We start from the raw sequence: 57,671 nt of genomic DNA, 5'->3' as shown, positions 1-57,671 counted from the left end.
GGTGTTAACAGCTCAAATCCTTCTAAAAAAAGATGTTCTGCCAAAAGATTAGCATCAAATTTAACATTGTGAGCAACAAAAACACAGTCAGCAATGAGATGATAGATGTCAGCTGCTACTTCGGAAAAATCAGGTGCCTGCTGCAATTGAGCATCTGTAATTCCTGTCAATCTGATAATAGCCTTAGCAAGCGGCTTATGGGGATTGACATCTGTAGTATAAGTTTGAACGATTTGTTCATTTTCAATAATCACAATCCCAACTTGAATGATGGAAGCTGAGTGGCTGGCACCTGTTGCCTCCAAATCAACCACCGCATACTTTCTTGTTTTTTCTCCGTCATAACATTAAAATTATAACATATTTCATCAGAAAATGATGGCGTTGTTTCCTTTCCTACTGTGTTCATAAAAGTGAGTTAATTGGTCTATAATGACTGTCTAAATACCTAGGCGCCAATTACTGAATTAGCTGAATAAAAACAACTATTAGGGTAAGTTCATTCACATTCATTTTCTATTTTAAGCGATCTCTGCTATTTTTTCACATTTTTCTATGTTATAATAGGCTTAATTCGATTTCTTCAAGGGAGATATACTGTGAAAAAGAAAACCAAGCTGAATAATTACTATCTTGAAATGATGGAGCATTATCTTGATGTCCCTTATTACAATGAAAAAAGGCGCGTTCGTGTGCTCCTACCCAAGGATTACGACAAGGAAGATTGGGCTTCTTATCCCGTTCTTTACATGCACGATGGGCAAAATATTTTTTACAGTAAGGAATCCTTTTCAGGCTACTCTTGGAAAATTATTCCAACGCTTAAACAGCACAAGGAACTGCCTAAATTAATTGTCGTCGGTATTGATAATGCTGGTGACAACCGTCTCAATGAATATGCTCCTTGGATGACCGATGTTGGCACAACGCCTGAAACTGCTAGCAGTGGCGGGGATGGGATGGCCTATGGTGAATGGGTTGTCAACACTGTTAAACCCTTTATTGATCAGACCTATCGTAGCAAGACTGATCCTGCCAATACACTCCTAGCGGGCTCTTCCATGGGCGGCATCATTACCGCTTATATGGGAGCTGCTTATCCTCATATTTTTGGAAATCTAGGTGTCTTTTCTTTGGCTTCTTGGTTCAGTGAGCGTGATTTTCTGCGTTTTATTGACCATCATCCTTTAGATAAAAATAGTAAAGTCTTTATCCAAGTGGGTACCAAAGAAGGAGATGCTGTTGATGATGAATTTGCACCGAATATGAATCAAGCTTACATTGACTGTACTCTTCATTATTATCAATCCCTCTTACGAACAGGCCACCCGATGGAACATATTGATTTGCATATTATGGCCAATGAAATTCACCACGAAAAATATTGGGCTAATCATTTTATTGAATTTCTTAAGTTTACTTTGAAAGAGTAGACAAAAAAAGCAAACGGCTTCACTACTGTTTGCTTTTTTGAATGGTAGTTTATAAAATCAAATCCGTCCTTCTTCTTCCAGTTTTCCTAAGAAATAAGGCATCTGCACACGCCACCATTCCCAGTCATGGGCAACGTCTGTTCCCCAAAAGTCAAACCATGCTGGAATTGATTTGGCCTCAAAAGCTTCTTTCAAGCGAATGGTATCAATGATGTGCGGCTCTTCCCAAGCTCCTTGACCGACCGCAACGATGAAGCGATTGCGACGATAACGCTCCAAGAACCAAGAATCTTCCTGATTCCAGAGGTAATCAATAGGAGAATTGTAATAAACAGCAGGATCCCCATAAAATTCACCTGTAAAGAAACGCGCATCATAAACCCCAGATAGTGCTACAGAAATATCAAATAAATCTGGATGACGCAGGGCAAAATTCACCGTATGGAAAGCTCCCATTGAACAGCCAGTCGCCATCATCATCCCATCCCAATTTGATTCATAGCGAATCAGTGGCACCAATTCATGAATAATATAGCGATCATAGGCTTCATGCGCTAGAGCCATATCATGACCTGATTTTCCCTCAGCCAACCATGACTCTCTATCTAAAGAATCAGGTGTGTAAAATTTCACCAAACCACGGTCAATAAAACTTTGGCAGGCTTCAATCATACCAAAGTCGCCATATTCATTCTGACTGCCGCCCGATGATGGAAAGACAATAATCGGTTTTCCAGCATGTCCGTAAACATTAAAATACATTTCTCGGCCCAATTGACCAGACCAGTGATTTCTTCTTTCAAAATACATAGTTAAGATACCAAGAGCGACCAGAAAAGTACTTGAAATTAAGAAATTAAGATTTGTTAAACCTTTTGCTCTTGTTCAAGCCTTTTGATCGCCTTTATTTCCTTTCAAATATTATCATTAAAGCTTAAAAGTTAGATTTTAGCATGGGCAAACTGAACAATATCTCGTAATTCATCCATGGTTTCAGTCCGTGCAAGGATACCGACTTCACCCATAATTTTAGCAAAAATACCCGGAACAGACTCTATTTCAATAATATGATGACCGTATTTAGTTTCAATATCCTCTATGCTATGCGCATAATGTTTATTAGCCTTACGAGCTATATAAACAACGTTATAAGGATGAGTGATATGAGCATCAAAACGATTGTCTTTAACAATATGGGCGTACTCATTAAAAACATCAAAATCATTGGCATAGTCCCACATATCAATGGTCAGGCCACCCGGCGGACGGCAGTTAACTTCAAGCGCCATTAAATCTTTCGTCTTTTTAATACGGAAGAATTCAAAATGGAAGAAACGTTCTTTAACATTGAAGGCTTCGACACATTGCTCACCTAGTTTAATCAGCTCTGGTGAAATATCGCGAGGGACATAATAGAACATATCATTATCCTTCTCCACTGTATCAAGGACAGCTTCAGAGTATTCCAAGCTGGAATAAAAGACAATATTACCTTCGTGATCCGTCAAGCCATCAAATGTAACGATATCGCCATCAATAAATTCTTCCATGATATAGTCAACTGTGGGATTTTGATAGCCAAAAAAGTCTTCCAATTCTGAAGCTGACTTGATTTTGTATGTATCCGAAGCACCAACACCAGAGTTAGGCTTAATGATAACCGGAAAACCAAGTTCTTTAGTCAAAGCACGAGCATCTTCAGCACTAGCAAAGACACGACCACGGGCAACTTTGATGCCTGTTTCGCGGAAAATTTCTTTCATCTGTGCTTTCGTTTTGATAGAAAGCATATCTTCATTTTTATAACCAAAAACATTAAAGTCTGTCCGCAAATGGGCATCTAATTCCAGCCAATATTCATTATGAGATTCGATGCGATCAATTTTGCCATACTTATGAGCAAAATAAGCGACAGCACGGTAAACCTGATCATAATCTTCCATATTATCAACACGGTAATACTCCGTTAAATGATCACGTAAGCCCTGACTTAATTGCTCATAAGGAGCATCCGCAATCCCTAGCGTATTGATACCATTTTCATACAAACGGTGGGCAAAAGTTTCAAAATTTGCCGGAAAATGGGGGGAAATCATTACAAAATTCATTTTTTTATCCATAAATAAATCCTCTTATCGTTTCTACTTCTTTAGTCTAGCACAATTTTTAGGATAATTCTATGGAAATGACAAAATTTTCTGATTATTTACTCTTTCTGATAAAATGACCAAAATAAAAAGACCCTAAGGCCTTTTTCTCTATTTTAATGAAACTGCATGCCACCATCAACTAATATGGTCTGGCCAGTGACATAGTCTGAGTCAGAGCTGGCTAAGAAAGAAACGACATTGGCAACATCTTCTGGTTTTGATAAACGCTGCAAAGTGATGTCCTTGGCAAATTGCTGCATACCCCATTCATCATCTTTACCAGCATTTTGACCGACCTTATGAGCAATATCATACATCATCGGTGTTTTAACAATACCAGGCGCAAAAGCATTAACTGTAATACCATCTTTAGCTAAGTCACGCGCTGTTACCTGAGTAATTCCGCGTACAGCAAATTTAGTTCCTGAGTAGAGTGTCAACTCTGGATTTCCGACAACTCCAGCTTGTGAACTAGCATTGATAATCTTTCCACCATGTCCCAAAGCTTTAAAATGCTTATAAGCAGCTTGCGTCCCCCAAATGACACCTCCGACATTAACACCGTAGACCTGTTTAAATTGTTCTTCTGTGATTGTTTCAACTGGAGTTGTTGGTCCAAGGCCCGCATTATTAACCACAACTGACAAATCTCCAAATTTTTCAACAACTTGATCGAAAGCATCAAAAACAGCTTCACGTTTTGAAACATCTACCGTTACTGCTAGGGCATCTGCCTTGGAAATACCAGCAGCGGCTTCTTGAACTGCTTGAGCATTGTAATCAAGCATGCCAATTTTAAAACCATCTTTGTGAAGACGTTTAGCAATGGCCAGGCCAATTCCCTGACCTGCACCAGTAACAATTGCAACTTTTGTCATATTAAAAACCTCCATTCCCGAATAATAATAGTATAAACTCGACAAAAAATAAGGTCAATTAAAAAATGACGGCTTTGCTTTCTTTTTGATTTCAAAAAGAAAGCATTTTTGTTAAACTAAAGATATGAAAATCTTAAGAACTTTAAACGATGCTGCTCGTGAAAATACCTATTACCTTGTTAATGAAGAGGCAGTCCTCTTGGTAGACCCTGGAAGCAACGGTGATGATATCCTTGATCAATTAAAGAAAATCAATAAACCTATTGCCGCTATTTTACTGACCCATACCCATTACGATCACATTATGAGTCTTGATTTGGTACGGCAGCATTTTAATTATCCGCCAGTCTATGTTTCTGAAAAAGAGGCTTCTTGGCTGGGCAGTCCTATTGACAATTTATCAGGATTGAGTCGTCACAGTGATATGGAAGATGTGGTTGTTTCTCCTGCTGACTTTTTCTTTAATGATAACACGGATTACCATATGGCTGGCTTTCATTTCAAAGTTGTTCCAACACCTGGACATTCTTGGGGAAGTGTTTCCTTTATTTTTAGAGATGAAGAAATAGTTTTGTCGGGAGATGCCCTCTTTAAAGAAAGTATTGGGCGGACAGATCTGCCTACTGGAAATTTTGATGAGCTCATTAGCAGTATAAAAGAAAACCTTTTTACCCTGCCAAATCATTTTAAAGTTTTCCCAGGGCATGGCTTTGATACAACAATTGGACATGAAAAGAATTTCAATCCTTTCTTTAACCAGTAAGCAAAAAAGCCCAATTCAAGGGCTTTTTTATATCTTCAAGAATCGTCTCATTGATAAAATTGAGCCTAAAGCCCCAATCAAAATACCAACGATAAACATGGCACCAATAAGGTAAAAGATGAAAGGACTTGGTTCGTAAAGAGAGAGATTTTGAGCAGCAAGATTTGGATTGAATTGTTCAAATGCAAAGATATACAAGTAACCCACAACAGCCGCTGGAATAATCGCTCCGATAAGACCAACCCAAGCTCCTTCAAAGAAGAATGGCGTTCTGATATAGCCATTTTTGGCACCAACTAAACGCATGATTTGAATTTCATTGCGACGTGACAAAATGGTTATACGAATCGTATTGGAAATCAAAAAGATAGCAACCAAAACTAGAAGGCCAGTTCCTGCAAGTCCCCATGTTCGAACAAAGTTAGCCAAACCAAAAATACGATCAGTATCTGTGCCGCCATAAGCAACTGAATCAACACCAGAAATTTTCCCAATAGCTTTAGCTACTGTTTTGACTTCACTAGGTGAAGTTGTCTGCACAATGTATACATCATATAAAGGATTGGAATCCCCATCAAACAAGTTCCAATCGTCTCCCATGGTTTTCTTAAGTTTCTCTAATTGTTCATCCTTACTTGAAAAGGTAATTGATTTAACGTGTTCAATTTTTTTAATTTGATCATATACCTTATGATAATCAGGATTATTAACCGTTTTATTGGCATCATTCGAATCTACATAAGATTTAACATTATCCTTAGAATCAACTTGCAAATAAGTATTAATCTGAACATTTTTTTCAATACCAGATGCTAACTTTTCAGTATTTAAGAGAAAGGCTGCAAAGATACCGACCAAGATCAAGGTAATGGTTACAGAGCTAACCGCTGCAACAGTCATCCAGCCATTACGTTTTAAATTTTAATGGATTGCCATAAATGACGGAAAAATCTTCTAATCATTATATCCATACTCTCCTTCCTCTTCATCACGAACAATACGACCATCTTCAATGGCAACAACACGATGACGAAGTGTATCTACAATTTGGCGATTGTGAGTTGCCATCAAAACAGTCGTCCCTTGAAGATTAATACGTTCAAGCAACTGCATAATTTCCCATGAGATTTCAGGATCCAAGTTACCTGTAGGTTCATCGGCAATCAAAACCTGTGGATTATTGACAATGGCACGTGCGATTGCCACCCGTTGCTGTTCACCGCCTGATAATTGATCTGGAAAAGAGCGCATTTTGTGTTTCAGCCCGACTAAATCAAGAACTTCTGTTACACGCTTTTTAATAACACGCGGTTTTTCACCGATAACTTCCATGGCAAAAGCAATATTTTCAAAGACCGTTTTGTTAGGCAAGAGTTTATAATCTTGGAAGACAACCCCAATACTACGACGCAGAATGGGGATTTCTCTTTTCTTCATCTTAGCTAAATTAAATTTGCCAACTTTAAGAGCCCCTTTAGTCGTTCTTTCTTCACGATAAAGCAATCTAATAAAGGTCGACTTTCCAGCACCTGATGGACCAACTAAATAAACAAATTCACCTTGATCAACTGAAATTGTTATATTTCGCAGAGCAGTTGCACCGCGGTTATATTTTTCGTAACACCCTTCATTTGGATTAATGCCATAATTTTTATTTCCTCTCGTTTTTATTCCATACGCCATTTGAGAAAGGCGTCAATAAAACCATCTAGCTCACCATCCATGACCCTATCTACTTGAGAAACTTCATAGTTTGTCCGATGATCTTTCACCATAGTATAAGGTGTGAAAACATAAGAACGAATTTGACTGCCCCAAGTGATTTCCTTTTTATCACCTTTGAGAGCATCCACTTCTTGAGCCTTTTTTTCCTGCTCCATTTGATAAAGTTTAGCCTGAAGCATTTTCATGGCTCGATCGCGATTTCCATATTGGGTACGATCTACCGTCGAAGCAACAACAATGCCGCTAGGAATATGGGTCAAGCGAACTCCAGTTGACACTTTATTCACATTTTGTCCGCCAGCACCACCAGAACGGAAGGTATCCATCTTGATATCTTCATCTCTAATATCTACTTCTATGGTATCATCAAGCTCTGGCATAACCTCAACAGAAGCAAAGGAAGTGTGGCGACGTTTGGCTGAGTCAAATGGTGAAATTCTGACCAAACGATGAACACCCATTTCCGATTTTAAAAGACCATAAGCATTTGGGCCTTCAAAAGATAAAGCGACTGATTTAATCCCAGCCTCATCACCAGCTTGATAATCCAAAACGTCTACTTTGAAACCCTTGGCATTTCCAAAGCGGGTATACATTCTCAGCAGCATGTCACCCCAGTCTTGGGCTTCTGTACCGCCAGAACCCGGATGGATCTCCAAAATAGCATTGTTAGCATCATAGGGCTCTGATAAAAGAAGCGTCATCTCATAACTGGTCATAATCTTATCAAGCTTGACAAGGTCTTCTTCAAGTTCGCCTTGCAAACTATCATCTTCTTCTAACATTTCTTGCAACAATTCTGTCTCATCCGACAGTTCCTGCATGCTGTTGAAGGTTTCATATTTGAGCTTAAGTTCGTTTAACTCTTGTGATGTCTTTTGGGCGGCAATGTTGTCATCCCAGAAGTCTGGTTCTGTCATTTGATTTTCTAAAAGAGCGATTTCTTCTTCTAAGCGATCTAAGTCAAAGAGACCTCCGAAAGCTAGTCAACTTCTCTTTATTTTCTACTATTTTTTGGCGAATTTCTGCCATATCCATATTATACATACCTCATTTTCCAGTATCTTTTTATTCTATCATAGTTCTTTTAAAATTGCCATCTATTAAGCAGAGCAGTTCGCTCTTTTATAATAGCGTCATTATCTGAATGAATGCTTAAAATGAAATCATACAATTCTTGAGTTGGCTTTTTGACAATTTCACCCAAAGCCCAGATAGCTGTTGCAGTATGGATAGGATTATTATTCTTGTCAATGATTTCCATAAGTTTGACAAGGGCACTTTTATCATGACCATTAGCTAAGGCAATAATGGCATTGCGCTGTAAAATATTTTTTCCCCGCCAAGAACCAGCAATCATACCAAATTTTTTCTTAAATTGACTATTAGACAGTTCTAAAAACGGCAGCAATTCCGGCTCTGCAAGTTCAGGATCGATTTCACTGGCCAAAGGATTATGAATCCCTTTATTATAAGGACAGCAAATTTGGCAAATATCGCAGCCATAAATAACAGTTTTGATTTTTTTACGAAATTCTAAGTCCATCATGCCCTTATCCTGCGTTTGAAAGGAAAGACAGCGCTTAGCATTCATACTGCCGTCACCAAGAAGACAGGAAGTTGGACAGGCATCTAAGCATCTGTGACAATCACCGCAATCATAATCAACAGGACTGTCAGGCTCAATTTCTAAATTCGTAATAAGTTCACCTAAGTACATGTAAGAGCCAAACTCTTTTGAGATGACTAAGCCATTCTTGCCAATAAAACCTATTCCAGAGCGCTGAGCAACGGCTGTATCAACCAAAGCACCCGTATCTACCATAATTTTATGCTCTAAAGGGAAATCTTGACATAAACTTTCAATACCTTGCGCCAAACGCTGTAATTTCTCCTCCAAAACATAATGATAATCCAATCCCCAAGAATTTGGCGTAATTTTGCCGCGTTTATACTGAGTCTTAGGTGGTTTGACAGGCAATTTATGTGGGTAGGCTACCGCTATTGAAATAATGGTTTTAGCACTAGCTAAAGAAAGTCTGGGCTTGATACGCTCTTCAATATTTTTATGTTCAAAACCTGAAGAACGCCCTTCTTCAACAGAAGCACGTAATGATTTTTCTAAATAATCAAAATCATCAGCTGTTGTAAACCCTATTTTTGAAATCCCAATATCTTGAGCTAATTGTTTGATTGCTTCCTTAATCATCATAATTTTATTTTAAAGAAAACAGCAAAGACTGCAAGAGTCAGTTATTCTCTCAAACTTTTCAAACAGCTTAAATACACTGATTTGTTATTGTTAAAACCTGTAATCTACAGAAAACTTTTTAGTAAGTTCGCTTTTGGCTCTCTCAAATCCAAAATGATTAAACTTGATATAACAGCAGATAAGTTAAGAACATTATAAATACCTAAGCCTATTGAACATTTTCAGTAACAGTCGTATGACCAGTTACAAGCACAGCCTGTTGATTGGTCAACTTAAGCAGTTTGAGCTGACCATCATAAGCAGCAGCTGTTTGCTGACTGCTCTTTTCAAAAGGAAACTCTTTCCAATGCGGCAAAACAGAAAAATCCACCACACTTAAAGCCGAATACTCTGTTAAATCGGATGCCAGTCTCTTATCATCCATGATATGATTATAAAAAATGTCCTTTGAGGTAATGATAGCGCCAGCTGATTCACCAAGATAAACCATTCCTTGATGAATACGCTCACGAATTAAAGGCAGCAAATTTTTCTTTTTTAATTCCTGCAAAAGATAGAAAGTGTTGCCGCCTGAAATATAGAGACAGGGTGTCTGTAACATTTTTTCTCTCACGACATTCTCTCTCGCTTCTTCTGCTATATCCAACACTTCAACTTCGAATTGCAAGTCCGCAAAAACAGCCCTAGCTTCATCAATATAAGCTGTGTATCCCTCTACATTTCCAGCTGTAGGAATGAAAAGGACTTTCTTTTCCAACTGATGCTGGTCTGCAAAAGTTTTAAACAAAGAAGCAACCTCAGCAAAATAGGAGCATAAAAATAATGTTTTCATGCCAGCACCTTCTTCCCGATTTGATAAGACAGCCAGTCAGCTTTTCTATCACTAGCCATTAAGCACAAGCCCATACTCTCCAAATAACTTGCAAAAGCAGCATCATCTTTCAATTCTGGCAAATAATACTTAAGTTTACTTCCTTCACAGGCAAGTAACAGTTGACCATTATTTGCCAGCACACGTTTGATTTCAAGCAGAGCTTGCTTCAAATTTGGCCAGTGAAAATGGGTTTGAAAGGCACAAATAAGATCAAACGATTGAGAAGGATAGGACAGTTGCCCCACATCCATAACTTCAAAGCTAACATTTTCTTGCTGATAATGCTGCTGAGCTTGAGCAATGGCTTCTGCAGAAATATCTATCCCCCTAATTTGACTATTTGGAAAAAGCTGGTGAAGATAGGCAGTTGAAGCTCCATTACCAACACCAATATCTAAGATCGTTTCGTAAGCGTTCCTAGAAAGTAAGGACAAGCTCCAACGCGCCATAGGCAGATAAACCTTATTCCAAAGCTTCATCATACTTCTGCCAATAAAACCGGATGGGTGCTTAGATTGATTAATAAGATACTTGAGCAAGATATAAAATAACACTGCCAGAGCAAAAAGAATAAGAATAACAGTTATCATCAGTACCTCTCCTTATCGTTTATAGTTTTTCCTTATTTTTGAAACCTAATTCCAGTCCAAGTCTAAAGTATACAGTCCAATCAAATTAATAACGGCCACAGCTGTGTACATCCACCCAACCATTTTTTCATAAAGTAAAAAAGATTCGGTTATGCCAATACCAAAAGTAAAAATTTCTAAGCCCAATTTGGCTAATCCTGTCACAGCGTATGGTGATCTTTGAGCCACCATAGCGACTCCAAATAGGAGTAATTACAAGTCCTAAGAGGGCACAAACAAGTTTTATTGCCCAAAACTTTTTAGTAGACAGACCCCCAACTAGTCCCAGAACAGTTGCTGTTTCCAATAAAAAAACGAACACTTTTAATCACATCTGACATTGTCTTTTCCTTTATCGTTTTTCTTAGCCTTTTGTGTATATTTCCTAATAAAGTCAGACTTAGCATCAGTATAAGCATCACGATTATGCTCATATTTTTTCCATAAGCCAAGTTTTAACCCTTCATAGTCTTTAGCAACTTCTGGATGTTCTCTTAAGTAATCTCTAAAATACAGTTCATCATTATCCCCTTGATAACGTAAATGAAGGTGAAATACTTTGTCGGCAAAACCGTCTTTTGTATAACCTTTATTAAAAGATAATCGATTCTCACCTTCAGACATGAGGAGATAGCCAGCATCCATCAACCGCTTCTTGAAATCTTGTAAATCTGCCTTTTCAGGAAGCTCTAATAAAATATCAACAATATTTTTAGCCCAAATGTTAGGAATAGCTGTGCTGCCAATATGGGAAATACTTTTGATACTTTGACTTGGAAGCAACTGTAAAAGCTGTTCTTTTTCTTCTTCATACCACTCTTCCCATTCCTCTTTGTGTTCAACAAGAAAAATGGGGAATAACTGCCAGAGTTCCTTTAAGCTCATATCTGATAAGTCTTTGACCATGCTTTATCCATCCGTCTCTCTTTTTGAATTTCGCCTTTTCATTATAGCAAAAACACCCTTGAGGAGTGATTTTATACCTATTTTAATATTGAAAAACAGTCCTAAGGACTGCTGCTTTTTAATAATACTCACCTTGTCGGTAATTCCAAGAGTTAAAGTGGTCTGATAGGTGCATCATGATTTTATCAATATCAAGACCCTTACGGATAACAACAGGACATGGCTCTACTGAACGGCTGCCTGCTCCTTGTTCTGGGATTAATTTGCCGTCTTTATTAACCATTGAAACCATAACACCTTGCTCATAGCGCGTTTCAATTGTCTTATCAGGTTGGATAGAAGCGACATAATCATCAGCTTCAATAACAAGGTCAACCATGGATTCGATACGTTCACCAATACCTTCAACTTTACCGCGGTTCCCTTTACCTGATGGATTAGCAGAGGAAGCATAAACCATACGGCCTTCTTTTTCCCACATTTCTTTGGCAATTTGCTCGCCAGCCACGCCAAATTTAATAACAAAACAAGAAGTACCGCGAATATCTGTCATCAGTTCTTCACGTCCGTCGCCATAAGCTTTCAATTTTTCGTAAGCTTCTGCTTTCCATGGTAAGATACAGCCGAGAAGGATGTCTTCATCCCAATGTTTTTGATAAAAGGCATCAATTTCTGGTGTTAATTGAGCTAGGGCACGCAATTCTTCCATGCTGCCGCAAAGAACAACCCCAGGTTTGTTGCGATTACGCTTTTTAGCCTCAAATTTACGTTCGAGACCTTTTTTATCTGAAGTCATGATAATGTAGCCAACCTTAGTTGGACAAACGATTACGCCACCTTCACCTTTAACAATTTCAAAACCTTCTTGTGAAAGATTGCCATCCCAGTGGATATGTTTAGTCATAAAAATTTCCTCTTCTAGTTAATATCTGTATTTTCTGACAACTTCTATTATAGCAGTAAGTTTTATGAAAATCAAACGCTATTTTCCTTTCAAAAGGCAAGTTTACAGTCTTCTAAAGATTCTGTTCTTGCAAATGACTGTTAGTTTTTTTTAAGATTATGTTAAAATGAATTATCAAACTCTAAGGAGACAGCTGTGGCCCATTTAAAATTAGAATGTCAAAAACTCTACTACAATTTGGATAAACTATTATTTTTATTTTTCAGCCTTTTTGTTATTATAGAATTCATTTGGATTCCTCTTAATTCTTGGATTTCTGAAAAACTGCTTTCTTTGACAGGTTACCTTTATATCTCACCTAATAATATCCTATCAGTTTTCACACGCCATTGGTGGGTAACAGCTGCCTTTATCTTACTTTTTATTGTCAACATTATGATTTCCTACTTACAAATTGGTTTTCTTTTTCCGGTGTTCATCAACTTTTGGTTCAACACCCCAAAACATTGAGACAGTTTATCAGAGCAAGTTGTCAGATGTTTTTTGCTATTGTTAGGCATATCAGTGTCGGCAAAGCGTTTTTTATGCTTCTTTATGCTTCTGTCTTTCTTCCCTTTCTTAAACGTATTCTCAATGTTTACTACCTCAACAAAATCTTAATTCCTCAGTTTATTTTAGATTATCTCAGTAACAAATACCTACTCGGCGGTTTTATTTTAGCGCTGACCACTCTCTTTTTTCTCTTGGCTAGTCGCTTGATGTATGCCTTACCTAAAATTTATTTTGACCATTCTTCTGTCAGGCAGGCTGTCACATTTAGCTGGCAGCAAACGAAAAAGAAGACCTTAATTTCTCTTTTTCGTTTGTTTTTTCTGATTGTTCAAGCCAATCTTGTTTTTCTTGTATTAGCTTTTTTTGCCTATTTTATTCAAATTCTGGCAGATACATTACCGGATAGTTTTTCTTTCATCTTTGCCATTTTAAATTTTGTATGGATTTCATTTGCCTATTATATCAGTATCGCATTCTTTTTGGTTAAATTCATTACCTTACTGACAGGTAAGCATTTGCCCAACTATAACAAAAGGCTGCGTCGGCGCTTTCAAGTGGGTATTTTGCTTATTTCTTACTTAATTTTTTCTATTAATGGCTTTGCTTATTTAAGCTCTCCTTTTCAAAATGTTCCGCTCAGCATTTCACATAGAGGTGTTAGTAATGAAAATGGTGTTCAAAACACATTACAGTCTTTAGAAAAACTGCCCAGTTAAAACCCGATTTTGTTGAGATTGATATTCAAGAAACAGCAGACAAGCAATTTGTTATGATGCATGACTCAAATATTTCTGACTTGACCGGTACTAATGGAACAACTCATCATTTTACACTTAAACAGCTCACGCAAATGACTGTCTCGGAAAATGGTTATAGCACAAAAATGACGAGCTTTGATGACTATCTCACTAGAGCGAATCAGTTAGGGCAAAAATTACTCATTGAAATCAAAACATCTTCTCAAGATTCAAAGGGAATGATAGCACATTTTCTCAACAAATACGCTAAACAAATCAAACATTATAAACATCAGATTCACTCACTTGATTACCGTGTCATTGATAAGGTTAAAAAATATGACAAATCTCTTGTCGCTTACTTCATCCTTCCTTACAATACTATCTTTCCCAGAACCAAAGCCAACGGTTATACGATGGAATACTCTTCCTTAGACCAAAATTTCATGATCAAACTGTTGACCAATCATAAAAAGATTTACGCTTGGACAGTCAACGATGAGTCAGTAATGACAGGTATGATTTTGATGGGTGTCAACGGTATCATTACAGATAATCTAACCACTTCTCAAGGAAGAAATCAATGATAGCCAGTCTGACAAAAACTATTCCAGCATACTCCTGCGCCACATTCAAGACATTTTTAATCTACTCTAAAGAAAACAAAGAGAGTCTTTTTCTGATTGCTAAAGCATCATAAAGGCCTCTCTTGTTTTTTCTAGATAGTATATCTCATCATTCAATGACTGGTTTTATTTGCTTTTTTATTGCCAATAGCTTGGACGGTTTTGCTCATACTGTGCAATCAGGTCTTCATACTGAAGAGTGATTCCAATATCATCAAGTCCATTTAATAATTTATGTTTCCATTCCCCATCAATATCAAAGGAAAAATCTCCTACGGGAGAGTGGATTTTTTGTTCAAAAAGATCAACGGTTACTTCATCTGTCGGTTTTAATTTAGCCAGTTTATCTCGAACTTCCTTAGGCTGGACAATGGGCAAAATACCATTATTCAAATCATTATTATAGTGAATATCTCCAAAAGAGCCAGCTACAATAACTTTAAACCCATAATCAGCCAAAGCCCAAGCTGCATGTTCCCTTGAAGAACCTGCTCCAAAGTTATCACCTGTAATTAAAATACTCGCCCCGCGGTATTCTGGTCGATTAAAAATAAAATCTGGATTTTCTGTATAATTATTATCCAAATACCGCCACTCATACATCAGATATTTTCCAAAACCTTTTTTATCAATGAGTTTCAGAAATTGCTTAGGCAAAATTTGATCGGTATCAATATTATCATTCATTAAAGGAACTGTTGTCCCTGTATAAATTGTAAATTTTTCCATATTAAATTTGTGCCTCCGGTAATTGGCGAACATCTACAAAGCGGCCAGCAATAGCCGCTGCTGCTGCCATAGCAGGGCTGCAAAGGTGTGTTTTTGCTCCAACCCCCTGTCTATCTTCAAAATTACGATTGCTAGTTGAAGCACAGTGTATGCCTTCGGGTACCTTATCAGGGTTCATGCCAAGACACATGGAACAGCCCGGATCGCGCCATTCAAAGCCAGCATCTAAGAAAATTTTATCCAGACCAATTTTTTCAGCAGCCTGCTTGACAGGACGGCTGCCCGGAACAACAATGGCGGTCAAATTAGGAGCAATATGTTTACCAGCAACGTACTTAGCTGCCACTTTCAAATCACTTAATCGCGCATTGGTACAAGAACCTAAAACATAACCAAGTTCAATATCCTCTGCTGTTTGGCCCGGCTTCATAGCCATATAATCATAAGCCCGCTTATCATTCATATCTCTAATATCAGGAAAAGCTTGACCAAAAGCCACTCCCATTGAAGGATTAGTCCCCCAAGTCACCATGGGAGCCAATTGGGAAACATCTAATTCAATCACCTTGTCGTAATGAGCATCTTCATCAGAAACCAAGGTCTTCCAATCAGCCACTGCTGTTTCAAAATCTTCAGGGACACACGCTTTGTTCTCAAGGTAATCAAAGGTCTTTTGATCAGGGTTCATAATTCCCATTTTGGAACCAAATTCTATAGACATATTACATATAGTCATTCGTTCTTCCATGCTTAGGGCATCAACAGCATCACCAATATACTCAACAACATGACCAACACCTAAAGCCACACCATATTTAGCAATTAAGGCTAAAATGTAATCCTTGGAATAAACTCCTTTTTGTGGTTTTCCTGTAAATTTTACCAAGAGTTTTTTAGGCTTTACCTGCCAGATCGTCTGAGTGGCAAAAACATGCTCAACTTCAGTAGTCCCAATTCCAAAACCAATAGCACCAAAAGCACCATGTGTTGCCGTATGGCTATCTCCACAAACGATAAATTTACCCGGCTGCGTACGACCAGTCTCAGGACCAACCATATGGACAATTCCCTGATTTTCAGAACCATGGTCTGCATGAGGAATATTAAATTCGATAACATTTCTAGCAAGAGCATCCATCTGTGCCTTAGAAATAACATCGCGAATATCATAAATATTAACGGTCGGTACATTGTGATCAAATGTTCCAAAAGTCAATTCAGGACGGCGCACTTTTCGGCCAGCATCTCGCAAGCCCTGAAAGGCTTGTGGACTAGTCACCTCATGAATATAGTGCTGATCCACATACATGAGTTGGGGATCTCCTTCCTTACCGGTAATCACATGACGATCCCATAATTTATCAAAAATTGATTTTCCACTCATACTAGACTCTCCAAAATTGTCATTACAATCATATCTATTCTATTACCAATAGCTTAATCAAAAATCTGTTTTTATCTGATGATGAACAATTATTCTCTAAATAAGGCTCTCACCTCTAAGAAATGCCGCTCTCTCTTTAACTCTGCCTTTATCAGAACTATAAAAAACTGAAGACTATTCTATTCCAGATAGTTAACAAATTTCAAAAAGATGCTGTCATTTAGAGATTAGCAATAATAGCGGCTGTCATCTGTTTTGTATTAGCCAAACCGCCTAAATCACGCGTTAGAATCCCTTGTGTCAAGGTTTTATCAACAGCATGTTCAATCATTTCAGCACCAGCAGTTTCTCCGAAACTGTCACGCAGCATCATAGCAACTGATAAAATCATAGAAATTGGGTTAGCAATACCCTTTCCAGCAATATCAGGTGCTGAACCGTGAATGGGTTCATAAAGGCTAGGACCGCTTTCTGAATGACTGGCAGATGGCATGACCCCTAAGGTGCCAGGCAGTACACTGGACTCATCGGACAGAATATCCCCAAAAAGATTTTCAGTCACTACAACATCAAAACGAGCTGGATTAGTAATCATAACCATGGCTGCACTGTCCACCAATTGATGCTCCAAAGTGACATCTGAATATTCTTTTGCTACTTCTTCTGCTATCTGTCTCCAAAGCTTTGAAGTCGCCAAAACGTTTTGCTTATCAATACTGGTTACTTTTTTATTGCGATCACGTGCAATGGCAAAAGCCTTACGCATAATTCGACGAATTTCACTAGCTGAGTACTCATTAATATCACGTGCCGAATTTTCAGTTAAAGTATGTTGGCCAAAGTAGATACCACCAGTCAATTCACGGACAACCACAAAATCAACACCAGCAATACGTTCTGCTTTTAAAGGTGATAAGTGCCTGAGAGCATCAAAGATACGCACTGGACGAATATTAGCAAAAAGATTAAGCTCTTTACGTATAGCTAACAGACCTTGTTCCGGACGAACAGGCGCCTTGTCGTATTGCGGACTGCCAATGGCCGCCAATAGAACCGCATCGGCAGTTTTTGCTGCTGCTAAGGTATCGTCAGGAAGCGGATGCCCACTGGCGTCAATTCCTGCACCCCCAAAAGCTTTTGCTTCAATTTCATAATCAAAGCTAATCTTTTGAGCGACAGCATCAAGAACCTCTAAACCTGCTGCCATAATTTCTGGCCCAATACCATCTCCTGCCAGCGTTACGATTTTTTTCATTTTCCTCTCCTAGTCATTACTTGGATAATCACGTTCTGAAACCTTATGACCAATTTCACCAGCATTTTCCTTTTGAACAAAGGTATTGGCATTGATATAAGCAATAGCACTGGCTTTTAAAACATCAAAGTCAAGGCCAGAAGCATTGAAAATGGTGTCCGTATCAACATTTTCCACAGAAACGAGCACACGTGCCTGAGCATCAATACCATCAGTAACTGCCTCAATGTTATAACTGTCCAGTTTAACCGTTTGATTGAAGAATTTATCAACAGCATTGAAAATAGCTTCAACAGAACCTTTACCATTAGCAATAATGTCAACTTCTTCATCGTCTCCATTAATCATGACAACTTGCGCCGTAATCGTATCATCTTCATTTGAAGTCAGTCTCAAATCTTTAAAGCGGAAACCTTCAGGATTTTCAACACTGGTACCTGCTACTAAGGCTCTAATATCGGCATCTGTGATATCATGTATCTTATCAGCTAAAGCTTTAAATTGAGCAAAAAGAGCTTTAATTTCAGAATCTTCAAAGTCAAGAGCCAATTCTTTTAATTTTTCAACAAAGGCATGGCGACCAGATAATTTTCCAAGCGGCAGGGAACTCTTCTTAACACCAACCAATTCAGGCGTGATGATTTCATAAGTGAGAGGATTCTTAAGGAAACCATCTTGATGAATACCAGACTCATGTGAAAAAGCATTGCCACCAACAACAGCTTTATTTTTAGGAACAGGAATACCCGAGAAACGTGATACCATTTCTGAAGTAGCCACTGTCTCATCAAGAACGATAGCGCTGGTCGCATCATAATAATCTTCACGAATATTAAGAGCTACTGCCACTTCTTCAAGAGCCACGTTACCAGCACGTTCTCCGATACCATTAACCGTTCCTTCAATACGGCCAGCACCATTTTTAATGGCAGCAAGGGTATTAGCGGTTGCCATTCCTAAATCATCATGACAATGAGGGCTGAAAATAATGTCACGGTCAGATTTGACATTTTCAATGAGATATTTGAAAATATGACCAAATTCTACTGGCGTAGTAAAACCAACTGTGTCAGGGATATTAATATAAGTCGCACCAGCATCTACAGCAGTTTGTACTACCTGCAATAAGAAATCAAGTTCTGTGCGTGTGGCATCCTCTGGTGAAAATTCAACCACATCAAATTTTGATCGTGCATAAGTCACATGTTCCTTAATTGCTTCAAGAATTTCTTCTTTAGATTTTTTGAGCTTAAATTCACGATGAATAGGACTGGTTGCAATAAAGACATGACATTGTGGAAATTTAGCTTCCTTAAGTGCTTCATAACAGGCATCAATATCTGATTTAACTGAACGAGCCAAACCCGATACAGCAGTCGTTCTCACCGCTGCTGCAATTTGCTTCACAGCTTCAAAAGAGTCAGGACTGGCAGCTGGAAAACCTGCTTCAATATCAGCAATCCCCCATTTCTCCAATTGCTTGGCAATAGCCACTTTTTCTTTAATCGAAAAATTGACCCCCGGTGTTTGTTCGCCATCACGGAGCGTTGTGTCAAGAAATTCAACCTTACGCATAAGATTACCACCTTCTAATTGAAAAAAATAAAGTAAAAAAACATCTCACTCAGAAACCCAAGCGAGATGCTTTTCTTCCCGCTTGGTAAGCCAAACAGGACTAATGCTCTTGCACTAGCCCTCACACCTCAACAACAAAGCGTCATTTCGTGTAAACATTTGACTTTTTCCTTTCGATGTATGTTGTTAACATCATACCTTTTTTTAGAATGATTGTCAATAGAAATCAGGAAATTTTCTGAAAAATCAAACAATGATTTTTCAATTGAAAGTTCTAAAATGAAGTTAGCCACTTGAAGATATGAAAAAACACAGTCTAAGCTGTATTAATGTGTTTTGTTTAAAATACTGGCCACTTTGGTATTGATCAAATCAATGGCAACGAGATTGCTGACACCTTCTGGAATAACAATATCAGCATAGCGCTTGGTTGGTTCAATAAATTGATGGTACATAGGTTTAACAACTCTTGTATATTGCTCGATAATGCTATCTAAACTACGACCGCGCTCTTGCATATCACGTTTAATCCGGCGAATAATACGAATGTCATCATCGGTATCAACAAATAATTTAATATCCATCAGGTCACGCAAACGCTGGTCTTCTAAGACAAGAATGCCCTCAACGATAAAAACATCTTGAGGCTCTTGACGATAACTCTTTTCACTGCGTGTATGCTGTGTGTAATCATAAATGGGAATATCTACCGGACGGCCAGCAATTAACTCTTTTAAATGATCAATCAGTAAGTCTGTTTCAAAAGCCAAAGGGTGATCATAATTAGTCGTCACACGCTCTTCAAAAGTCAGATGACTCTGATCCTTATAATAAGAATCGTGTTCAATCATAGCAATTTTAGCATTAGGAAAATTAGCTAAAATAGCCCGTGAAACACTGGTTTTTCCACCACCAGAACCGCCTGTTACACCAATGATAATCGGTTTTTTTCGCATTATTAAGATATATGGATAAAGATACAGTCAAAATAGATCTTGTCAGAAATCTTAATTGTCTAGGTAGTTGACAGACTTTAAGTCATCTTGACTTACTTTAAAGCTCTTTATCTTTAAATCTCCTTTCTTATTGTTAAAAACTGTATTCCTATCTATTTTACACCAAATCATGATATAATGGAATAAAAATCTAAAGATTCGGAGGCGACCTATGTTCAAACTTGGTATTATTGGAACAGGATCCATTTCGCATCAGTTCATTGAAGCAGCTCAGCTCAGCCAGCACTATCAATTAACAACAGTTTATTCACGAAAATTAGAAACGGCAGAAGCTTTTTCTGTACGTTATCAGAATATTGCCTGTTATGATATGCTAGATGATTTTTTTAACAATGCTTTTGATGTTCTTTATATCGCCAGTCCAAATGCCCTTCATTTTGAACACGCCAAATTAGCATTAGAAGCTGGAAAGCATATTATTGTTGAAAAGCCGGCTTTCTCAACTCCAGAGGAGTTAAACAGCATTATCCACTTGGCAGAAGAAAAACAACTGTTCTTTTTTGAAGCTGCTCGTAATTATCATGAAGAATCTCTCCTTCTTATTAAGGAATTCCTATCCCACAAAACAGTTATCGGGGCTGACTTTTCCTATGCAAAGTATTCTTCAAAAATGAAGGATTTACTAGCAGGGAGATTGCCTAATGTTTTTTCAGATAAATTTTCAGGAGGAGCTTTAGTTGATTTGGGAATTTATCCTATTTACGCTGCTATTAAGCTTTTTGGAAAGCCAAAAAGTGTCAACTACACAGCGACACAATTAGAAAACACCATTGATTTGAACGGCAATGGCAATCTGATTTATCCCAATTTCCATGTCTCCATTCGAACAGGAAAGAATTACAATACCTTAGAATACGCTGAAATTTACACAACAGAAGGAATCCTTCAGCTCAACCACATTCAAGGAATCAGCTCTGCTATTTTCCAAAAACATGATAGCAGCCGCGAAAAATTAGCCCTCCCTGACATTGAACATCTCATGTTGGAAGAAGCAAAGCACTTTGCTGAAATGATGAACAATAAAAATGAGATCATTTACCAGACTTGGTTAGAGGATGCTAAAACGGCTAGTCAAATTCTCTATCAGATGCGCCAAAGTGCTGGCATTGTATTTGAGGCAGACAAAAAATGAAAACACAATTTCCAAGCGTTTGGCAAGATAAACTCAGCCAAAAACATTTTTCAACATTTACAGCCATTCAAGAAGCTGCTTTTGACCCTATTAAAAATGGTGAGAGTCTTCTTGGTATCAGCCCCACTGGTAGTGGTAAGACTTTAGCCTATCTTTGGCCTAGTTTACTCACTCTCACACCTAAAAAAGCTCAACAACTGCTCATTCTAGCTCCTAATACCGAGTTGGCTGGACAGATTTTTGAAGTTACCAAGGAATGGGCTCATCCTCTTAATTTAACAGCTCAGCTTTTTCTGTCAGGTTCCAGTCAAAAACGACAAATTGAACGTTTAAAAAAAGGACCAGAAATTATCATCGGCACACCTGGGCGTGTCTTTGAACTTGTGAAACTCAAAAAGATTAAGATGATGAACGTTAATACAATTGTTCTAGATGAATTTGATGAACTACTAAGTAAATCTCAAATTCACTTTGTTGAAAATATTGTAAAACGCGTTCCTCGTGACCATCAGATGATTTATATGAGTGCAACAAATAGCATTGATAAATCATTTTTGGCTGATGATACCCTTGATATTGACTTATCAAAACAAGCGCTAGACACCATTTCTCATTATTATATTACTGTTGCTAAGCGTGAACGCGGAGAATTGCTGCGTAAATTTTCTAACATTCCCAGCTTTAGGGGACTTGTTTTCTTTAACAGTCTGTCTGACTTAGGAGCTAATGAAGAGCGTCTACAACTTGGCGGTGCTACTGCTGTCTCACTTGCCAGTGATGTTAACATTAAATTCCGCAAAGTCATTTTAGAAAAATTCAAAAATCATGAAATCTCTCTACTGCTGGCAACAGATTTAGTAGCGCGTGGCATTGATATTGAGCTTCTCGAAACAGTTATCAATTTTGATTTACCAAGAGATAAGGATGCTTACAGTCACCGTGCGGGACGAACAGGACGCATGGGAAAAAATGGTATTGTTATTACCTTTATTAGTCATCCTGAAGAACTTAAAAAATTGAAAAAATTTGCACACGTTTCAGAAATCTATCTTAAAAATCAGGTTTTACATAAAAATGAAAGCAGAGCAATCACCGACTCTGCTTTCATTTTCTTAATAGACTTATTCAAAAATTGCCTATTCTTTTTAACGCCTTTCTTAAGTAGTAAAGGTCAGGGCTGCTGTTAGCAACTCGGCAAAGACTGACTGGCAAAAAAGACAGCAATCAATAGATGAGAAATAGATTTACAAGTAAGCCTAATAGCAATGCTAACCTAAATTGGCCAAAACTTCCCTCAAATGCGAGATGGCTTCATCAGGCAGAGATGATTTAGGATTTTTTCGATTAAAAGCCTCCAAATATTGCAATCGGATTTTCATCCGTTGGCGGATAATTTTGACATAAGCCTTATCAAAATTAGGAATCTTATAGTGAGAAGAAGAGAGGTATTCAAAGCCTTTGACGGAACCAAAAGGCTCAAATTTTGCAGTACCATCAACCACTTGTTCAATAACATCTAACGTAGTCTCTTTAGGAATATCTTGTCCCAAATAAGAACCTGTATTGATAATATAACAGTTTACTCCTGATTCAAATAAATGTTGAAACTTAATATAATCTTCCACCAATGGATAGACACGGAAAGGATTAGCATAAGGTTCAATAATTAACGTATCTAAACTGTCAGTCGTATTTTCAGCCGTTGAGCGCGTCGTAACCAAAGTACACCCCATAGTTGAAGCCATGATAGGATCGGTAACCCTAATAAGAGGTGGTAAAGAATCATCCTTCATTATCCAAAAAATGGACTGAATAGGGTGATTAATACGATCTACACGGTTAGGTGTTGAAAAGCGAGACTTAATGGTCCGGCCATTTCCATTTCTGATGTCCTCAGTAACAAGGCGAAGATGCCCTTCCTTATCCAAAGCTGCACCGCAATTTTGAACCGCTACAAAATACTTCTGTTCGCGATGACCAGCTGGGTAGTCATTTGTCTTATCAAAATAAGCAGGCTCAAGGGCAATTGTTGAGCCGTCCTCTTCAGAAATAACAAAAGCGTCATCATGCAAGACATCTATCCGATACTTCCCATTATGTTTAGCATGTGTGAGAGTTGACTTGCCAGAACCAGATAGGCCAAAAAAGGAGGCCACATAAGGTTTTTGTCCTTCTTTTTCAAAAATTTTCAAACCACCATGACAGGCAACATATTTATTACGATTAGCTGTTCCCCAAGCCAAAGTCAAGGTTGCTTTTTTTAATTCTCCAAAATAATGGAGTCCCAGAATAGCAGCACAATTATGATTGGTATCAAAATAAACCAAACCATCTGGATAATCAGGATGGCTCCACTCTGGATCAGAAAAAATATAAATATCAGTCTCTTCATAGCGTTTTGATTTCTTTAAACGCTCACAATAAGTATCATTAAGAACTTGGAAATTATTAAGCCAAGAATAAAGATTATTAATATCATCTTGTGGTACCATTAGATGAGCACGTAACATAAAGGCTTCGTCAAGTCCTACGACTGCATCTGCGCGGTAAAAAGTACGATGCCTAGCCTGAAAAATGGCTTCACGAATAATTTGAAGAATTTTTGCGTCTTCTTTACTATCCTGTCCAAAAATTCGACGAGCCTTGGCAGTACGTCCAACAATTCCGCCTGAATTTTCCAATAAAATTTTTGCATCTTTCGGAAGACCTAAATCCTCAGCATGAGCAACGGGTGTATCTAAAACAATGGTGTTAGGCGATTTTGCAGCTAACCGATAAGCTTCTGCCAACTCCTTCAAAGGCACCACATGATTTTCATAAAAAGCAGTTTCAATAGTAGCTTTTAATGCTGAAAAATAAGAATTGTTTTTACGCATTGAATCTTCTGAAAAATGTTGGCGTGTAACCATATTAATTCCTCCCAAATAAAGTATCATTCTTCATTATTATATCACTTTTATGCAAACGCTGTTATTTTAAAATAAAAGAAAATCTCAAAAAAACACGTTCCCATTCATATTAATTGTAACTAGTGAGCAGGTTCTAGGAGTTTAAGAGAATGAAATGCACATTGTGTTCCATCTGCTTATTTTAAATTTTTTAGAAAATTCTGTTATATCGCCTCATTTCTACAATTGCTTTCAGGTCTTCATTTTACAAAGTTTTTACTTACAGGTCAATGAAAATATGGTATGATAATAAAGGTTTTACTCCTTAGAAAGGTTTATCATGTCCAAAACACAAGCTTTCAGAAGTCTGATTGCCCTTTTAGGTCTTATCGGCGTCAGCATTCAAATCAAACAATCCGGTTGGGGAATGCTCCTTTATTATACAACTCTTTCAAATGTCATTGTCTTTAGTTTTCTGACCTATCTTGTCATTAACGAAAAGCGTCAAGGTTCTATCAATTCTAATCCTAAACTCTTACGTCTCAAGGGTGGTGTAACCATGACAATTATGATTACTTTTATGGTTTATCATTTTTTATTAGCACCCAAGGTGAGAGCGTACGATTACTATACTATTCGCAATTTTCTTGTCCATTACATTGTTCCCCTCAGTACTATTTTTGACACCTTGATTTGTGATCGTCGTAAAATATATCATTGGTTTGACCCTATTATCTGGACCTGTCTTCCCTTACTTTACTTTGGTTTTGCGCTTATCAATGGCCTTCTCTTAAAATGGCCAATCCCTGGTACTGCTGATAGTCCTTTCCCATATTTTTTCATTAATATGAATAAATACGGAGCACAGCAAGTGTTAATCAATGCCTTAGTTATTGCACTACTGTACTTACTCTTTGGCTATATTCTATTGGGAATCAAGCAAATGATTGGTCAAAAGAGGCAATTGACTGACAATTCCTCTTTGAACATGTCCTGATTTTTTCAATTAAACCTAAAAACACAAAAAGTGAGATTACATGTACTGACCCCAAAAGTTAGATTTTTTCTGTCTAACTTTTGGGGTGCAGTTCACATTTCCTCACTTTTTTATATTGCTTAATTTTCAGATTTATAGAAAACTCCCTTGCTGAAATCATCACTGCCAAAAGTCGTTTGCGAGCTGATATAAAGACGATCACGAGAAGTATCTGAGGTATCACTATAACCTGTCGTAAAGTAATTTTCAGGTATTGCTGTCCCGCCTTTAACAAAGAGCAAATTATAAACCACTGTACTATCTGCTGAAGTCAAAGTTGCTTGATACAGGCCATCATTTGTTGCCTGTCCAGATGAAATGGTGAAATCTGTTGCATTTTGGATAGTGGCACTTTCAAGACCACTTGCATTAAACTTAAGCTGATCCCCCAGTTCATTTTGCCAAGTCCCTGCAGCTGAACTGTAATCTCCTGTAGCAATAGTTGTCAAATCAAGCTTAGATGTTGCTTTTGAAGCGGAATCTGCTTCCTTCTTTTCTTCTGGATCCTTTTTAGGATTAACAATATGTGTCTGTGTCTTTTCTTTATTTGCTGTTTTCTTTGTATTTGTAAAATAGGCTGAAATAAAATAAACGGCTAAACCAATAATAATAAGAGTAATACCCGTTAACAAAATACTAAAAACAGCCTTCTTTTTTGATTTTCTGCGGCTAGCACGACGTCTTGGCATGAGAATCCCTCCATTTTCTTATTCTACTCTTCTTATTTTACACAATTTTTCATGAAAAAAATAGTGCTTTAAAGGTTTTTTAAAGAATTTTCTCCATTTTCGTTTCTCTGGCTTTTAATCCTTGACGTTCATAAAAAGCTAAGGCTCCTTTATTGTCGTTCCAGACATTAAGAGTAAGATCATAGCAGCCCAATTTTTTCGCATACTTTAAGGCAAATTCAAAAAGCTCCTGACCAATCTTTTGTCCTCTGGCTTCTTTTGATACACATAAATCATCAATAAAAAGAGTTTTCAAGGGTTTTGATACCGAAGACTCCTCAGTCTCCTTTATAACCAAAAATAAATGCCCTAGGACTCTATTTTTATCATCCGTATAGACAAAAATAGGTTTTGACTCATCTTGTAAAAGTTCCTTCAATTCTGTTTCAGAATATTTACTTCCCTTGTCTGTATTCTTAAAGAGATCTGGGCGAACCGTTTGATGAACCTGAAAAATCTGATTTAAAAGCTCTTTCAGAACAGGAATATCTGTAACTTGTGCTAATCTAATAGACATAGAAATCTCCTTTTTTTTAACAAGTATCTTTTGAAACTTAACATTAAAAAGCAGCTGTCTGCCTTCTACTTCTTCTATCTTTTACAACTTCTCATCATTTGACAGCAGTTGTTTGATTTTTTCTAAAATGGAATTTGTTTCTGACCAGTGCAAATAATGATGTTGACCACAGAGAATAAGTTTTGTCTGTGTATGCTTATTTAGGTATTCAGATTCTAAATATTCTTTCTCACGAAAAGACTCCGAAAAAACAATAGAAGGAATTTTTTCAGAAATAACAGTTTTAAAATCCTCTTCTCCTAAAACAAGCCTTATTTTAAAATCAGGCAAAGACTGGACATCATTTAATCGTCTTTGACAATACTCATAGCCCCGCCACAACTGCTTAAACTGTTGAGAAGAAAAATGAGAACGACTGAGAGCTTTAAGGTAGTTAAGTCTATCAGCTGCTGTTTTTAATTTTGCCGCCGCAGGGCCAATTGAGGATAAAGATCCGAAGAAAAACCCGCACGATAAATCATAGCAGTTGTTGGTTCCATTCCCATAAAGCCTAAACAAGCCTTTGATGATTGATTCATTATTTGCAAAGCTGTAAAACCGCCAATGCTATGAACACATAAAAGATACGATTGAAATTTAAAGTGTTCAAAAATCATTAAAATAGCATTGACCCAATCTCTGAGTCCAACATTCGCTTGATTGCTAACAGGACTGTAGCCACTATTGGGGGCATCTATGGTTAATATGCCAATGTTATCAGGCAATTTGTCAATAATATTAGCAAAATTGTCAGCCGTACTGAAAAAACCAGCACCACTTAAGAAGACAAGACAGGGGTTACCCTCTCTATGACAAGTATAAATCGGACCAAGCAAAGTATTAACCATTTCTTTATTAAGTGCTGCCATTGCAATCTCCTGCTGCCATTATTAAAAACTATTTTTCTTATCGTCATCATCCATGGACAAAACGCTGAGAAAGGCTTCCTGAGGGACCTCAACTGATCCAATTGATTTCATCCGCTTTTTACCAGCCTTTTGTTTTCCAAAAGTTTACGCTTTCTGGAAACATCTCCGCCATAACATTTAGCAAGAACATTTTTCCGCAAAGCCTTAATATCGGAACGCGCCACAATTTTTTGGCCGATCGCTGCTTGAATGGGAACTTCGAATTGTTGCCGCGGAATAATCTTCTTCAACTTTTCAACAATTAATTTCCCTCTTTCATAGGCAAACTCTTTATGGACAATGAAGCTAAGCGCATCAACTTTATCACCATTGAGCAGAATATCCATTTTTACTAGCTTAGACTGACGATATTCAGAAATATCATAATCAAAACTAGCATAACCACGGGTAGAGGATTTTAGTTTATCAAAAAAATCAAAAACAATTTCAGCCAAAGGGAGCTGGTAAATAACATTAACTCGATTATTATCAATGTAATCCATAGTCACAAAGTCACCGCGCTTACGTTGTGATAATTCCATGACAGCTCCCACATACTCTTGCGGCACCATAATCTGGGCTTTAACGTAAGGTTCCTCAATACTATCAACCTTAGCTGGATCAGGAAATTCAGATGGATTAGAAACCTCAAACCTCTCTCCATCTGTGGTATAAACATGGTAAACTACAGATGGCGCTGTCATAATGAGATCAATGTTAAACTCACGCTCCAATCGCTCTTGAATGACATCCATATGCAAAAGACCCAAGAAGCCACAACGAAAACCAAAGCCAAGGGCTTGAGAAGTTTCAGGTTCAAAGTGAAGACTGGCATCATTAAGCTGTAATTTCTCTAGGGCCTCACGCAAATCATTATATTTGCTAGAATCAATAGGGTAAATTCCCGCAAAAACCATGGGATTCAACTGCTTATAACCATGCAAAGGTGCTTCGGCAGGGCAGTCCGCCAGAGTCACTGTATCACCAACACGAGTATCTGCCACTGTCTTGATTGAAGCAGCTAAATAACCTACATCGCCCGTTGCCAAAAAGTCACGATTAACAGCCTTAGGAGTAAAAATCCCTACTTCTGTCACTTCAAAAGTCTTGCCATTGCTCATGAGTTCAATTTTATCTCCGGGTTTGACCATGCCATCCATGACCCGAATTTGCAGAATAACGCCGCGATAAGCATCATAGACAGAATCAAAAATAAGAGCTTTGAGCGGGGCTTCAACATCCCCTTTTGGAGCTGGTACTTTTTCCACAATTTGCTCCAAAATCTCTTCGATCCCGATGCCTGCCTTGGCGGAAGCCAAAACAGCTTCACTAGCATCCAGTCCAATGATATCTTCAATCTCAGTGCGCACACGTTCAGGATCAGCTGCTGGCAAGTCAATTTTATTAATAACAGGTAAAATTTCCAGATCATTATCTAAAGCCAAATAAACATTGGCTAGGGTCTGCGCTTCAATACCTTGTGCAGCATCTACCACCAAAATGGCACCTTCACAGGCTGCCAAAGAACGCGACACTTCATAAGTAAAGTCAACATGTCCCGGCGTATCAATCAAGTGAAAAATATAAGTTTCACCATTTTTAGCCTTATAATTAAGCTCAATCGCATTTAATTTAATAGTGATACCACGCTCACGTTCTAAATCCATGCTGTCCAAAAGCTGAGCTTGCATTTCTCTGCTAGAAACCGTTTCTGTTTTTTCTAAAATGCGGTCTGCCAGGGTTGATTTCCCATGGTCGATATGGGCAATAATAGAGAAATTACGAATTTTCTCCTGACGATTTTTAAGTTGTTCTATAGTCATTTTTTATCCTTGTTAAAATTAATCAGTAGTTTTATTATAACAAAAAGACAAGGGCTTACCATAAAACCTTATCCTGTCTTTATATTATCTAACAGTCGTTTTAAGACAAAAGTCCAATCTCTTTCAAATCTATTAGATTTAGCAGTTTGACGCAGTAATCAATCGGAATTCTCACGCTTTGACTTATAACCTTAACCCTACAAGATTGAAAAAGCAGTTAGCATATCTTATCACTCATTAGTAGCTCTGATTATATTCAGGAAATGCTTCATCAAAAAATTCTGTTACATCTTTAGAATAAGTGAAATCTAACCTTTTACTTTCAAGTTCAGTTACTATCAAATGTTCTAATTCTTGATCTGTCATAATAATTTCTCTAGCCTCACTAACTAATCTTTTTCAATTATTATTTGAAAATTCCTATATTTTGCATATCAAACAACACAGCTTCCTTTCACCTCACTATAAAATCATAAGATCCTTTTGATGAACTCAAAAACTCCATAATACTTATCGTGAATTTACCCATCACAAACATCACAGAGGGCGAGATAAAAATCAGTAGATAGCAATGAAATTGTGATTTCGATTCTGCCGTCCACCTCCGCAAAGTTGACTAGGTATTAACAAGAACTGATGCTTAAGCCTTTAACAGTTCAGTAAACTGTTAAAGGCTTAAGTCTAATACGAAAATGCTAACCAACCACTGCACAATAAAAGGGTCGGAACACCTTTTTGTCCCAACCTCTTTTTATAGAAAATAATACTCTAGTTTTCTTTTTTTCTAGCTGCCATTAAAGTAGCTGCAGCAAATGCAGTTGAAATAACACCAAGAGTAGCTAAACCATTTTGCTTAGCAGTCCCAGTATGTGGAAGAGTCGGCTGATAATCACGCTCTCTAACACGCATTTCTCCTTTTCTTGCTGTTCTAAAGCTTACTGACTTAGCTACGACAGGTGATTGAGGATCCTCTGGTGTTTTTGGTTTTTCTGGCGTTGGTTCATCAGGAGTTGTTGGTGGTGTCACCGGAGGAACTTCCTCAGTTTTAGTTTCAACAACAAGATTTTTATGCCAAGTCACAGTAGGTTTTTTCAACTCTGGTTTTTCTGGCGGTGTTGGTTTAGCTCCCGGATCTTTAGGCACAGCTACAGCCGAATTAGTCGCAAACCAAATGGTTGTTGGTAAATTTTGATCATTACCACCAACAGTAAAGGTGAAAGGCTCTCCCTTGTAAGTCATAGCACCCGCACCATAATAAGCTGTCGCAGCACGTGGCGTTCCATCAGGATTGACAGCATCCCAACCATCTGCTCCATCACCATTAAAAGTGGCACCATTGGCTTTATATTGGTTGTCCTTAGCCGAATAAATTTCATTGCCATGTATGTCAACAGATGAGCCCGGTATTTTAACGAATTCATTGTCTCCAAGGTTTACTTTTTCCACATGATCGCCATACTCAGTCGTCCAATGGTTTAACGATGAGAGGCTCATAATGGCATTATTGCCGCTTAAATCAATTTCATTGCCATTTTCATCATAAAAAATAATTTGCATGGTCACACTGATTTTATCGCTTCTGCCAGCATTAGATGTCTGTGCGCCAATGAAAATTGTCTTAGTTGGATCATGGAACAAATTGACCAGTGCACTGCCTTCATTATTCGTTGAACTATTGAGAGTATAATTAATCTTTACCTTACTAATCTTTTTATCATTATATTTTGAATTAACGATATTATCGTAGGTAACTGAAATCTGATCTCCCACCTTCATTTTGAACCAAGTATCTTCTTTTGGATCATATGGATTTGCTTGGATAAAATCAGCATCTGTATAGTTATCAGTATTATATTGCTGAAGAATATCTTCAGTTGCATGCTTTTGACGTGCTTCTTTTGTTAGGTATTGATCAACGCCTTCAATAGAAAGTTTTGCCTCAGGTTCATTAATAAACACAAGTCCCTGTGCTTTTTCAACACGCCCAGCTGCCAAACCTTGCGCAACTTCTTTTTTATATTGCTCGTAAGCTGCCTTTTGAGCTTCATACTCCTTGACATCAGACTGATACTTTTCGAAATCTTTATTATATTGTTCTTGCTTTTGAGGGAATTCAGCTTTTGCCTTTTGATAATCAGTTACCACTGTTTTTATCGTTTGTGCCTGTGCTTTGTTATCTGCATCTGCAGCTTCTACCGAAGGCTGTTTTTGAGCTTCAGTTTCAGTGACTTCTAACCCTTCTTGATTAGCATTGGCTTTAGCATCTTCCAATTCTTTAGAAGTAACTTGAGATGTTGTCGTTGTTGTATTTCCTTGTGTGTGACTTTCGACAACAGTTACAACAGGAGACTGTTCTTTTTCTGTTGCAGCCGGTTCTGATGCTTGTGTATCAGCAGTAGGTGCTGCAACAGTATCAGAATTTAAATTAGCTGATGTTTCATCTGCAAAAACATTGGTTGCTCCAAAAGCCGCCAAAGCAAGGCTGCTTAGCAAAGTAATTTTAGCAGTTTTCGATTTCATAAAAACCATCCTTTATATTATTAATTCATAAGAATACAATTTTAATTATAACAATAAAAAGACATTTTTTCAAAGAATAAGGCTCATAAATTAAAAAATAATGTCTTTTTTATTACAAAATTTCACTTAAAATAGTTCCAATTGAAACCAAAGTGCTTTCTCTTATCTATTATTCTTATTTTTGAATTTCTGTTTTAAATCGGAATTTTTACCAAAAAAATAGAGTCTAAGCTGATATCATAGTAATTGGCCAAATCATTGGCCAGTTGAATGGGAATTTCAGAGCTATCTTCTTCATAGCTTAGCAGAGTACGTTGAGGGATTCCTAGACAATCAGCCACCTCTTTGGGACTTAAACTATAATTCACTCTAAGAGCTCGTAATGTCAACTTCTCCACTTCTGCATCCCCTTTCAACTTACCAATTGCTTCCTATACAAACTGCATAGGAAACATTACTTAAAAATAGCAGTATTATTCATATGTAATACATTTAACTTCAAAAGGCAGATTAATCAAGAAAAAGGGAACCTAATCAATCATCTTAACCACCACAGATTTTAAGATTTTGAAATTAATAAGGTGAAGATTATATTGTAGTTAAAATTTTACCTTTATGAAAGCTATTTTTAATAAGAATATTATAATTCGTTTTAAAACGGAAGTCAAGTATTTTTTCCTAAAAACTATTTCCCTATTTACATTTATAGATGAAAGCGATATTATGTAATTAAATGATTTTACTTTAAGAAAGGTGAAGCATGGGACGCGGTAAATTAACTCCACAAGATTTAGAAGCAATGAAGGCTATTTCTGCCAATCTTCAAAGACTTCTAGCTGAGAGCGGAATGAAACAATCTCATTTAGCTACTATCCTTAACATTCCTACAAGTAGTTTTAATGAATATGTTAAAGGAAAGAGTCTGCCAAAAATAGGGAACATTCAAAAAATCGCGGATTACTTTGGTCTACAAAAATCCGATATTGACCCTAGATTTGCAAGTAAAAAGGACTCTTCTACTCTTGATAAAATTAATCATATTGCCAAACAATTAGAAATGAAGAGACAGCTAAAGGTCTTAGATTTCTGTTATCAACAATCAAAAGAACAAAAAGAAACTGTGACCATAGCTGCTGACGATAAAACATCTGAAGATGCGATTACCAGCAAATCTCATCATGCAGAATATCAAAAGATTGTCGACTCTTATATCGCCAAAGAGTTAAAAGATCAAACCATTATTCATTGGGACAATGTGATAAAAGCTAAAGATCTGTATCAAACCTTAGGACGCCAATACACAAACATTCAAGTTTACGGAGAAGTTTCTGCCGGCACCGGCATCTGGGTTGGACAGGAAAAACAAGAAACCATTCAATATCCAACACCAATTCCAGAACATGATATTGCTCTTACTGTCAACGGCAACAGCATGGAACCCTTATTTTACGATGGCGATGTTATCTTCGTTAAAAGGACTAAGGCTATTCATCATGGACAGATTATCGTTATTATCGTAAATAACGAGGCCTATGTCAAAAAACTTTACCGAAAAAATAAAGAAATCCGTCTCATCTCCTTAAATCCAGATTATGATGACATCATTTTAAAAGAAGATGATACGATTGAAGTCATCGGCACAGTCATTACCTAAAAATTAAAGAAAGTCTCACAAAAGACACTTGAATGATTGCTTCAAGTGTCTTTTGCTTATTTAAAACTCTTTTGCATAATGCGTTTTAGTAAATCAGTAACTAACACAGCTCTAAAACCTCGTGGACCAATTTTCGTCACGACATTTCGTAATCGCGCCATTCATCTCAGCTAGATTTCAGCTTCAAATAATTCCTTTTTAAAAGATTTTAATTATATTATACCTAAAAAAGCGCTAGAAATCAATCTTTCTAGCGCTTTTCTTGTTTTATAATTGTAGTTTCCTTTCCAAAGCTTTTGTTAATACTTCAGAATAATTCACTTGATCACGATCTGCTAATTGTACCAGCCATTCAGGAACTGTCACATTTTTCCGAATAGCTTTATTATTTTTGAGATAAGGGCTAGGATCAGCTTGAATCATAGTTGCAAAGCCATCTTCAACAGATAGTTTCCTTATCTCACTTGGATTAGGCAGTTTCATCCCCTCATCTAGATAGGAGGCCAATACACTTTCTAACATCTGACGAGCGTTCTTCATGGCTTCTTCCAAATCTTCCCCTTGCGTACCACCGCCAAATTCAGGAAATTCAACCCAATACCCTTCCTCTTCCTTATGAAAAATTGCAGGATATGTTTTTAACATGACGACTTCCTCCTCTATCATAATAAATTTAAATCCCTTAAGAGTTTCTTTTCAAGACCAATTTTAAGCACTTTATTTCCATGAATGGGAATCGTCACAATATGAGGTACTCCATCTTTCTTGAAATGATGATGACTTCCTCTCACCCGAACTTCTTCCCATCCATTGTTTATCGCTAATTTAGCTAATTCTTTCCCTGTTAATGGCAAATAACATTTCTCCTTTTATTTTATACGCATTATGCGCATTTGTCAATCCATAATAAAAGACAGCCCCTAATTTAGAAACTATCTTATTATTCGTATTTAGTTGTTGCTTTCTGTTATCAAGAAATAATCTTCATCAGTTGTACAGTTACTTAAATCTTGAGAGTACAAAAACCATATTTATTTTTTATGTCAAGTATTTTTGGTTGTACAGTTACTTAAATCTTGAGAGTACAAAAACAACTATACACATAGTTATTAGCAATTAATAGTTGTACAGTTACTTAAATCTTGAGAGTACAAAAACCTAATTGTAAACACAACGGTATTACACGAAAGTTGTACAGTTACTTAAATCTTGAGAGTACAAAAACGCAACTAATATTTAATAAACTTACTAAAAAGTTGTACAGTTACTTAAATCTTGAGAGTACAAAAACTTAAGCAACTGCTCTTTTTATAAACCGTAGTTGTACAGTTACTTAAATCTTGAGAGTACAAAAACACACGGCAAAGAGATAAATAGATTGCTGCTGTTGTACAGTTACTTAAATCTTGAGAGTACAAAAACTTTAGCAATCAGAGCTCTAATTATTGCTTTGTTGTACAGTTACTTAAATCTTGAGAGTACAAAAACCTATTTGTGAGAAGTATAATAACGACGACTGTTGTACAGTTACTTAAATCTTGAGAGTACAAAAACAAGGTGTCATAGGGTGAAATAGAAAGGTTAGTTGTACAGTTACTTAAATCTTGAGAGTACAAAAACCAAGTGTTTTTGATAAAAATTTTTGAATTAGTTGTACAGTTACTTAAATCTTGAGAGTACAAAAACATATGATTAACAAAGGTAAATAAGAGGTGAGTTGTACAGTTACTTAAATCTTGAGAGTACAAAAACATCGCTTCTATTAAAACTGCGTTTACGATAGTTGTACAGTTACTTAAATCTTGAGAGTACAAAAACCTAGGCATTAGATTCGTTTGCTGTTCCATTGTTGTACAGTTACTTAAATCTTGAGAGTACAAAAACAAAATGGTCGGACATTACGCCTCTTGCAAAGTTGTACAGTTACTTAAATCTTGAGAGTACAAAAACATCCTCTGTGATATCTCTGAAATCAATTAAGTTGTACAGTTACTTAAATCTTGAGAGTACAAAAACAAAGCTAGTTTTAAAAAGAACCTTTTGAGGTTGTACAGTTACTTAAATCTTGAGAGTACAAAAACAAAGCCCTAAGGAATTAGAAAGAGTACAGAGTTGTACAGTTACTTAAATCTTGAGAGTACAAAAACAGGTGGAATAACTTTACCCATTAGCTTCACGTTGTACAGTTACTTAAATCTTGAGAGTACAAAAACTATTTGCTGACAATCCAGCGTTAAGCTTGCGTTGTACAGTTACTTAAATCTTGAGAGTACAAAAACTTTGAAGAATATACCTTATTATAGAAAAAAGTTGTACAGTTACTTAAATCTTGAGAGTACAAAAACAGCGGAGAAGCGTTTGCTTATCGTTGGAGAGTTGTACAGTTACTTAAATCTTGAGAGTACAAAAACTCTTTTTTGAATTTAATTTTTTAAAAAAGTTGTACAGTTACTTAAATCTTGAGAGTACAAAAACTTAAGCATGGTTGTGTATCGGTGAAAGCCAGTTGTACAGTTACTTAAATCTTGAGAGTACAAAAACAATACGTTTCGACTAGCAGACTATCGATACGTTGTACAGTTACTTAAATCTTGAGAGTACAAAAACAAATAAGGAGGTTTCATATGACTTCTTTAAGTTGTACAGTTACTTAAATCTTGAGAGTACAAAAACGACATTAGTTGCAAAATGTCCGTCTGACTCGTTGTACAGTTACTTAAATCTTGAGAGTACAAAAACAGATTGCCATAATGTTAAAACTGCTTGGGAGTTGTACAGTTACTTAAATCTTGAGAGTACAAAAACTCGTATGCCAACTAATACGGCGGTTTTTTTGTTGTACAGTTACTTAAATCTTGAGAGTACAAAAACAATTCATCAGAAGTATCAGGAAATGCTAATGTTGTACAGTTACTTAAATCTTGAGAGTACAAAACAAATGCCTCTATCAAGCCAAGCGCTCTACTGTTGTACAGTTACTTAAATCTTGAGAGTACAAAAACTGAGACACAATTGACGTTAGATAATATTCAGTTGTACAGTTACTTAAATCTTGAGAGTACAAAAACTAACCATTTCTGATGTTATGGTGCCCACTGGTTGTACAGTTACTTAAATCTTGAGAGTACAAAAACTGACCACCTTTACGGGAACCTTGATGATCAGTTGTACAGTTACTTAAATCTTGAGAGTACAAAAACTACAGTTTCAAATGATCCATCTGAATTAAGTTGTACAGTTACTTAAATCTTGAGAGTACAAAAACCTCAAATCGTCATTTTTAGTTTTTGTACTTCAAGATGATTATACCATAAAATCAGTCGTTATCTCTTAAAAATTTAATTTCGAGAGGACTTGAATCTAGAATAGGATAATTTATTTTTTTATTATATTGATAAAGATTATTTAAAATTTTAATGGTAACTAAATCTTTATTTGAGAGACTCACATATTCTATTTCCTTACTAAACAAATAGCTACTAATTTTTTGGATTGAAGATAAAAAATTGGCTTTCGTTGGAACTTGATTTGTAGGGTATTGCTCAATAAATCTATTAAATAAAAAATCAAACTGATAATAATGTGCTACATAATCTGAAATAATATTTATGTACTCAATATTATTTTGTCTAGCATATAAATAGCCTTCATTTGATGGAAAAATTATTACTTGAAAATAAGGAAACTTCGTACATAACTTTTCTAACTTTCGGCATGCTAAAATAAATGATGGATAAGTTAAGTAATCATCCATATTCTTTAATACCAAGAGAATCTTTCTGGTTGTGGTTGTCAACGTTTCTTCCAACATTTCTAAGAAAAACAATATTTTCCCTTCATTATCAACAAATTCAAAAGAAATATTTTGATGTTGAAATTCAAAAAATGGAATAAAATTCTTTAAAAGTAATTGTTCTGCATTAAAGTCTATACTTTCAGTATGATAATTAATATCTTGTATAGAAAGAGCCAACTTATCATTTATTTTTGAAGAAATACTACTTAGTCGATCATTCATATCATCAATATCAGCCATAATATTAATATCATTCAGTTTTTGTCTCATAAAATCAAAACTAACCGTTCCTTTTTATAAGTCATCTGCTCTAATAGTTCTTGAATATCAGAAATAGAAATAATTTTGAACGTATCTCTTTTTATTGGCTGATTTCCATCTGAAATTTCAGGTTCTGCTTGATTAAATAATGTTAGGTCTTCTTCTCGATACTTTTTGCCATCAAAATACCAAATCAATAACTGCCAAATATAATATTTTAATTGTTGATTTTGACCAACAACTTGCGTAAACGCTCCAAAATTGATTTCTAAATTATCTTTATAAGGATGTGAAAAATGCAGTTTCATATGATCACCAATTTATTATCACTTATGACTTCTTCTTGTCTTGTTTTACCACCAACAATAAGTACCATTTCCGAAAATTGCTTCTCAGTAACTGCTAATAATCTAACATTACCTGCAGGTAAAGAAGCTAATTCTAATCGTTTATAAAATTTTTTTGCAAAACTTCGATTAGGACAAGTACGATAGTAAACAGAAAATTGTAACATTTCAAATCCATTTGCAATCAATTCTTTTCTAAAATTACGATAAGTTCTTTTCTCCTGAACTGTTTCCATTGGCAAGTCGAAAAAACACAATAATCTCATAGCTTCATACCTCATTTTTACTCCATTTCTAAACTTGAAATCACAGGACAGTAAAATTTACTAGAATCTTCTTTATCAATACACTTAATAAATCCTTTTACATATTTGTCCATTGCACCTGTTACCGTACACATTTCTTTGCCGTATTTAATTTTTGCATTTAGTAAATTGGTTATATTTAAACGATGCTCATATTTTAAATAGTCTTTATCTCGAAGGTTTGTATAAACCCAGACATCAATAATTTGCCTAAAAGGTTCCATTAAATCATCTACAAGATTAAATTGGTTATATTCATTTTTATGAAAAATACCAATTAAAGGATTTAAACCGTACCCTGCAACAATTCTAGCTAGTTGAGCTCTAATAATGGCATAACCATAATTTAAGCCTGCGTTAATAATATCTGACTCTTGTTGAGTAATACGAACAAATTGTTTTCCGAATAATTCATTGAAATATACTTTAGCAGCGTGTCCTTCACGATTAGTTTTATCCCCCAATTCAATATTCTCTTTATATTCAGACAATAATTGGATAGCAGATAAATCTTTTTCCAACATGGCGAGTACATCTTGTTGATTATTAATTTTAAAATAGGTAACTATTTGCCACAAAATATCTTTTTGATTTTGTGTCCAAAGTAATTGCTGCTGTAATTTTTTATAAGCTCTAAAATGCCCATTTTGAGCGTGGTAAATTCCTGTTGGTAAATGTTCATTATCACAAACAATTAAAGAAATATTATATTTACTCAAAGCACTTAAGAGTCTCAAGGTTACAACTGTATCTCCACCTTCAGCTACTATCATAGAAATATCACTTAACGGTATCGTAAATTCTTCCCCTAGTTTCTTAATAACCAAATTATCCAGTTTTAATCGCATTTTTTCACTTTGCTTGACATGTACAATTCTCCAAGTCATCACAATCCTTCTTTCTCGCACAACGAAAAGCACCCCGCATAAAACGGGGTGCTTGAATTCGGCATAAAGCCTTATCTTTGTAGGCTCAGCAAGATTTAAGTAACTGTGCAAGGCGTCCCTTGCATTAACTATTATATAGCGTTTACAAAAATATTGCAACCCCTTTTACTACTTATTTTTGATTTTATTCTCAAAATTAAGTTTAGGTTTGTCACTTTCTTTTTTATGTAATATTTATGACCAAGAATGTCAGTTTTGACTTTGTAAATGGAAATGTTGAATTTATTTAAGCTCTTTAGACACTGGCCACCTTTCGCAACATTTCCAAAAATAGTAAGTAATGGCTGTCCGCCATCAAATTTAGCTTTATCGTATGGTTTCAACTCAGCATAATGTTTTTGATTAGGCATTGTTCTTGATAAAAATCTAAACAGTTGCTGAAACTCAATTTCCTTATTTTTATCAAAATTTAGTTTTCTTCCGGCTTCTATATCTTTCACCAAAATCAAATCATTTTTATAAAGAGTAAACTTAAATTCTGACGTAGAGGAAATACCTTCTCTTTCTTTGATTTCGTCATATTTTTCTTGAGATATTGAGTAATTACCTGTACCCTTTTCAAAACTCAAATCGGCATATTTAAGTCCCATCAATTCATATTTTGTGGTCTCAGGATTGAAGTATAAATCAGCTCGCCAAGGATTGATGGATTGTAGCACTACTGAGTGCTTGCTATTATCTGGTGTAATATCTATATGGTTCCCAAGCTTGTTATCATAATACTTCAAAGACTTAATTTCAGTTCCTTTATTTTTCCGACTGTATTTACGAACGAAACCGTTTTTGACTTTATACCTTTCAAAGGGATTCCCAATTTCTTTACCTTTGTCATCAAGTTCTTTATAGTCTCTTAAAATCACTTCAATAACCTTTTCCCAAGTTTCAGGGTCCTTTTGATACATCAAAAACACAGCTTTATCTTTATCGTACTTTTTACGGAAGGTATCATAGCCAGCTTGACTGTAGATATCCTTAATCTTACCTAACACATAGGTTTCTTCTTTTTTATCTTTACCCAGCTGCGCTTGTCTTGTTGCATAAATCGTAGCGTCAGAAATTTTCCTGTTAACCTTTGAATCTACCTGATAAGAAAAAGTATCTCATCTTCAAATGCTTTGCTTGAAATGGTATTTACGAAACCTTGATAAGGTGCTTGATAAACCAACTCTTTATAAGCATCATCAGATAAAACTTCACCCGTATCTAAATCAATCTTTTGACCATGTTTGTAGTCTGCAAACATTGGATTATTTTGCTTCTTCCATAGTCTCAATTGACTAGAGGCTGCAATTATGAGAGCATCTACTGCATGATGATGATAGGTTTCACGAGACTTGCCAATTCGCCATTGCCTGCGAAGCTGTGAAGTAAACTGTCCACGAATCACAGAAATTTTGGTTTCTTTGTTCATAACTTTCAAAGCATCTTGGAGTGTATTTAACACTACTCGTGAGGCATAACGTGTGTCAACTAAATTCCGTTCAATAAATTTTGTTTCACTTCAACTTTATTGATATCTTGCTCAATTAACAAATAGTCACGTTTTTCTTACTAATTCCCTTTTGTTTAGAAATGTAGTCACGCAATTCACGAAAAGACCATGCTGAAGCCATTTGTGGCAAAGCTTGAAAAGGAGTTCTTTGTCCTTTTTCTTGATTAGCCCAGCTATAAACTAACACCTTATTTGCTAAACTATCATCAAATGATAATGACAAAGGCAAAACATGATCAATTTCAAACATATTTTGGTTATGAATTAAATCATGAATATCAATATGTTTTCCTGAATAGAGACACCGCTCTCCCTGTTGATACCAAAGACGAATTTTGGTTGCTAATTCTTTATGACCATGAAAAACATCGTGAGGAAGTTCATCCTTGCCATTATATAGCAATGCTGCCTGTTTCATGGCATCGTCTTTTTCTTTAGCATTACTCTTTTGTAAGTCTGCAATAAATTTTCGTTCATCTTCTTCATTGCTTTCGCGTGGCATTTCAATAACAATTTGATCAAATTCACCGTACTTTTTAATAGCGGCATTAATTATTTTGACTGTCTGTCTAATGGACTTAGAAACAACAGGATTATAAATTTCATCTGTTATCTCTTCTTCATTGATATACTTTGTTCTACTAGTAATTTTATTATTGACTTTGACTTTTTTAAGTCGAGTTAAAATCGTCTTCTGTTCTTCCGAAGTCTCATATAACTCAGGAATCAATTCTTTCATCAATTTAATAGAAAAACTGTGCCATCCTTTTCCAAATATTTGACTATTTTTCTTTCGAACTGCAATAATTTCAGTTATTTGTTCATCTGAAAAAATATTTGGAAGTTCTTTTTGAATAGCCTCTTCTATCCCCTCACGCTCAGTATTCAGTGTTAAAATATGCGCCAAAGTATCAAGAGTTGTAATTGATAAATTTTCTACAGCAATAGTTGTTAAATTACTTTTTAGTTTACGAAAGGGTTCAAAAGTATGTAAATCTGGTTTATCTTTATTATCCAAGCGATATCCTTTAATTTCTTCAACCTGGCAACCTACTAATTTCGCAATTTCTTTTAATAACTTTGCAGCTCCTAATGTACTTGCAGTCTTTGCAAAATCTACCAATTGATATTTTTCTTCTGTACTGAGTTTTTTAGTTTCAGTTGGTACAGTTAAATTATTCAAATCATTCAAAAAATTATATTCTTGTGCAGTATAAGATGCCTTAGCAGCACGGTATTCTTCTGGATAAAAACTACATTTCCCAATTAAAATTCCAAAAAGATTATCTAAAGTTTCACCATCTGTTCTGTAAATTCCATAATCTGTACGAGATTTTTCATTTCCAGGTCCAACATAATATTTTCTTTTCCCCTGCAAAATCTTGATATAATCTTCCACAAACGATTCTGTAATAAACTTATTATAGTAAGATTGTGTTTTTAAAATCCTTTGTGCCTCTTTGACATAATCAGATGTAGAAAATACATTAATTAAACGGTGATAGTCACCATTTTCATCTTGAATAGTGAAGTTTCCTCTTAACTGACCATAATTTTCAAGGCGCTTTAATTGAATTTCACCAGGAGTTTGCTTTTTTAATAGTTTTCGATTTTCATCAATTGACTTGGCATAATCAGTGCCTCCAACAGAATCATCTTCGGCATCATCTAAATAAGAAATACCTCGTCTTTTAGCAATATTTTTAAGAGCGGCAAAGAGTTCTTCATTTGATAATTGTTCATTCAATCCTTTAACTCGTAATTGATAAGGATTTAAATTAAGATTCGAAAAATCTGTATCAATATTATACTTGTCAAATAAATCTTCAACTCGTTTTAGACGATGTTTTTTACGTCTTGTTAAGCGTCGCCCTCCACGCGCGCTACGTCTTTCCACATTATTATCAGCATTAGCTGCTGGAAAAATTCGTGAACTAGCATGTTCAACGTTTCCTGTTTTAGCATTAATAATTCCAACACCAACCGAGGCAATACCAATATCTAAGCCTAAAATTTTCCCATTAGTCATGAATAACTCCTTATCTTTTTTGTAAGCGTTTCTATTATACCACTATCTACGAAATATTTTAACAATATAAACGAAAAACATAGAAATATTTCTGTATTTTTTCATTTCAGAAAGCAAATTAATGTGTTCATCCTTATTTCTACTATAAAATTGACTAACAGTTGCTTCTCAGTCTTGATTCCATATTGAAAATGCCTAAATATTCAGTGATATTTGAGCATTAATAAAAAAATTAACCCAAATGTAAGTTTACATTAACCATGATTTAGGCAATAAGTAAGAAAGAGCCAAACTTTCGAGGTTTGGCTCTTTCTTATTAATTTAGTGTTTCTACTTCAATAGAGCATCCAGCGGATCGGTTGTTTCAATACCTAAGTCTTCTCCAAAGGTTTTATCTAGGGCCTGGTCAAAAGGGATTTGCTGTTCTTTGACTTCTTTGTATTGGGCATCCAAAACCTTATCAAATGGGTCTTCGAGAGTATCCTTCAAAGCCGGCCCATAGGCTTTATCTAGTGCTCTCTCAAAGGGAATATTGGTCTTTTCTTTTGTAGTGATAATTGTTTTTCTAGTATAGCAGATGCAGCAGAGTCCTCTTGGACTGATTCTGATGCTCCTGAAATTGCATCACTAAGTGGAATGGAATCTCCCTTTAAATCCTGAACAACAGTGACATAGCGAATAAAATGTTGTAAACATTGCGCAAGATAAATAATGGTATCATTATCCTTTATTTGATTATTTTCATCAAAGGCTTCTGGGGCATTTCCTAGAAAAAATTCATTTCCAGGCATGACCCAAGCTTCAAGACCGGGAGCATTTAGGATTTGCCTTAAGTGCTCTTGTGCATGAGAAGTTCCCTGATTATAATAAGAAGCTCCGACAATCATGACAGGTTTATTTTTAAAGGGATGAAGCTGGTAGGACAACCATTCAAGCATGGATTTTAAACTGGCTGTAATGGTTTGATTATGCTCTGCTGTCGCAATAATGATGCCATCTGCACTTAAGATATCTTCATTAAGCTTTTGAATGAGGGGATAATCTGCAGCAGAACTATCCTGATTGAAAAGAGGGAGCTCTTTTATTTCCAAAATCTCCAATGCAAAAGCTTGACCGAACCGCTCTTTAATAAATTGCAACAATAAACGATTATAGGAAAAGGAGGCATTGGAACCAACAATAGCAACTAATTTCATCGATAGTTCCTTTCTTTTTCTGAATACTCTATTTCTATTATACAGAAAAATGCATCTTGCGATTTAAAAAAGTCATATCTTATATAATGACTTTTTTTAACTTTTATTTAAGTATCTTTCCATTGTTTATCTTGTCGATAATCATTTGGTGTCAGTCCCGTCTGACTTTTAAAATTACGATGAAAATTTGAAACAGCTTTGTAGCCTAATTCTTGGCTAATTTCTTCTACACTTTTAGTTGTCAGTCGCAATTGTTCTTTAGCAATTTCTAAACGAATTGCTGTTTTTAAGTGATTAAAAGAAATACCAAAAAGTTCGTGGCAGAGTCTTGAAAAATAATTCGTTTGATAAGAAAAATGAGCTGCTGCTTCTTTTAAACTAACGTGATGAATATTATCTGAAACATATTTCATAATAGCGCCTGATTGGCTATCCTTAGAAGCATACCTAACATTTACTGAAGGAAAGCGAGAAGCAAATTTAGATACTTTAGCATCGTGTTGACGCAGAAGCTCCGTAAACAACAAACCTGCTAGTTTTTGTCTTTGAAAATCAATATAGACTTGTTCATCCTGATTGTCTCTTAGATTTTCTAATTTTTCAAGGGCATCAAGATAGGCATGGCAAATTAAATCGGATAGATTTGTAAAAAGAATATAAGCATCTTCACTTGTATGATCATTCATTAAATCATGAATGAGAGGATTGTCGCCTACAGTGTATCGATTGAGCGGTGACGGTAGGTCAAAATCAAGACTATATAAGCGCAGTAAAATGGGATTTCTATCTAGAGAGTCTATCTGCAAGTGATTAAAAGACTGAGCGAGGATAATATCATAAGGTTGTAAAGGGACCTGTTTTTGGTCTGAAACAATAACCGCCTGCGAAAGAATTTCCAAAATATAAAGATGTTTGCAAGATTTATGAGATTGTTGAAAGGGTTCATTTAGAGTTTGCGATAAGGTATTTGAAATAAAACGGACCATACTAAGCAACCTCCCATCTAAAAGTCATAAAAAGTCATTTTTTAAGATATTTGTAAGGCTTTTCAAATGTGATATTTTTCACTTATAATTATAACATAAATTAAAAATGCGAGGAACTGTCATATGGAAAATGAATACAAAGTTGATGTCGTCGTTGCTGGAGCTGGCGGTGCTGGTCTAGCTGCTGCTCATGCTGCTGCTCAAAATGGACTTAAAGTCTTGGTTCTCGAAAAATTAAAACAAATTGGTGGGAATACTAGAATTTCCTCAGGCTTCTTTGCCATTAACACTAAAGAGCAAAAGACTGCAGGTTTAAAACTTTCTACGCAAGAAGCCATCAGACAACTGCAAGAGCATAATCATTTTCTCAGTAATGGTGCTTTGTTAGAAAACATTATTGAACATGCTAAAGAAACTTTAGAGGAAATTGAAAAATTGGGAATGGAAATTAAGCTCAATCCAACTGAGAATTCCACTCAATTTGCACATCTCGGTAATGATTACCAAGGTGGTTCTTATCATATGTATATGAATAAAGACTCTAGTTATCAGCAAATTCAAAGCTCGTTGGAAGCAATGGGAGTCACCTTTATCTTTGGTGTCAGAATGACGGAACTCCTTCAAGATTCTAATGGACGTGTTCATGGTTTGAAAGCTCTCAATGATGCAGGAGAAAGTATGACAGTGCATGCTAAAGCCAGCATTATTACTACGGGTGGCTTTGGCGGTGATAAAAGACGTGTAGCCAAGGTCATGCGAACCTTAAATCTTCGCACTTTAGGTGTTCCTAATATGGGAGAAGGCTTGTCAGCTATGGAAGCTGCTGGCGGGGTTAATATTGACGGCTCGGCTCTTATTCATGCAGCGCAAATGGCTCAATCTACTGTTACCCAAGAAACCAAAGGCAAGCAATTAGCAGGCTTTAATGATTCACCTCTAACACAGCTTTTGCTCTCACCCTTGCTTTGGGTAGATCCAAATGGTTCTCGTTTCACCAATGAAGATGTCGTTTATGATACGGTTCAATGGTCCAATGCTGCCTATGGTGTAGGTAGTCAGTATTACTATGTCATGGACACAGCAACACTTGAAAGTTATACGAAGCAACCACTGCTTACGATTTCTAAATCTGGACCGGGTGCTTCCCATGCTAAGGGAGATTTTGTAAACTTAGCTGAGCAAGCAGTCCAACAAGGTATTGCTTTTAAAGGAGACAGTCTTGAAGAGTTAGCTCAAAATTCTGGAATGGATTCTGTCGCTTTTAAGGCAACCGTAACAGAATATAATAAGGCCATTGCAAGCCAAAACGATGAAATATTCAGTAAATCTGCAGCATCACTTAAATACGATATTAAAAAGGGACCGTTTTATGCTTTTATCGCTCAAGTGGTTTACTTAGGAACAGTTGGCGGTGTCCGTGTTGATAAAGATCTCCGCGTTCTTGATGCTTATATGAAAGCAATTCCCGGACTTTATACTGGCGGAGCTAATGCTGGTGGTTATTATGCCCCTCGTAATTATCCTGCCTATGAAGGTTTAGCTTCAGGCTTCTCATGGACATCTGGACGTTTAGCTGGTCTAGCTGCCGCTAATGATATTAAAAAATACAGTTAGGAGACTCTCATGAATCAAAACAATCTTAGTCCAAGCTCTTGGCTTTTTAAAATTTCAATCTTGTCTCTATCCATTCTAGCCATGACAGCTCCTTCGATTTCTATTGCCAATAATTTGTTGCAAAAGACTTTTACTCAACAATCAACAGCAGAAATTGAGATGATTTCAACTCTTCCAAATTTCGGAGTGCTTTTGCTCATTCTCTTCGCAGATACGATTGCTAATAAATTTGGCATTAAACGCACTATTATGGCTGGTTTGTTGATGTACCTTTTAGGTGGTGTTTTACCTGCTTTTATTCCTAATTATTATGCTATTGTCTTCTTACGTTTCCTTATGGGCTGTGGAATTGGTTTATTTAATCCTTTTTCAGTTAGTTTAATGTACCGCTTTTATAAAGACCAAGAATTATCCGATATGTTAGGATTTCAAAATACTGGTCAAAATCTTGGAAATGCTGGTTTTGGTTTCTTATTAGGAGCCTTGGTATTGGCTGGTTGGAAAGTTGCCTTTATGGGATATTTCATTGCTCTTATTCCGCTTATTCTCTTTGGCACTTTTGTTGTTATTCCTAATGATCAACCAATCATTAAAAAAGAAAGACCAAAATTGGCGAATTCTATCAATGGACATATTCTTCTCTTGGCCTTGCTTTTTCTCATTATTTTTGGCATATTTATGATGATGACCATTAAGATGGCACTTTTTGGAGCTGAAACCGGTCTTATCTCTGCTTCAGCAGCTTCTTCTATCCTTGCAGTATTAGGGCTGTCATCTATGTTTTCGGCTATTGTTTTTGGAAAATTAAGTAAGCGTGTTGGTAACTTTATTCTGCCTATCTCCTTGACAGGTATAGCTGTGGGCTTCTTCATTGTTGCCAGTGCCAGTAATGCAGCTATGGTTGTTGTAGGCGTTATTATTGCTGGGATTTTCTTTGGTTGGGTTTTCCCACAGGCTTTTCTGCGGGCAGCACAAGTTGGTCCCAAAGAAGGCGGAACATTAACAACTTCGGTTATCCTAATGGGAATCAATCTAGGCGCTTTTCTTTCTCCTTCAGTTGTTAATTTTGTTGCTCATCTTTTAGGAAATAAAACAGCTGCATCCGTTTTAGCAATGTGTGGCTGGGGCTTTGTTCTTTTGGCTGTATTAGAATACCTTTATACGTTCTTCAACCAAAGAAAGCAAGTTTCGTAAGCTTAAAATTAAAAGTCAAAGTATAGAAAATGCTTGCTATTAAAATTTTTATCATCACTTTTAAAACAAACTTTAGCTATTTTAATGGAATCTTTTAAAAAGACTTACTAGATAATGATGCATAAAAAAGCGAAACAATTATTATCTTTTGTTTCGCTTTTTGTTTTTATTCTGTCCGTAAGGCTTCGACGGGGTCTTTTTTAGCCGCTACGCGTGATGGCAGAATGCCTGCAAAGACGGTGAGTAAGATGGAAATAGCAATAAGAACAATTGCTGACCAAATGGGTAGGGAAGAGATATGATTGATATTCAGCCAATTTTTCACAATAAGTGTAATCGAAAGATTTAATAAAAGGGTAATCAAGATGCCGAGTACTCCAGCGATAGCACCTTCAATAACAGTTTCTGCTGTAAAAATACGGGTAACATCCCTCTTAGAAGCCCCCATAGCACGCAAAATACCAATTTCCTTGGTGCGTTCCAAAACAGAGATATAGGTAATAATACCAATCATAATAGATGATACAACTAGGGAAATGGCAACAAAACCAATTAAAATATAAGTGATGGCATTAATCATCGTTGTTACCGATGACATCATCAAACCAACTGTATCTGTATAACGAATTACTCTAGACTTATGCTTATCCTTTTTGACTTTTTTATTATAATCGCTGATTAAATCCTTCAGAGCTTCCTTATCTTTGAAAGAAGAAGCATAAAAATGGATGGTTTCTGGATTATTGTTATCAATGATACCAATCTTTTCTAAGTTTTCTTCATAGGTTGTATTCGCATTTTCATTGTAACGATTGACATAATCCGCTAATTCTTCAGCTGACATTGAAGCCATACTAGCTTGCTGCTGAGCATTCAAATTGTCTGAGGAGAAAGTCTTGTTGCCGCTTGAAAAGGGTTGACCAGTAAAGACATTCAATTTCTTATTAGCCAACTGCTCTTTGGCAATAGCGCTGGTCTTGATTTTTTTAGCAAGATAATCAGTCAGGTCATGGCTGTAACCAACACCAGCACTGGAGCTTCCACTTGTTGTTCCTTCTTGTGGTTTGACAATACCAACAATCTTAATATTTTCAGCAGCATTGATGACTTGCTTCATGTAAGCATCATTATCAGAACGATCGATCCAAGCATTACCTTCTTTTTGATAAAGATCAGAATTGATAACGAGCTTATAAGTTCTGCCAATCAAATCTTTATAATGATAGCTGCTGTCTTTGTCTTTTTTAATCGTTTTGCTATTTAATTGCTTGGCGTCTTTGATTCCCAAACTGTAAAGGACATAGTCATCAATTTTGTTGTTTTCATCAGCCATAAGCACGACTTCATTATATTGTTTTGGCAAATGCCCTGAAATAACTTGATATTGTGAAGACAGCATTTTTTCATTAGAAGATAATTCTTGCCAAATATCAAGGTTAGAAACGACTGTTTGAATACTTGAGCTGGTATCTTTCAGATCTTTGCTTAAAGTATTAGGATTGACAGCTTTGACTCCCTTTGAAGTCTCAGACTGATAAATTCGAGGTGTTATTTTATAGGCATATTGAATATCTTTGGTAACAGCAGCAAATTTCTTTTGATGTTTTTTGACATAGGTTTTAAATGAAGCCAAATCATTATCAACGACCTGCGTTGAAATCATATTCTTTAGGATACTATTGGTTCCAATCTTTTTATTTGTCTTTTTCTTATCAGATTTCTTGTTTTCATTACTATTAGCTGCAAGTAGACCGATAAAATTTTTATTGGAAGACTTCTCAATAGATAAAGGATAAGCAACCAGCGTGTCTTCTTGCGTTTTAGCAATGTATTTTTGCACGCCATTTGACAGTGACAGGATCAAAGCAATCCCAATGATCCCAATAGAACCTGCAAAGGCAGTTAGCAAGGTTCGTCCTTTCTTGGTCAGTAAATTATTAAAGGAAAGCGAAAGAGCTGTTGTAAAAGACATTTTTGTCTTTTTAAAATCAACAGCTGCTTTTCTGATCTCATCGTCAGTATATGGATTGCTGTCATTAATAATATGACCATCAAGAACCTTGATAATGCGATTAGCATATTTTTCTGCTAAATCGGGATTATGAGTTACCATAATGACTAAACGCTCTTGAGCAATTTCCTTTAGCAAATCCATAATCTGCAAGGATGTTTCCGAGTCTAAAGCCCCTGTTGGTTCATCAGCTAGTAAGATATCAGGATTATTAACCAAGGCACGCGCAATCGCAACCCGCTGCATCTGACCGCCTGACATTTGATTGGGCTTTTTATTAATCTCATCTTCCAAACCAACACGCTTCAAAGCATCTAGAGCACGTTTTCGACGCTCGGCTTTTGAAACACCTGATAAGGTCAAGGCTAATTCCACATTAGCCAGCGCTGTTTGATGCGAAATAAGATTATATGACTGAAAAACGAAACCAATGGTATTGTTACGATAGCTGTCCCAGTCTTTATCTTTAAAATCCTTGGTCGATTTACCGTTGATTAATAAATCACCACTGGTGTATTGATCCAGACCGCCAACAATATTAAGCAAGGTCGTTTTCCCTGAACCAGATTGACCTAAAACCGCAACAAATTCATTGCTACGAAAATTCACATTAACATCATCTAAGGCTGTTCGCTTAATACCAGCTGTTTCATAAACCTTAGTAATGTGTTTTAACTCTAACATCCCATAACTCCTAGTAAAAATTTATTAATTATCATTTTAAAATTTTACCGTTAAAACTGCAAAGAAAAACGTTAAAAAAAACAAACCAGTTATCAGAACCGATTTGTCTCTTCTGTGCTGCCTCTGTTTTCTTTGTTTTTCCTTCTAATCTGCCACAAAAGGCTGCAAAATGAGACCTCATAAAGAATCAGAAAAAGCAAAAAACAGTGTAAAAAGAAGGCTTCAGGCAAAATATAGATAACAGAGTCTGTGTTGGGGTTAAAAAGCCAAGTGTTATCACCTGCAAAAAGGACTTGATGAAAAAGTGTGAAAAAACTATCAAAACCTATTCCCACAGCGATTAGAGTCAGAAGAAAAGGAATGAGAGCAGCCATTTTTAGAGTCTGTTTGTACAAGACACCATAGCCTTTTTGAACGATATTTTTCATAAAAAAAGAAACTAGGCAGGGTTAAAAGAAAACAGATTTGCGCTAAATGAAAAAGCCATTTCACTTGCTCAAAATGGTGCAAACCACCTTTGGAAGAAGGAAAATCGGGCATAGCCAGCTGCCAATGAAAAGGACTGGTCAAATAAAGCATTAAACGATTGAAATTGTACTGAATCTGACCGCTTTTCATATAAACCACTTTTTCCAAACCCAGCCAAGAAATCTCTAAAGGATAAAAAAGCCAGACTAAATAAATGGTGGCAAGAACTGAAAAAGCCAGTAAAAAAAGAAGGCTAAAAACAAAGTGAAGCTTATCTTTCATCGAAATCCCACTCCGCAAGACTGGATAAAACAAAATCAGGCTGAATTGGCAAAGCAGGTACTTCTTCTGGTTTGGTGAAACCTGTCGTCACCAAAAGCGTTGCAATATCATTTTTAATACCAGCAGTAATATCTGTCAGATAATTATCGCCAACCATTATCGCTTCATGACGTTTGACGCCCAGACGATCTAAGGCTTTATTCATGATAACAGCTTCAGGCTTACCAATAATAATAGGCTTGACACGTGTCGCTTTTTCCAAAAGAAATAAAATAGCTCCCGCTCCCGGCAATAAGCCGCGCTCTGTTGGAATATTGAGATCAGGATTTGTTCCAATAAAAACAGCTCCCTTTTGAATGGCCAAAGTCGCCAGTGTTAGCTTTTCATAAGTCAAATTCGTATCTAAACCAACCACTACATAAGCCGGATTCTCACTATCTTCACGATACCCCGCCTCAGCAACAGCCTTTTTAAGTCCTGTTTCACCAATGACATATGCTGTTTTCCCACGTTTCATGTCGTTCATGTAATCAATAGTCGCTAAGGTCGCTGTGTAAATAGTTTCAAGTGGCGTTTTGATATTAAAAGAGGTTGCTAGCATTTCTTGAACCATTTCGGGCGTACGTGTTGTATTATTAGTCACTAAAATATAGGGAAGCTGTCTTTCCTGCAATCGTTTAACAAAATCTTCTCCAGCAGGAATTCTGTCTTTTCCTTTATAGATGGTCCCATCAAGGTCAATAAGGTAACCCTTGTATGTCATTAATCCTAACTCCTTTAATCTATTACAGTTTTCCAATCATCATTTTCATAAGCGGCAAAACACATTTGAATTTGTTCTTCACTGGTCTTAGCTTGAGCTAATGTTGGCAGTTGATCTCGTGCAAAATAGTCACTAGCAATGGTCTCAAGATTTTTAGTAAAAGCGCCACCAGTTGCATGACAGAGTGAAAAAATTTTACAAATTTTATAAGCATAAGGCGGTTGGTTATGTTTATCTCTATCTTGTACTGCTATTACTTTATCTAAGACAACATTCAAACCTGCTTCTTCCTTAACTTCTTTGATAGTATTTTCCTTGACAGACTGATCAACATCACACCACCCTCCCGGCAACGCCCAAGTACCATTGGTCTCTTGGACGAGCAGGATTTTATTTTCTTTAAAAATAGCGGCACGGGTATCAATCTTTGGTGTTTGATAGCCGGTCTCACTAGCAAAGAGATTTTTTACTTTTTGAGCTGGCAAATCAGAAAGAGCTGTTAGCATTTGCACAGAGAGATCTCGAATCTCTTCAAATCGTTCAATATCATATTTATCCTTACCATAGGCCAGACCCGCTTGTGCCAACGACTGTAAACGAATCAGCCAATCTAACCATTTCTGCTCTTGCATAGCTTAGCTCCATCATCTAGTTATATTTTTTCCCACTGCGTAATGGCCTGTGCATTAATGTGCCCGTTTGAAGCGATTTCATGCTTGGTGATTAAGCCATCTTGTTCCAAACGTGATTCAATGTCACTGCCATATTGAACCTCTTTGACATATTTGAGATTAATTTTTTTCGGAGTATGTGCTTTTAAAAAATCAAAGTCAAGAACATCATACATCCATTCAAGATAGCGGCTGTTGTTAACATGACCATTGATATCAAGGTCAAAATAACGAACATGATAAAGCGTGTCAGTCGCTTTTCCCAAAGCTTTATATTTTGGTCCCCTTAAAATTTTTCTGATTTTTTCAGACTCATAAGGAGCGATCAAATCTTCTGGGACATCATGCACCTTGCGTGTATCATAATCCATAAGAACAAAGGTTGAAAAAATATCTACAAGCTTTTCACCATTTTGATCGTAAACGCGAAACTCACGATAACAAAAATAACGATTGTATGAAATTGGCTCTGTTTCAATCTCCACAATTTCATTAAAACGTGGTAAACGGTCAATGGTCACCTCATGTTCTGAGACAACCCAGACTAAATTATAATCTTTAAAAATGCGTTCATCTCCCAAACCTAAACCAACAGACTGATCGCTGGCAATCTGTAAGGCAACTGACAAAATGTGAGGCAGCTTAACATTATGATTGACATCACTTTCATAAAAAGGAATTTGATAACGTGTTTTAAATTTTTACCCATAATGATTTTTACTCCAAAATAAATTTCTCAGCAACAGTATCTCCTAAAAAGAGACCTTTCTTACTCATCCTGATACACTCTTTTTCTACTAAAATGAGACCATCTTTTTTTAAATCATCAATAGCCTGACCATAAACTTCCATCAAAGGCACACCAAATTTGTCCTCAAATCGCTGAATTGAAATTCCTGATTTCTTTCGTAAACCCAAAAAAAGTTCTTCTTCCATTTTCTCCGCCTGACTAAGCGGCTCTTCTTGAAAGCGAGCTTGTCCCTTTTCCTTAATAGCTTTCAAATAATGCTGGATAGGCCCGCGGTTACGGTAGCGGATACCATCAACATAGCCCGAAGCCCCTGCACCGCAGCCAAAATACTCAGCATTGTCCCAGTACATCAGATTGTGACGGCTTTCAAAACCAGGCTTGGTAAAGTTAGAAATCTCATAATGATCAAAACCATGATCTTCCATTTCAGAAATGATATAGTCAAACATTTCCGCTTCCAAATCTTCTGTTGGCAAATTGAGTTTCCCGCGTCGCATTTTATTCATAAAAACCGTATGATGTTCCAAAATCAAACTGTAAAGGCTCAAATGCGGAATATCCAAAGCCAGCGCTTTAGCTACATTTTCTTTGACATCAGTTATGGTTTGATTGGGCAGGGCATAAATCAAGTCAATAGAAATATTGTCAAAACCAGCATTTTTCAAGCTGTCAATACTTTCATAAATCTGGGCTTCATTGTGTCCGCGTCCAATTTGTCTCAGATGCTTATTGTTAAAAGTCTGTGCACCTAAAGAAACACGATTAACAGCTGATTGCTTCAATACTGCTACTTTATCCGGTGTCAAATCTCCCGGATTTGCTTCAATAGTGAATTCTTCCAACGTATTAAGATTGAGATTTTTTGATAGGTTGGTCAGCAGATAATCTAATTGCTCTGCAGAAATGGCTGTCGGTGTACCGCCGCCAATATAGAGAGTTTGCAAGTCCTTAATCTGATAGTAATCATTAAATTCCTTAATCAAGGCCTCTAAATAAGCATCTACAGGCTGATTTTTAATAAAAACTTTTGAAAAATCGCAATAATAGCAAATCTGTGTACAAAAAGGAATATGCACATAGGCTGACGTAGGTTTTTTAGACATAGTTTTATTATATCACATCTTTTTTCAGTGATATGTAAAAACTTCAGAACTCTATGCTTTAATCAGAGGTGCTAATGGTATCTCTTGATATAAGATTGCTCAATTGACATGAACTGGCGTTCATGGGATCAGATAACTCCGACAGTTCCTCAAACTGTTAGAGTTATCACTTGCAAAAGCAAGAGATACTTTAATAGACTAGTGGTCTGTTAAAGGTTTGAAGCTAAAAATTAAGACGCGAGAACTGCCAGTCAAGTGTTAGGTCATTAATATATAAAGAGGCAGTAACCTCCTCAAGATAACCGTAATCAAGCTTAGAGGGCGATACCGCCTAAGATAGCTATTAAAAAAAGCCTCAGAAGAAGGGAATAGTTTACTCCAATAGTCTCTTAGAAATCTTATTATGCAGTATCAGCCGATTATTGCATCATGTCATTTTTGCAGTAAGAATTTGACAAAACAAAGTAGACGGTGTATACTTATAAATAAGGTAGACAATGTCTACTTTTGGAGGAAAATGGAAAACAATGAAGCGCAATACAGCTCAACTGAAAGAAAAGCTCATTCAAACAGGAGTTGAAGAAATCAAAAAAATGGCCTTGATCAGCTCTCTCTTAGGACCATTGCTAAAAACTGCGGCGTCACTCATGGGACGCCTTACCGCCACTTTAAGAGTAAGGAAGATTATCTGAGAGTTGTCTTGACACGACTTTCGACTTTTCTTAATCAGGAAATAGATCAAGGAATTGATCAGAAAATTTCTGCTCGAGATCAGCTCGCTCAAATGGGATTTAATCTCATTACTTTTGCTAAACGTTATCCTTATTTCTTTGAAGCCCTCTTCATTAAATTTCCTTTTAAATATATGAAAGTTACTCAGGAGACTATTGTACTGGATTCTGACTTGCCGGGGTTTGATAAATTTAAACGCATTGTTTTAGATCTCCGCAAAGAAGAGAACTTCACTAATAGTGAAGCTGAAACACTTTTTCACTTCTGGAGTTTTATCTCAGGTCTTGCTGTTCTAGCCAACAGTCCCATTGGGCGCGACCTTGATAATCAAGCCATCCACACGACTATTAATCATATGCTTGATATTTACATTAAAGGAGAACAAATATGAAAATTTTAATTGTTTACACACATCCAAATCCAACTAGTTTTAATGCTGAAATTCTCAAACAAGTTCAAACAAATCTTTCCAAGAAACACACTGTTAGTACTTTAGATTTGTATGCTGAACATTTCGACCCTGTTTTGCAATTTGATGAAACTCATAAACGACGTGATCTGGCTAAGGTTACTGAAATGGAGAAATACCGCGACTTAATTACTTGGGCAGACCATCTGATCTTCATCTTTCCTATTTGGTGGAGCGGTATGCCAGCTATACTCAAAGGCTTTATTGACCGAGTCTTTGTAGCTGACTTTGCTTATTCTTATAAAAAAGTCGGTCTTGAAGGGCATTTACAAGGAAAATCTGCTTGGATCATCACGACTCACAACACACCATCTTTCGCTATGCCTTTCGTCCAAGACTACGGTAAAGTCTTGAAAAAGCAAATCCTAAAACCTTGTGCTATCTCACCAGTGAAATTAACCGAATTAACCAGTGTCGAAAAAATATCTGATGACGAGCGCCAGAAATTATTGCATAAAGTAGCTCAAATGACTCGTAGCATTTAATTGAGCAAGGGAAAACACGAAATGAAAGAGCTCTATAACACCTGCAGTGGGAAATCCGCTTCAGAAGATTATAGAGCTTTTTTCAGTGTATGTGCATGTTTATATTCCAATAATTTTATTTATATCAAAAAGTATCGTATGAATCACCTTATACTCAAAGGAAATCAATTGAAAAAAGCAGGACTATTGTCCCGCTCTTGTCAAGATCTTTAAGATCCAATTTCTGCTTGGACAACCTTGGCAATAGTATCTACATAATAATTGACTTCTTCTACACTGGGTGCTTCTGCCATAACACGTAAAAGTGGCTCTGTCCCACTCGGACGAACTAGAATACGTCCATTACCAGCCATTTCTGCTTCCATTTTCTCAATGATTTGTGCAATCATTGGTACTTCCATAGCCTTATTTTTCATGTCATTTTCAACACGAATATTAACTAATTTTTGTGGATAAATGGTCACTTCGCTAGCTAATTCAGATAAGGACTGGCCTGTTTCTTTCATCACTTTGGTCAATTGAATAGCTGTCAGCTGCCCATCACCTGTCGTATTATAATCCATAATGATCACATGACCAGATTGTTCACCGCCAAGATTATAACCTGAACGACGCATTTCTTCGACAACATAACGGTCACCAACTGCTGTAATTTCTTTATTAATATTTTCACGATCCAAGGCCTTATGGAAACCGAGATTTGACATAACGGTCGTGACAATCGTATTCTTGGCTAATCTTCCCTTTTCAGAAAGATATTTACCAATGATATACATAATTTTATCGCCATCAACAATCTCACCATTTTCATCAACAGCAATCAAACGATCACTATCGCCATCAAAAGCAAGACCAACCACAGAATCAGATTCTCTCACAAGATCTTGAAGCTGCTCAGGATGGGTGGATCCTACTCCATCATTAATATTAAGACCATCTGGTTCGTCACCAATAACAGTAATGTCAGCATTCAGATCAAGAAAGACCTGACGGGCTGAAGTAGAAGCTGCACCATTTGCTGCATCAATGGCAATTTTCATTCCTTCAAGATCTACGCCTGTCGAGACCAAGAATTTTTCATATTTACGAAGACCTTCTGGATAGTCAACAACCATTCCCAATCCTTGAGCTGAGGGACGAGGTAAGTCATCTTCTTTAGCATCTAATAAAGCTTCAATTTCTGCTTCTTGTTCATCAGCTAATTTAAAGCCATCACCACCAAAGAATTTGATGCCATTATCAAGCGCAGGATTGTGACTAGCAGATATCATGACACCTGCACTGGCTTGTTCGGTACGCACTAAATAAGAAACCCCCGGTGTTGCCAGAACACCTAATTTATAAACTTCAATACCAACAGAAAGCAATCCAGCCACAAGAGCTGATTCTAACAATTCTCCAGAAATGCGAGTATCACGGGCAACGAAAACACGTGGACGACCCGGTTCATGCTGGCTCAGAACATAGCCGCCAAAACGCCCAAGTTTAAAAG

Annotated in this window: 41 protein-coding genes, 13 pseudogenes and 1 CRISPR repeat array (2 of these 55 only partly in view); of the genes and pseudogenes, 13 read left to right on the top strand and 41 right to left on the bottom strand. The window is 36.4% G+C overall.

The window, feature by feature from the left end; genetic code table 11:
• Nucleotides 1-335: pseudogene (locus SRT_RS03820) on the bottom strand (bifunctional DnaQ family exonuclease/ATP-dependent helicase); its annotated part reaches 2,119 nt to the left of the window's first position; the annotation flags it as partial.
• A 264-nt stretch (nucleotides 336-599) separates the two neighbouring features.
• Between SRT_RS03820 and SRT_RS03815 the strand changes: the two are divergent.
• A complete protein-coding gene (locus SRT_RS03815) occupies nucleotides 600-1,433 on the top strand; it encodes an alpha/beta hydrolase (RefSeq protein WP_128833098.1) in 834 nt (277 codons plus the stop codon).
• 57 nt (nucleotides 1,434-1,490) lie between these two features.
• Here SRT_RS03815 and SRT_RS03810 read toward each other — a convergent pair whose 3' ends face one another.
• The 3 genes from SRT_RS03810 to SRT_RS03800 all read right to left on the bottom strand — a co-directional run bounded on the left by SRT_RS03810 (nucleotide 1,491) and on the right by SRT_RS03800 (nucleotide 4,461).
• Nucleotides 1,491-2,243, bottom strand: coding sequence for an esterase family protein (locus SRT_RS03810; protein ID WP_161940021.1), 753 nt, complete (start codon nucleotides 2,241-2,243; stop codon nucleotides 1,491-1,493).
• 131 nt (nucleotides 2,244-2,374) lie between these two features.
• Nucleotides 2,375-3,553 carry an ATP-grasp domain-containing protein gene (locus SRT_RS03805; protein WP_128833097.1) on the bottom strand — a complete coding sequence of 393 codons (1,179 nt, stop codon included), beginning with the start codon at nucleotides 3,551-3,553 and terminating at the stop codon, nucleotides 2,375-2,377.
• 143 nt (nucleotides 3,554-3,696) lie between these two features.
• Complete coding sequence (locus tag SRT_RS03800; RefSeq protein WP_128833096.1) at nucleotides 3,697-4,461, bottom strand: (S)-acetoin forming diacetyl reductase; 765 nt, start codon at nucleotides 4,459-4,461, stop codon at nucleotides 3,697-3,699.
• Nucleotides 4,462-4,585: 124 nt separating this feature from the next.
• On the opposite strand from SRT_RS03800, the gene SRT_RS03795 reads away from it, so the two are divergent.
• Nucleotides 4,586-5,224, top strand: a complete 639-nt coding sequence (locus tag SRT_RS03795; RefSeq protein WP_128833095.1) for an MBL fold metallo-hydrolase — start codon at nucleotides 4,586-4,588, stop codon at nucleotides 5,222-5,224.
• Nucleotides 5,225-5,251: 27 nt separating this feature from the next.
• Here the strand turns inward: SRT_RS03795 and ftsX are convergent.
• The 9 genes and pseudogenes from ftsX to SRT_RS03750 all read right to left on the bottom strand — a co-directional run bounded on the left by ftsX (nucleotide 5,252) and on the right by SRT_RS03750 (nucleotide 12,474).
• Nucleotides 5,252-6,186, bottom strand: a pseudogene (gene ftsX, locus SRT_RS03790) (permease-like cell division protein FtsX).
• Nucleotides 6,179-6,870 (bottom strand): annotated as a pseudogene (gene ftsE, locus SRT_RS03785) (cell division ATP-binding protein FtsE). Before ftsE ends, ftsX begins: the two co-directional pseudogenes overlap by 8 nt.
• Nucleotides 6,871-6,891: 21 nt before the next feature.
• Nucleotides 6,892-7,987, bottom strand: a protein-coding gene (prfB, locus tag SRT_RS03780; protein WP_100199922.1) for a peptide chain release factor 2 whose coding sequence is annotated in 2 segments (ribosomal slippage) — nucleotides 6,892-7,914 and nucleotides 7,916-7,987 — 1,095 coding nt in all. Because the reading frame shifts where the segments join, the coding sequence is not laid out codon by codon here.
• A 49-nt stretch (nucleotides 7,988-8,036) separates the two neighbouring features.
• Nucleotides 8,037-9,161 carry a tRNA epoxyqueuosine(34) reductase QueG gene (gene queG / locus SRT_RS03775; protein WP_128833093.1) on the bottom strand — a complete coding sequence of 375 codons (1,125 nt, stop codon included), beginning with the start codon at nucleotides 9,159-9,161 and terminating at the stop codon, nucleotides 8,037-8,039.
• A gap of 208 nt (nucleotides 9,162-9,369) precedes the next feature.
• Nucleotides 9,370-9,993, bottom strand: coding sequence for a Type 1 glutamine amidotransferase-like domain-containing protein (locus SRT_RS03770; protein WP_128833092.1), 624 nt, complete (start codon nucleotides 9,991-9,993; stop codon nucleotides 9,370-9,372).
• Nucleotides 9,990-10,625 carry a class I SAM-dependent methyltransferase gene (locus SRT_RS03765; RefSeq protein WP_128833091.1) on the bottom strand — a complete coding sequence of 212 codons (636 nt, stop codon included), beginning with the start codon at nucleotides 10,623-10,625 and terminating at the stop codon, nucleotides 9,990-9,992. Before SRT_RS03765 ends, SRT_RS03770 begins: the two co-directional genes overlap by 4 nt.
• Before the next feature lie 45 nt (nucleotides 10,626-10,670).
• Nucleotides 10,671-10,856: a hypothetical protein gene (locus tag SRT_RS10595; RefSeq protein ID WP_223213976.1), complete on the bottom strand. Its 186-nt coding sequence runs from the start codon at nucleotides 10,854-10,856 to the stop codon at nucleotides 10,671-10,673.
• Between the two features lie 132 nt (nucleotides 10,857-10,988).
• Nucleotides 10,989-11,570, bottom strand: a complete 582-nt coding sequence (locus tag SRT_RS03755; RefSeq protein WP_128833090.1) for a GrpB family protein — start codon at nucleotides 11,568-11,570, stop codon at nucleotides 10,989-10,991.
• A gap of 118 nt (nucleotides 11,571-11,688) precedes the next feature.
• Entirely contained in the window at nucleotides 11,689-12,474 is a 786-nt protein-coding gene (locus tag SRT_RS03750) for an L-threonylcarbamoyladenylate synthase (RefSeq protein WP_128833089.1), read from the bottom strand.
• A 195-nt stretch (nucleotides 12,475-12,669) separates the two neighbouring features.
• On the opposite strand from SRT_RS03750, the gene SRT_RS11080 reads away from it, so the two are divergent.
• From SRT_RS11080 to SRT_RS10460, 3 genes are read left to right on the top strand one after another with little or no spacing between them, the layout of a single operon-like run.
• Nucleotides 12,670-12,984, top strand: a complete 315-nt coding sequence (locus SRT_RS11080; protein WP_193432423.1) for a glycerophosphoryl diester phosphodiesterase membrane domain-containing protein — start codon at nucleotides 12,670-12,672, stop codon at nucleotides 12,982-12,984.
• Between the two features lie 26 nt (nucleotides 12,985-13,010).
• Entirely contained in the window at nucleotides 13,011-13,742 is a 732-nt protein-coding gene (locus tag SRT_RS10465) for a glycerophosphoryl diester phosphodiesterase membrane domain-containing protein (protein ID WP_193432422.1), read from the top strand.
• Nucleotides 13,712-14,350, top strand: coding sequence for a glycerophosphodiester phosphodiesterase (locus SRT_RS10460; protein WP_223213990.1), 639 nt, complete (start codon nucleotides 13,712-13,714; stop codon nucleotides 14,348-14,350). The genes SRT_RS10465 and SRT_RS10460 overlap by 31 nt, the downstream gene beginning before the upstream one ends.
• 177 nt (nucleotides 14,351-14,527) lie before the next feature.
• On the opposite strand, the gene leuD is transcribed toward SRT_RS10460, so the two are convergent.
• From leuD to udk, 5 genes are all read right to left on the bottom strand, one after another.
• The gene (leuD, locus tag SRT_RS03740; protein ID WP_128833088.1) at nucleotides 14,528-15,118 is read right to left on the bottom strand and encodes a 3-isopropylmalate dehydratase small subunit; all 591 of its coding nucleotides are present in this window, start codon (nucleotides 15,116-15,118) and stop codon (nucleotides 14,528-14,530) included.
• Between the two features lies 1 nt (nucleotide 15,119).
• A complete protein-coding gene (gene leuC / locus SRT_RS03735; protein WP_128833087.1) occupies nucleotides 15,120-16,502 on the bottom strand; it encodes a 3-isopropylmalate dehydratase large subunit in 1,383 nt (460 codons plus the stop codon).
• Nucleotides 16,503-16,722: 220 nt separating this feature from the next.
• Nucleotides 16,723-17,757, bottom strand: a complete 1,035-nt coding sequence (leuB, locus tag SRT_RS03730; RefSeq protein ID WP_128833086.1) for a 3-isopropylmalate dehydrogenase — start codon at nucleotides 17,755-17,757, stop codon at nucleotides 16,723-16,725.
• 9 nt (nucleotides 17,758-17,766) lie between these two features.
• Complete coding sequence (locus SRT_RS03725; RefSeq protein ID WP_128833085.1) at nucleotides 17,767-19,332, bottom strand: 2-isopropylmalate synthase; 1,566 nt, start codon at nucleotides 19,330-19,332, stop codon at nucleotides 17,767-17,769.
• A 326-nt stretch (nucleotides 19,333-19,658) separates the two neighbouring features.
• Nucleotides 19,659-20,288, bottom strand: a complete 630-nt coding sequence (udk, locus tag SRT_RS03720) for a uridine kinase (RefSeq protein WP_128833084.1) — start codon at nucleotides 20,286-20,288, stop codon at nucleotides 19,659-19,661.
• Nucleotides 20,289-20,499: 211 nt separating this feature from the next.
• Here udk and SRT_RS03710 point away from each other — a divergent pair, with 211 nt between their 5' ends.
• Together SRT_RS03710 and SRT_RS03705 are read left to right on the top strand one after the other, a co-directional pair.
• A complete protein-coding gene (locus SRT_RS03710) occupies nucleotides 20,500-21,480 on the top strand; it encodes a Gfo/Idh/MocA family protein (protein ID WP_128833082.1) in 981 nt (326 codons plus the stop codon).
• Nucleotides 21,477-22,553: pseudogene (locus SRT_RS03705) on the top strand (DEAD/DEAH box helicase); the annotation flags it as partial. The gene SRT_RS03710 and the pseudogene SRT_RS03705, both read left to right, overlap by 4 nt.
• Before the next feature lie 195 nt (nucleotides 22,554-22,748).
• Here the strand turns inward: SRT_RS03705 and SRT_RS03700 are convergent.
• Nucleotides 22,749-24,389 carry a phosphoenolpyruvate carboxykinase (ATP) gene (locus SRT_RS03700; protein WP_128833081.1) on the bottom strand — a complete coding sequence of 547 codons (1,641 nt, stop codon included), beginning with the start codon at nucleotides 24,387-24,389 and terminating at the stop codon, nucleotides 22,749-22,751.
• Between the two features lie 319 nt (nucleotides 24,390-24,708).
• Between SRT_RS03700 and SRT_RS03695 the strand changes: the two genes are divergently transcribed.
• Nucleotides 24,709-25,365, top strand: a complete 657-nt coding sequence (locus SRT_RS03695) for a Pr6Pr family membrane protein (protein ID WP_128833080.1) — start codon at nucleotides 24,709-24,711, stop codon at nucleotides 25,363-25,365.
• Nucleotides 25,366-25,484: 119 nt separating this feature from the next.
• Here SRT_RS03695 and SRT_RS03690 read toward each other — a convergent pair whose 3' ends face one another.
• The 7 genes and pseudogenes from SRT_RS03690 to SRT_RS03660 all read right to left on the bottom strand — a co-directional run bounded on the left by SRT_RS03690 (nucleotide 25,485) and on the right by SRT_RS03660 (nucleotide 32,364).
• Entirely contained in the window at nucleotides 25,485-26,093 is a 609-nt protein-coding gene (locus tag SRT_RS03690; RefSeq protein WP_128833079.1) for a DUF6287 domain-containing protein, read from the bottom strand.
• A gap of 79 nt (nucleotides 26,094-26,172) precedes the next feature.
• A complete protein-coding gene (locus SRT_RS03685; RefSeq protein WP_128833078.1) occupies nucleotides 26,173-26,649 on the bottom strand; it encodes a GNAT family N-acetyltransferase in 477 nt (158 codons plus the stop codon).
• 81 nt (nucleotides 26,650-26,730) lie between these two features.
• Nucleotides 26,731-27,557 (bottom strand): annotated as a pseudogene (locus tag SRT_RS03680) (alpha/beta fold hydrolase).
• Nucleotides 27,558-27,578: 21 nt separating this feature from the next.
• Nucleotides 27,579-29,419, bottom strand: a pseudogene (gene lepA, locus SRT_RS03675) (translation elongation factor 4).
• A gap of 237 nt (nucleotides 29,420-29,656) precedes the next feature.
• Complete coding sequence (locus SRT_RS11155; RefSeq protein ID WP_128833077.1) at nucleotides 29,657-29,785, bottom strand: hypothetical protein; 129 nt, start codon at nucleotides 29,783-29,785, stop codon at nucleotides 29,657-29,659.
• Between the two features lie 402 nt (nucleotides 29,786-30,187).
• Nucleotides 30,188-31,939, bottom strand: a complete 1,752-nt coding sequence (gbpC, locus tag SRT_RS03665) for a glucan-binding protein GbpC (RefSeq protein WP_128833076.1) — start codon at nucleotides 31,937-31,939, stop codon at nucleotides 30,188-30,190.
• 162 nt (nucleotides 31,940-32,101) lie between these two features.
• Nucleotides 32,102-32,364 (bottom strand): annotated as a pseudogene (locus SRT_RS03660) (helix-turn-helix domain-containing protein).
• A gap of 335 nt (nucleotides 32,365-32,699) precedes the next feature.
• Between SRT_RS03660 and SRT_RS03655 the strand changes: the two are divergent.
• Nucleotides 32,700-33,593 carry an XRE family transcriptional regulator gene (locus SRT_RS03655; protein ID WP_161940020.1) on the top strand — a complete coding sequence of 298 codons (894 nt, stop codon included), beginning with the start codon at nucleotides 32,700-32,702 and terminating at the stop codon, nucleotides 33,591-33,593.
• Between the two features lie 267 nt (nucleotides 33,594-33,860).
• Here SRT_RS03655 and SRT_RS03650 read toward each other — a convergent pair whose 3' ends face one another.
• The 8 genes and pseudogenes from SRT_RS03650 to SRT_RS03615 all read right to left on the bottom strand — a co-directional run bounded on the left by SRT_RS03650 (nucleotide 33,861) and on the right by SRT_RS03615 (nucleotide 44,952).
• The gene (locus SRT_RS03650) at nucleotides 33,861-34,238 is read right to left on the bottom strand and encodes a type II toxin-antitoxin system HicB family antitoxin (RefSeq protein ID WP_128833075.1); all 378 of its coding nucleotides are present in this window, start codon (nucleotides 34,236-34,238) and stop codon (nucleotides 33,861-33,863) included.
• Between the two features lie 17 nt (nucleotides 34,239-34,255).
• A complete protein-coding gene (locus SRT_RS03645) occupies nucleotides 34,256-34,447 on the bottom strand; it encodes a type II toxin-antitoxin system HicA family toxin (protein ID WP_128833074.1) in 192 nt (63 codons plus the stop codon).
• Between the two features lie 136 nt (nucleotides 34,448-34,583).
• Nucleotides 34,584-36,858: direct repeats of the CRISPR family, unit length 36 nt; unit sequence GTTGTACAGTTACTTAAATCTTGAGAGTACAAAAAC.
• Between the two features lie 51 nt (nucleotides 36,859-36,909).
• A pseudogene (gene csn2-St / locus SRT_RS03640) lies at nucleotides 36,910-37,958 on the bottom strand (CRISPR-associated protein Csn2-St).
• A complete protein-coding gene (gene cas2, locus SRT_RS03635) occupies nucleotides 37,955-38,278 on the bottom strand; it encodes a CRISPR-associated endonuclease Cas2 (protein WP_128833073.1) in 324 nt (107 codons plus the stop codon). Before cas2 ends, csn2-St begins: the two are co-directional and overlap by 4 nt.
• 2 nt (nucleotides 38,279-38,280) lie before the next feature.
• On the bottom strand, nucleotides 38,281-39,189 hold the full coding sequence (gene cas1 / locus SRT_RS03630; protein ID WP_128833072.1) for a type II CRISPR-associated endonuclease Cas1: 909 nt from the start codon (nucleotides 39,187-39,189) through the stop codon (nucleotides 38,281-38,283).
• A gap of 168 nt (nucleotides 39,190-39,357) precedes the next feature.
• Nucleotides 39,358-42,770 (bottom strand): annotated as a pseudogene (gene cas9, locus SRT_RS03625) (type II CRISPR RNA-guided endonuclease Cas9).
• 330 nt (nucleotides 42,771-43,100) lie between these two features.
• Nucleotides 43,101-43,966 (bottom strand): annotated as a pseudogene (locus tag SRT_RS03620) (NADPH-dependent FMN reductase).
• Nucleotides 43,967-44,073: 107 nt separating this feature from the next.
• Nucleotides 44,074-44,952 carry a helix-turn-helix transcriptional regulator gene (locus tag SRT_RS03615; protein WP_128833071.1) on the bottom strand — a complete coding sequence of 293 codons (879 nt, stop codon included), beginning with the start codon at nucleotides 44,950-44,952 and terminating at the stop codon, nucleotides 44,074-44,076.
• 123 nt (nucleotides 44,953-45,075) lie between these two features.
• Here SRT_RS03615 and SRT_RS03610 point away from each other — a divergent pair, with 123 nt between their 5' ends.
• On the top strand, nucleotides 45,076-46,566 hold the full coding sequence (locus SRT_RS03610) for an FAD-dependent oxidoreductase (RefSeq protein WP_128833070.1): 1,491 nt from the start codon (nucleotides 45,076-45,078) through the stop codon (nucleotides 46,564-46,566).
• A 9-nt stretch (nucleotides 46,567-46,575) separates the two neighbouring features.
• Entirely contained in the window at nucleotides 46,576-47,760 is a 1,185-nt protein-coding gene (locus tag SRT_RS03605) for an MFS transporter (protein WP_128833069.1), read from the top strand.
• Between the two features lie 166 nt (nucleotides 47,761-47,926).
• Here SRT_RS03605 and SRT_RS03600 read toward each other — a convergent pair whose 3' ends face one another.
• The 6 genes and pseudogenes from SRT_RS03600 to hemW all read right to left on the bottom strand — a co-directional run bounded on the left by SRT_RS03600 (nucleotide 47,927) and on the right by hemW (nucleotide 54,493).
• Nucleotides 47,927-50,455, bottom strand: coding sequence for an ABC transporter ATP-binding protein/permease (locus SRT_RS03600; RefSeq protein WP_128833068.1), 2,529 nt, complete (start codon nucleotides 50,453-50,455; stop codon nucleotides 47,927-47,929).
• A 92-nt stretch (nucleotides 50,456-50,547) separates the two neighbouring features.
• Nucleotides 50,548-51,205, bottom strand: a pseudogene (locus SRT_RS03595) (TIGR01906 family membrane protein).
• Nucleotides 51,195-51,968: a TIGR01457 family HAD-type hydrolase gene (locus tag SRT_RS03590; RefSeq protein ID WP_002263555.1), complete on the bottom strand. Its 774-nt coding sequence runs from the start codon at nucleotides 51,966-51,968 to the stop codon at nucleotides 51,195-51,197. Before SRT_RS03590 ends, SRT_RS03595 begins: the two are co-directional and overlap by 11 nt.
• 14 nt (nucleotides 51,969-51,982) lie before the next feature.
• Nucleotides 51,983-52,600, bottom strand: coding sequence for an NUDIX hydrolase N-terminal domain-containing protein (locus SRT_RS03585; protein WP_128833067.1), 618 nt, complete (start codon nucleotides 52,598-52,600; stop codon nucleotides 51,983-51,985).
• A gap of 20 nt (nucleotides 52,601-52,620) precedes the next feature.
• Nucleotides 52,621-53,340: pseudogene (locus SRT_RS03580) on the bottom strand (acyl-ACP thioesterase domain-containing protein); the annotation flags it as partial.
• Nucleotides 53,341-53,356: 16 nt separating this feature from the next.
• On the bottom strand, nucleotides 53,357-54,493 hold the full coding sequence (gene hemW / locus SRT_RS03575) for a radical SAM family heme chaperone HemW (protein WP_128833065.1): 1,137 nt from the start codon (nucleotides 54,491-54,493) through the stop codon (nucleotides 53,357-53,359).
• Between the two features lie 527 nt (nucleotides 54,494-55,020).
• Between hemW and SRT_RS03570 the strand changes: the two are divergent.
• Nucleotides 55,021-55,616 (top strand): annotated as a pseudogene (locus tag SRT_RS03570) (TetR/AcrR family transcriptional regulator).
• Nucleotides 55,613-56,179, top strand: coding sequence for an NAD(P)H-dependent oxidoreductase MdaB (mdaB, locus tag SRT_RS03565; protein WP_128833064.1), 567 nt, complete (start codon nucleotides 55,613-55,615; stop codon nucleotides 56,177-56,179). The pseudogene SRT_RS03570 and the gene mdaB overlap by 4 nt, the downstream one beginning before the upstream one ends.
• 209 nt (nucleotides 56,180-56,388) lie before the next feature.
• Here mdaB and glmM read toward each other — a convergent pair whose 3' ends face one another.
• Nucleotides 56,389-57,671, bottom strand: the 3' portion of a protein-coding gene (gene glmM / locus SRT_RS03560) for a phosphoglucosamine mutase (protein ID WP_128833063.1). It continues 67 nt past the right edge of the window; 1,283 of the gene's 1,350 nt are visible here — the last part of the coding sequence; its start codon lies beyond the right edge, outside the window — the gene reads right to left on this strand; the stop codon is at nucleotides 56,389-56,391.

The organism is Streptococcus troglodytae, assembly GCF_002355215.1.
Lineage (GTDB): Bacteria > Bacillota > Bacilli > Lactobacillales > Streptococcaceae > Streptococcus > Streptococcus troglodytae.
Note: the sequence above shows the minus strand (reverse complement) of the source record. Positions and strands in the feature narration are given on the sequence as shown.

What these genes read in the sequence shown, in the direction of transcription:
- SRT_RS03810 (WP_161940021.1), bottom strand. Translation starts at nt 2,243, where the DNA reads ATGTATTTTGAAAGAAGAAATCACTGGTCTGGTCAATTGGGCCGAGAA.
- SRT_RS03805 (WP_128833097.1), bottom strand. Translation starts at nt 3,553, where the DNA reads ATGGATAAAAAAATGAATTTTGTAATGATTTCCCCCCATTTTCCGGCA.
- SRT_RS03800 (WP_128833096.1), bottom strand. Translation starts at nt 4,461, where the DNA reads ATGACAAAAGTTGCAATTGTTACTGGTGCAGGTCAGGGAATTGGCCTG.
- SRT_RS03795 (WP_128833095.1), top strand. Translation starts at nt 4,586, where the DNA reads ATGAAAATCTTAAGAACTTTAAACGATGCTGCTCGTGAAAATACCTAT.
- queG (WP_128833093.1), bottom strand. Translation starts at nt 9,161, where the DNA reads ATGATGATTAAGGAAGCAATCAAACAATTAGCTCAAGATATTGGGATT.
- SRT_RS03770 (WP_128833092.1), bottom strand. Translation starts at nt 9,993, where the DNA reads ATGAAAACATTATTTTTATGCTCCTATTTTGCTGAGGTTGCTTCTTTG.
- SRT_RS03765 (WP_128833091.1), bottom strand. Translation starts at nt 10,625, where the DNA reads ATGATAACTGTTATTCTTATTCTTTTTGCTCTGGCAGTGTTATTTTAT.
- SRT_RS10595 (WP_223213976.1), bottom strand. Translation starts at nt 10,856, where the DNA reads ATGGTGGCTCAAAGATCACCATACGCTGTGACAGGATTAGCCAAATTG.
- SRT_RS03755 (WP_128833090.1), bottom strand. Translation starts at nt 11,570, where the DNA reads ATGGTCAAAGACTTATCAGATATGAGCTTAAAGGAACTCTGGCAGTTA.
- SRT_RS03750 (WP_128833089.1), bottom strand. Translation starts at nt 12,474, where the DNA reads ATGACTAAACATATCCACTGGGATGGCAATCTTTCACAAGAAGGTTTT.
- SRT_RS10465 (WP_193432422.1), top strand. Translation starts at nt 13,011, where the DNA reads ATGTTTTTTGCTATTGTTAGGCATATCAGTGTCGGCAAAGCGTTTTTT.
- leuD (WP_128833088.1), bottom strand. Translation starts at nt 15,118, where the DNA reads ATGGAAAAATTTACAATTTATACAGGGACAACAGTTCCTTTAATGAAT.
- leuC (WP_128833087.1), bottom strand. Translation starts at nt 16,502, where the DNA reads ATGAGTGGAAAATCAATTTTTGATAAATTATGGGATCGTCATGTGATT.
- leuB (WP_128833086.1), bottom strand. Translation starts at nt 17,757, where the DNA reads ATGAAAAAAATCGTAACGCTGGCAGGAGATGGTATTGGGCCAGAAATT.
- SRT_RS03725 (WP_128833085.1), bottom strand. Translation starts at nt 19,332, where the DNA reads ATGCGTAAGGTTGAATTTCTTGACACAACGCTCCGTGATGGCGAACAA.
- udk (WP_128833084.1), bottom strand. Translation starts at nt 20,288, where the DNA reads ATGCGAAAAAAACCGATTATCATTGGTGTAACAGGCGGTTCTGGTGGT.
- SRT_RS03710 (WP_128833082.1), top strand. Translation starts at nt 20,500, where the DNA reads ATGTTCAAACTTGGTATTATTGGAACAGGATCCATTTCGCATCAGTTC.
- SRT_RS03700 (WP_128833081.1), bottom strand. Translation starts at nt 24,389, where the DNA reads ATGGTTACACGCCAACATTTTTCAGAAGATTCAATGCGTAAAAACAAT.
- SRT_RS03695 (WP_128833080.1), top strand. Translation starts at nt 24,709, where the DNA reads ATGTCCAAAACACAAGCTTTCAGAAGTCTGATTGCCCTTTTAGGTCTT.
- SRT_RS03690 (WP_128833079.1), bottom strand. Translation starts at nt 26,093, where the DNA reads ATGCCAAGACGTCGTGCTAGCCGCAGAAAATCAAAAAAGAAGGCTGTT.
- SRT_RS03685 (WP_128833078.1), bottom strand. Translation starts at nt 26,649, where the DNA reads ATGTCTATTAGATTAGCACAAGTTACAGATATTCCTGTTCTGAAAGAG.
- SRT_RS11155 (WP_128833077.1), bottom strand. Translation starts at nt 29,785, where the DNA reads ATGACAGATCAAGAATTAGAACATTTGATAGTAACTGAACTTGAAAGT.
- gbpC (WP_128833076.1), bottom strand. Translation starts at nt 31,939, where the DNA reads ATGAAATCGAAAACTGCTAAAATTACTTTGCTAAGCAGCCTTGCTTTG.
- SRT_RS03655 (WP_161940020.1), top strand. Translation starts at nt 32,700, where the DNA reads ATGGGACGCGGTAAATTAACTCCACAAGATTTAGAAGCAATGAAGGCT.
- SRT_RS03650 (WP_128833075.1), bottom strand. Translation starts at nt 34,238, where the DNA reads ATGTTAAAAACATATCCTGCAATTTTTCATAAGGAAGAGGAAGGGTAT.
- cas2 (WP_128833073.1), bottom strand. Translation starts at nt 38,278, where the DNA reads ATGAGGTATGAAGCTATGAGATTATTGTGTTTTTTCGACTTGCCAATG.
- cas1 (WP_128833072.1), bottom strand. Translation starts at nt 39,189, where the DNA reads ATGACTTGGAGAATTGTACATGTCAAGCAAAGTGAAAAAATGCGATTA.
- SRT_RS03615 (WP_128833071.1), bottom strand. Translation starts at nt 44,952, where the DNA reads ATGGTCCGTTTTATTTCAAATACCTTATCGCAAACTCTAAATGAACCC.
- SRT_RS03610 (WP_128833070.1), top strand. Translation starts at nt 45,076, where the DNA reads ATGGAAAATGAATACAAAGTTGATGTCGTCGTTGCTGGAGCTGGCGGT.
- SRT_RS03605 (WP_128833069.1), top strand. Translation starts at nt 46,576, where the DNA reads ATGAATCAAAACAATCTTAGTCCAAGCTCTTGGCTTTTTAAAATTTCA.
- SRT_RS03600 (WP_128833068.1), bottom strand. Translation starts at nt 50,455, where the DNA reads ATGTTAGAGTTAAAACACATTACTAAGGTTTATGAAACAGCTGGTATT.
- SRT_RS03590 (WP_002263555.1), bottom strand. Translation starts at nt 51,968, where the DNA reads ATGACATACAAGGGTTACCTTATTGACCTTGATGGGACCATCTATAAA.
- SRT_RS03585 (WP_128833067.1), bottom strand. Translation starts at nt 52,600, where the DNA reads ATGCAAGAGCAGAAATGGTTAGATTGGCTGATTCGTTTACAGTCGTTG.
- hemW (WP_128833065.1), bottom strand. Translation starts at nt 54,493, where the DNA reads ATGTCTAAAAAACCTACGTCAGCCTATGTGCATATTCCTTTTTGTACA.
- mdaB (WP_128833064.1), top strand. Translation starts at nt 55,613, where the DNA reads ATGAAAATTTTAATTGTTTACACACATCCAAATCCAACTAGTTTTAAT.